The 57,671-nt window shown below is 48.8% G+C and carries 53 protein-coding genes (1 of these 53 running past the window's edge); 23 read left to right on the forward strand and 30 right to left on the reverse strand.

From position 1 onward, the window contains the following. Positions 1 to 98: 98 nt before the first annotated feature. Positions 99 to 1,907: a TnsB C-terminal domain-containing protein gene (locus IEW74_RS10120; protein ID WP_188664413.1), complete on the reverse strand. Its 1,809-nt coding sequence runs from the start codon at positions 1,905 to 1,907 to the stop codon at positions 99 to 101. Position 1,908: 1 nt separating this feature from the next. After that, on the reverse strand, positions 1,909 to 2,457 hold the full coding sequence (locus IEW74_RS10125) for a TnsA endonuclease N-terminal domain-containing protein (protein WP_188664414.1): 549 nt from the start codon (positions 2,455 to 2,457) through the stop codon (positions 1,909 to 1,911). Positions 2,458 to 2,637: 180 nt separating this feature from the next. On the opposite strand from IEW74_RS10125, the gene IEW74_RS10130 reads away from it, so the two are divergent. Further along, the gene (locus IEW74_RS10130; RefSeq protein ID WP_188664415.1) at positions 2,638 to 3,660 is read left to right on the forward strand and encodes a hypothetical protein; all 1,023 of its coding nucleotides are present in this window, start codon (positions 2,638 to 2,640) and stop codon (positions 3,658 to 3,660) included. 128 nt (positions 3,661 to 3,788) lie between these two features. Here IEW74_RS10130 and gyrB read toward each other — a convergent pair whose 3' ends face one another. The 8 genes from gyrB to mutM form a co-directional block, all read right to left on the reverse strand. Further along, on the reverse strand, positions 3,789 to 6,260 hold the full coding sequence (gene gyrB, locus IEW74_RS10135) for a DNA topoisomerase (ATP-hydrolyzing) subunit B (protein ID WP_188664416.1): 2,472 nt from the start codon (positions 6,258 to 6,260) through the stop codon (positions 3,789 to 3,791). A 29-nt stretch (positions 6,261 to 6,289) separates the two neighbouring features. Next, entirely contained in the window at positions 6,290 to 7,480 is a 1,191-nt protein-coding gene (gene recF, locus IEW74_RS10140) for a DNA replication/repair protein RecF (RefSeq protein ID WP_229734309.1), read from the reverse strand. 27 nt (positions 7,481 to 7,507) lie between these two features. Continuing rightward, positions 7,508 to 8,626 carry a DNA polymerase III subunit beta gene (gene dnaN / locus IEW74_RS10145; protein ID WP_188664417.1) on the reverse strand — a complete coding sequence of 373 codons (1,119 nt, stop codon included), beginning with the start codon at positions 8,624 to 8,626 and terminating at the stop codon, positions 7,508 to 7,510. A gap of 257 nt (positions 8,627 to 8,883) precedes the next feature. After that, entirely contained in the window at positions 8,884 to 10,314 is a 1,431-nt protein-coding gene (gene dnaA, locus IEW74_RS10150) for a chromosomal replication initiator protein DnaA (protein WP_229734310.1), read from the reverse strand. A gap of 441 nt (positions 10,315 to 10,755) precedes the next feature. Next, positions 10,756 to 11,019 carry a 30S ribosomal protein S20 gene (gene rpsT / locus IEW74_RS10155; RefSeq protein ID WP_188664419.1) on the reverse strand — a complete coding sequence of 88 codons (264 nt, stop codon included), beginning with the start codon at positions 11,017 to 11,019 and terminating at the stop codon, positions 10,756 to 10,758. A gap of 225 nt (positions 11,020 to 11,244) precedes the next feature. Next, the gene (locus IEW74_RS10160) at positions 11,245 to 12,021 is read right to left on the reverse strand and encodes an enoyl-CoA hydratase (protein ID WP_188664420.1); all 777 of its coding nucleotides are present in this window, start codon (positions 12,019 to 12,021) and stop codon (positions 11,245 to 11,247) included. 30 nt (positions 12,022 to 12,051) lie between these two features. After that, positions 12,052 to 12,420, reverse strand: a complete 369-nt coding sequence (locus tag IEW74_RS10165) for a hypothetical protein (protein ID WP_188664421.1) — start codon at positions 12,418 to 12,420, stop codon at positions 12,052 to 12,054. A gap of 15 nt (positions 12,421 to 12,435) precedes the next feature. Beyond that, on the reverse strand, positions 12,436 to 13,263 hold the full coding sequence (mutM, locus tag IEW74_RS10170) for a bifunctional DNA-formamidopyrimidine glycosylase/DNA-(apurinic or apyrimidinic site) lyase (protein WP_188664631.1): 828 nt from the start codon (positions 13,261 to 13,263) through the stop codon (positions 12,436 to 12,438). Positions 13,264 to 13,344: 81 nt separating this feature from the next. On the opposite strand from mutM, the gene ubiE reads away from it, so the two are divergent. The 7 genes from ubiE to cysK all read left to right on the forward strand — a co-directional run bounded on the left by ubiE (position 13,345) and on the right by cysK (position 19,778). Beyond that, complete coding sequence (ubiE, locus tag IEW74_RS10175) at positions 13,345 to 14,103, forward strand: bifunctional demethylmenaquinone methyltransferase/2-methoxy-6-polyprenyl-1,4-benzoquinol methylase UbiE (RefSeq protein ID WP_188664422.1); 759 nt, start codon at positions 13,345 to 13,347, stop codon at positions 14,101 to 14,103. Next, entirely contained in the window at positions 14,103 to 15,644 is a 1,542-nt protein-coding gene (ubiB, locus tag IEW74_RS10180; RefSeq protein WP_188664423.1) for a 2-polyprenylphenol 6-hydroxylase, read from the forward strand. Before ubiE ends, ubiB begins: the two co-directional genes overlap by 1 nt. A gap of 5 nt (positions 15,645 to 15,649) precedes the next feature. After that, positions 15,650 to 16,384, forward strand: coding sequence for an SDR family oxidoreductase (locus IEW74_RS10185; protein WP_188664424.1), 735 nt, complete (start codon positions 15,650 to 15,652; stop codon positions 16,382 to 16,384). A 131-nt stretch (positions 16,385 to 16,515) separates the two neighbouring features. Then, on the forward strand, positions 16,516 to 17,721 hold the full coding sequence (gene coaBC / locus IEW74_RS10190) for a bifunctional phosphopantothenoylcysteine decarboxylase/phosphopantothenate--cysteine ligase CoaBC (protein WP_229734311.1): 1,206 nt from the start codon (positions 16,516 to 16,518) through the stop codon (positions 17,719 to 17,721). A gap of 3 nt (positions 17,722 to 17,724) precedes the next feature. Next, positions 17,725 to 18,186, forward strand: coding sequence for a dUTP diphosphatase (dut, locus tag IEW74_RS10195; protein WP_188664425.1), 462 nt, complete (start codon positions 17,725 to 17,727; stop codon positions 18,184 to 18,186). A 28-nt stretch (positions 18,187 to 18,214) separates the two neighbouring features. Beyond that, the gene (locus tag IEW74_RS10200; protein WP_188664427.1) at positions 18,215 to 18,670 is read left to right on the forward strand and encodes an RrF2 family transcriptional regulator; all 456 of its coding nucleotides are present in this window, start codon (positions 18,215 to 18,217) and stop codon (positions 18,668 to 18,670) included. Positions 18,671 to 18,800: 130 nt separating this feature from the next. Next, on the forward strand, positions 18,801 to 19,778 hold the full coding sequence (gene cysK / locus IEW74_RS10205; RefSeq protein WP_188664429.1) for a cysteine synthase A: 978 nt from the start codon (positions 18,801 to 18,803) through the stop codon (positions 19,776 to 19,778). A 76-nt stretch (positions 19,779 to 19,854) separates the two neighbouring features. Here the strand turns inward: cysK and IEW74_RS10210 are convergent, their stop codons facing one another. The 6 genes from IEW74_RS10210 to IEW74_RS10235 form a co-directional block, all read right to left on the reverse strand. Continuing rightward, positions 19,855 to 21,132 (reverse strand): adenylate/guanylate cyclase domain-containing protein, encoded by a 1,278-nt coding sequence (locus IEW74_RS10210; RefSeq protein ID WP_188664431.1) that lies wholly within the window; start codon positions 21,130 to 21,132, stop codon positions 19,855 to 19,857. A gap of 27 nt (positions 21,133 to 21,159) precedes the next feature. Further along, positions 21,160 to 21,672 carry a helix-turn-helix transcriptional regulator gene (locus tag IEW74_RS10215; RefSeq protein WP_188664433.1) on the reverse strand — a complete coding sequence of 171 codons (513 nt, stop codon included), beginning with the start codon at positions 21,670 to 21,672 and terminating at the stop codon, positions 21,160 to 21,162. A gap of 54 nt (positions 21,673 to 21,726) precedes the next feature. Further along, a complete protein-coding gene (locus tag IEW74_RS10220; RefSeq protein WP_188664435.1) occupies positions 21,727 to 22,200 on the reverse strand; it encodes a diheme cytochrome c in 474 nt (157 codons plus the stop codon). A gap of 24 nt (positions 22,201 to 22,224) precedes the next feature. Next, positions 22,225 to 22,641, reverse strand: a complete 417-nt coding sequence (locus IEW74_RS10225) for a DUF1924 domain-containing protein (protein ID WP_188664436.1) — start codon at positions 22,639 to 22,641, stop codon at positions 22,225 to 22,227. Next, a complete protein-coding gene (locus tag IEW74_RS10230) occupies positions 22,638 to 23,756 on the reverse strand; it encodes a cytochrome b/b6 domain-containing protein (protein WP_188664438.1) in 1,119 nt (372 codons plus the stop codon). The genes IEW74_RS10225 and IEW74_RS10230 overlap by 4 nt, the downstream gene beginning before the upstream one ends. 313 nt (positions 23,757 to 24,069) lie before the next feature. After that, a complete protein-coding gene (locus tag IEW74_RS10235) occupies positions 24,070 to 24,525 on the reverse strand; it encodes an ankyrin repeat domain-containing protein (RefSeq protein ID WP_188664441.1) in 456 nt (151 codons plus the stop codon). Between the two features lie 73 nt (positions 24,526 to 24,598). Here IEW74_RS10235 and IEW74_RS10240 point away from each other — a divergent pair, with 73 nt between their 5' ends. Then, complete coding sequence (locus IEW74_RS10240; protein ID WP_188664443.1) at positions 24,599 to 25,174, forward strand: anthranilate synthase component II; 576 nt, start codon at positions 24,599 to 24,601, stop codon at positions 25,172 to 25,174. Next, positions 25,171 to 25,983, forward strand: a complete 813-nt coding sequence (locus IEW74_RS10245; protein ID WP_188664448.1) for an aminotransferase class IV — start codon at positions 25,171 to 25,173, stop codon at positions 25,981 to 25,983. The genes IEW74_RS10240 and IEW74_RS10245 overlap by 4 nt, the downstream gene beginning before the upstream one ends. Here the strand turns inward: IEW74_RS10245 and IEW74_RS10250 are convergent. From IEW74_RS10250 to IEW74_RS10270, 5 genes are all read right to left on the reverse strand, one after another. Then, complete coding sequence (locus tag IEW74_RS10250) at positions 25,980 to 26,273, reverse strand: hypothetical protein (RefSeq protein ID WP_188664451.1); 294 nt, start codon at positions 26,271 to 26,273, stop codon at positions 25,980 to 25,982. The genes IEW74_RS10245 and IEW74_RS10250 overlap by 4 nt on opposite strands. Positions 26,274 to 26,286: 13 nt before the next feature. Further along, positions 26,287 to 26,796: an EndoU domain-containing protein gene (locus IEW74_RS10255; protein ID WP_188664454.1), complete on the reverse strand. Its 510-nt coding sequence runs from the start codon at positions 26,794 to 26,796 to the stop codon at positions 26,287 to 26,289. 14 nt (positions 26,797 to 26,810) lie between these two features. Then, positions 26,811 to 28,742, reverse strand: coding sequence for an LTA synthase family protein (locus IEW74_RS10260; protein ID WP_188664456.1), 1,932 nt, complete (start codon positions 28,740 to 28,742; stop codon positions 26,811 to 26,813). Between the two features lie 70 nt (positions 28,743 to 28,812). Beyond that, entirely contained in the window at positions 28,813 to 30,147 is a 1,335-nt protein-coding gene (locus IEW74_RS10265; RefSeq protein ID WP_188664459.1) for an ATP-binding protein, read from the reverse strand. Further along, positions 30,131 to 30,805 carry a response regulator gene (locus IEW74_RS10270; RefSeq protein ID WP_188664462.1) on the reverse strand — a complete coding sequence of 225 codons (675 nt, stop codon included), beginning with the start codon at positions 30,803 to 30,805 and terminating at the stop codon, positions 30,131 to 30,133. Before IEW74_RS10270 ends, IEW74_RS10265 begins: the two co-directional genes overlap by 17 nt. Positions 30,806 to 30,974: 169 nt before the next feature. Between IEW74_RS10270 and IEW74_RS10275 the strand changes: the two genes are divergently transcribed. Beyond that, on the forward strand, positions 30,975 to 31,139 hold the full coding sequence (locus tag IEW74_RS10275) for a YqaE/Pmp3 family membrane protein (protein WP_188664465.1): 165 nt from the start codon (positions 30,975 to 30,977) through the stop codon (positions 31,137 to 31,139). A gap of 59 nt (positions 31,140 to 31,198) precedes the next feature. On the opposite strand, the gene folD is transcribed toward IEW74_RS10275, so the two are convergent. From folD to IEW74_RS10295, 4 genes are all read right to left on the reverse strand, one after another. Then, positions 31,199 to 32,095 (reverse strand): bifunctional methylenetetrahydrofolate dehydrogenase/methenyltetrahydrofolate cyclohydrolase FolD, encoded by an 897-nt coding sequence (folD, locus tag IEW74_RS10280; protein WP_188664468.1) that lies wholly within the window; start codon positions 32,093 to 32,095, stop codon positions 31,199 to 31,201. Continuing rightward, positions 32,088 to 32,414 (reverse strand): DUF167 domain-containing protein, encoded by a 327-nt coding sequence (locus IEW74_RS10285; protein ID WP_188664470.1) that lies wholly within the window; start codon positions 32,412 to 32,414, stop codon positions 32,088 to 32,090. Before IEW74_RS10285 ends, folD begins: the two co-directional genes overlap by 8 nt. Then, positions 32,414 to 32,713, reverse strand: coding sequence for a YggT family protein (locus IEW74_RS10290; RefSeq protein WP_188664473.1), 300 nt, complete (start codon positions 32,711 to 32,713; stop codon positions 32,414 to 32,416). Before IEW74_RS10290 ends, IEW74_RS10285 begins: the two co-directional genes overlap by 1 nt. Positions 32,714 to 32,803: 90 nt before the next feature. Then, complete coding sequence (locus IEW74_RS10295; RefSeq protein WP_188664475.1) at positions 32,804 to 33,316, reverse strand: hypothetical protein; 513 nt, start codon at positions 33,314 to 33,316, stop codon at positions 32,804 to 32,806. A gap of 399 nt (positions 33,317 to 33,715) precedes the next feature. Here IEW74_RS10295 and IEW74_RS10300 point away from each other — a divergent pair, with 399 nt between their 5' ends. Continuing rightward, positions 33,716 to 34,483 carry a PhoH family protein gene (locus IEW74_RS10300; RefSeq protein WP_188664479.1) on the forward strand — a complete coding sequence of 256 codons (768 nt, stop codon included), beginning with the start codon at positions 33,716 to 33,718 and terminating at the stop codon, positions 34,481 to 34,483. 62 nt (positions 34,484 to 34,545) lie between these two features. Here the strand turns inward: IEW74_RS10300 and IEW74_RS10305 are convergent, their stop codons facing one another. The 3 genes from IEW74_RS10305 to IEW74_RS10315 form a co-directional block, all read right to left on the reverse strand. Then, a complete protein-coding gene (locus IEW74_RS10305; protein WP_188664482.1) occupies positions 34,546 to 35,940 on the reverse strand; it encodes a class II fumarate hydratase in 1,395 nt (464 codons plus the stop codon). 23 nt (positions 35,941 to 35,963) lie between these two features. Continuing rightward, entirely contained in the window at positions 35,964 to 38,639 is a 2,676-nt protein-coding gene (acnA, locus tag IEW74_RS10310) for an aconitate hydratase AcnA (RefSeq protein WP_188664485.1), read from the reverse strand. Positions 38,640 to 38,765: 126 nt separating this feature from the next. After that, the gene (locus IEW74_RS10315; protein ID WP_188664488.1) at positions 38,766 to 39,053 is read right to left on the reverse strand and encodes an encapsulin-associated ferritin-like protein; all 288 of its coding nucleotides are present in this window, start codon (positions 39,051 to 39,053) and stop codon (positions 38,766 to 38,768) included. Positions 39,054 to 39,358: 305 nt separating this feature from the next. On the opposite strand from IEW74_RS10315, the gene IEW74_RS10320 reads away from it, so the two are divergent. From IEW74_RS10320 to IEW74_RS10335, 4 genes are all read left to right on the forward strand, one after another. After that, positions 39,359 to 41,329 carry a methylmalonyl-CoA mutase family protein gene (locus IEW74_RS10320; RefSeq protein ID WP_188664491.1) on the forward strand — a complete coding sequence of 657 codons (1,971 nt, stop codon included), beginning with the start codon at positions 39,359 to 39,361 and terminating at the stop codon, positions 41,327 to 41,329. Between the two features lie 5 nt (positions 41,330 to 41,334). Beyond that, entirely contained in the window at positions 41,335 to 43,527 is a 2,193-nt protein-coding gene (gene scpA, locus IEW74_RS10325; protein WP_188664494.1) for a methylmalonyl-CoA mutase, read from the forward strand. A 95-nt stretch (positions 43,528 to 43,622) separates the two neighbouring features. Further along, complete coding sequence (gene meaB, locus IEW74_RS10330) at positions 43,623 to 44,663, forward strand: methylmalonyl Co-A mutase-associated GTPase MeaB (protein WP_188664497.1); 1,041 nt, start codon at positions 43,623 to 43,625, stop codon at positions 44,661 to 44,663. A gap of 62 nt (positions 44,664 to 44,725) precedes the next feature. Beyond that, entirely contained in the window at positions 44,726 to 45,979 is a 1,254-nt protein-coding gene (locus tag IEW74_RS10335; RefSeq protein ID WP_188664500.1) for a diguanylate cyclase, read from the forward strand. Between the two features lie 9 nt (positions 45,980 to 45,988). On the opposite strand, the gene IEW74_RS10340 is transcribed toward IEW74_RS10335, so the two are convergent. Further along, positions 45,989 to 47,272 (reverse strand): DUF3422 family protein, encoded by a 1,284-nt coding sequence (locus IEW74_RS10340; RefSeq protein ID WP_188664503.1) that lies wholly within the window; start codon positions 47,270 to 47,272, stop codon positions 45,989 to 45,991. Between the two features lie 179 nt (positions 47,273 to 47,451). On the opposite strand from IEW74_RS10340, the gene IEW74_RS10345 reads away from it, so the two are divergent. From IEW74_RS10345 to IEW74_RS10370, 6 genes are all read left to right on the forward strand, one after another. Then, positions 47,452 to 48,798 carry an RsmB/NOP family class I SAM-dependent RNA methyltransferase gene (locus tag IEW74_RS10345; protein WP_188664506.1) on the forward strand — a complete coding sequence of 449 codons (1,347 nt, stop codon included), beginning with the start codon at positions 47,452 to 47,454 and terminating at the stop codon, positions 48,796 to 48,798. A gap of 78 nt (positions 48,799 to 48,876) precedes the next feature. Beyond that, positions 48,877 to 49,644 carry a hypothetical protein gene (locus tag IEW74_RS10350; RefSeq protein ID WP_188664509.1) on the forward strand — a complete coding sequence of 256 codons (768 nt, stop codon included), beginning with the start codon at positions 48,877 to 48,879 and terminating at the stop codon, positions 49,642 to 49,644. Then, positions 49,641 to 52,154, forward strand: coding sequence for an ATP-dependent helicase HrpB (hrpB, locus tag IEW74_RS10355; protein ID WP_188664512.1), 2,514 nt, complete (start codon positions 49,641 to 49,643; stop codon positions 52,152 to 52,154). The genes IEW74_RS10350 and hrpB overlap by 4 nt, the downstream gene beginning before the upstream one ends. A gap of 214 nt (positions 52,155 to 52,368) precedes the next feature. Next, positions 52,369 to 53,133 (forward strand): motility protein A, encoded by a 765-nt coding sequence (locus tag IEW74_RS10360; protein ID WP_188664514.1) that lies wholly within the window; start codon positions 52,369 to 52,371, stop codon positions 53,131 to 53,133. Positions 53,134 to 53,144: 11 nt separating this feature from the next. Beyond that, entirely contained in the window at positions 53,145 to 54,020 is an 876-nt protein-coding gene (locus tag IEW74_RS10365; protein ID WP_188664516.1) for an OmpA family protein, read from the forward strand. Positions 54,021 to 54,122: 102 nt separating this feature from the next. Beyond that, the gene (locus IEW74_RS10370; protein WP_188664518.1) at positions 54,123 to 55,562 is read left to right on the forward strand and encodes a pentapeptide repeat-containing protein; all 1,440 of its coding nucleotides are present in this window, start codon (positions 54,123 to 54,125) and stop codon (positions 55,560 to 55,562) included. Here IEW74_RS10370 and IEW74_RS10375 read toward each other — a convergent pair. Next, positions 55,545 to 56,636, reverse strand: a complete 1,092-nt coding sequence (locus tag IEW74_RS10375; RefSeq protein ID WP_188664520.1) for an iron-containing alcohol dehydrogenase — start codon at positions 56,634 to 56,636, stop codon at positions 55,545 to 55,547. The genes IEW74_RS10370 and IEW74_RS10375 overlap by 18 nt on opposite strands. A 152-nt stretch (positions 56,637 to 56,788) precedes the next feature. Between IEW74_RS10375 and IEW74_RS10380 the strand changes: the two genes are divergently transcribed. Next, positions 56,789 to 57,671, forward strand: the 5' portion of a protein-coding gene (locus tag IEW74_RS10380; protein WP_188664522.1) for a BaiN/RdsA family NAD(P)/FAD-dependent oxidoreductase. The gene runs 302 nt beyond the window's last position; 883 of the gene's 1,185 nt are visible here — the first part of the coding sequence; its start codon is at positions 56,789 to 56,791; its stop codon lies beyond the right edge, outside the window.

A 57,671-nucleotide genomic window follows, 5' to 3' on the forward strand; every position in this document is an offset into this window, starting at 1 on the left:
GTGCAAGCTGGACGGCTTCGCTTTTAAATTCATCAGATTTTTTGAGACTCATTTATTCCTCCTGTAAATCTCAGTTTAACAGAAGGTGCTCTCCAGTTTTAGGGGACGGGTCCAGTCCTCTTTTTACCTGTTTTCTCAGATGTTTCCCGAATTTTGCGATGAATGCTTTCTTTCGCTTCGGCAAGCGTCTGGGTATCAATACCTGCTTCACGTAATTCACGATAATACCTACTAACCACTCTGTGTTGCCAGTATCCCAAGCCTTTCGCGTAGTCTTGTTCAAGTGCAGGTACAGCTAAATATTCTTCTGTGCGAGGATCTAAAACATAAATTTGCCCAAGATCCATGTGGTCAAATTTAAAATCAACCTTTACTCCTTGCGGGAGGCTATTTCTCATCACTGATAATTCTGGAGAATTATACCTGAGGCGATTGAACACAATACCCTGGGGATGAAGTCTTCTCTGAGGTTGATTGCCTGCCAGTAAAATGTCTAAATCTTCAGATGATGAGAACAAGCGTGGTGGGAAAACTTCCACTCCCTCTTCCCATCTCTCCAAAGGAATAGCGTTTATTCCTTCATGCATCTGAACAGCGTGAACATCCACAATCCACTGACAGATCACTTCATCCAGTTTTTCTAATGAAATAATAGCTTCTTCAACGGACTTATATTCCGCTCTGGCATCCACCTTATGGAATGTTTTGCCAGGAGCTTGAGATAAAAGAGAACGACTAATTTCTCCAAGAAACCTCTCGACGGTACCCTTAGTCCAAGGTGATTTAACTTTGTTATGTTGAATCAAAATGCCTAACTGTGCACACGCAAGATCTAAATCGTTTGAATGAAATTCAGCGCCATTATCTGTCACCAACATTTCTGGCACACCATAGCAAGGCCACTTCCCTTTAATATCAGGATATCTTTCATTCACCCAATCTTTAGGGGAAAATGCATTTCGAAGGGCCATCATAACTGATGCTGTGCTTGGCGGCTCAAAGCCCACATAATAGCCAAGAGGCATTCTTGTAAAATGATCAATGACCATAGTCAAAGTCGGACGGCCATATACAATTCTCTCATTCTCAGCAGCAACAACCATTATATCCATTACAGTGTGATCAATTTCTATACGTTCTAAAGGTCTCGTGGACTCTGCTCCCTTACCTATATGTCGTGTTTCTTTTTGTGCAATCGCCTTCCCATAACGGCCCTCAAGGAATGTATACTTATCAAGCTTAGCAATCTCTCGATAAAGCGTTCGAATATTTGGCGTTGGAAGCTGCTCCCATTCAGGGCGCATTTGATTTTGGCGTTTAATGGCTACAATTACGGCACTGTATACATCAGAAACTCGTGGACGGGTGGTTATGAGAAACCTCTCTTTGATAATTTCCTGGATTGACTGATGAACCTCGATAGGGAGCTTACTACGTCGATTACCTCTTTTCTTCGTCTTTGGAATCAACGCACATATATCGCAACCACCATCTCGATATAACTTCAGCCATCTATATAACTGCTGCCAACTTGGAGGATTAACATCGCCCATTTTTTCTGCAGCTAAGGGAATTACAGCTTTCACCAAATTTTTCCCGGTTTGTGCAATTTGAGGAAATTCAACCATTTTGATGTATTCCCAACGGCGCATAACCTCCTTCTGGTCTTTCTGAGGTAACGCCGAAAGATCTGCCTTTGGGGACGATACAATTTTATTTTTTATTGAATGTATTTGCGCATCTCCGACAACCAAAGCATTCGCCAATGTAATTCGGGGAATACGCTGTAATTCACCGTCCATTTTCGCTTCGAGTTGAAGGATCCCATTCCCAAGGTTCTGTCGAACTGCAAAAATTTTATCTTTAATTGATAATTCAGTACCGATACCAATTCTAACAGCACTCATGCTACCCTCCGTCCGGCCTATAGAGAATAGATTTTGCGTCGAATTTTTGGTCTATATCTGTCCACAAAAGACCTTTGGCAATCATTGCGCAGAGGTCAAAAAATGTGAGCTCAGTTGACCGCAATTGATCCAAAAGTTCATCAGCTGCGCATGGGCTAAGCACCAATAAATCCAAGACCTTATGAATTTTAAGCAAGGAAACATTTTGTCTTTGATAACGCAAAATTAGACTAATATTTGCTAAACGCGGTTCTCTGCGAATTTCAACATCAGTCATCACAGAAAAGGGAATATTCTGTCCATCATAATACTCTCTAATAACAGGCAGCAAACTGCAGAAAGGTTCCTTTGTCAGGTGTGCGGCAGGTTTCACCTCTATAACAGATAGGCCTGAGCGCGTTTCTACCAAGAAATCCGGTGTATATTGGCGCTGCTTTCCATTCTGTAGATATTTCATAGGCGTCGGCTGTTCAGCATAACGAAGAACTGCTGGGTCAAACTCAAGAAGCTTGATCATGTCTCGTTCAATCTGAGACTCCCAATGGATCATTCTGCCCACTTTTAAACTTGGGGATCGGCCAACGACCCGGTGAGTTGTTCGCCGAACAACTTTTCTGCTACGCGGAGCATTAATATCAAGCTTCTTCAAATTATGCCTCGATTATGAAACGTTTCATATTATGCAACATTTCATAATTTGTGCAACGATTTATTTTATGCTACTTCTCATATGAAACGCATTATTAAACGAGCAACACTTATGAGTTCTGAGTTCTTCATTGAGCAATTTGAAAAAATTCAAGGCGCAAAAGCTAAAAGAATGGACTGGCTGGAGCTAGCTTCATGTGTGGAGAAAATGCTCCAAAGCCCAGAACTTTTGAGCGTGTATCCGAATAGAGAAGCTTTTTGGAACGATGTGGAACAAGCGACAGGATACAGCCGAAATGCCCTACAACGACAAAGCACAACAAAACGCCTCTTAGAGAATCACGAAAAAGCGGAAAAAGATTTCCTGCAAGAAATGTTGGGCTTGAAAGAATGGAAGCCAGGAATTGTTGCTGAGATAATTGGTCAATTCCCTAAAATGGAATTGTACTTTCGAATTTATAAATACGATCCAATGGAAGCGATTAAGCTTCTTAAAAGAATGCAGGAAGAACCTGTCTCAGTTGCTAAAATTCGAGATATATTAAGTCGCCTCCTTGATAAAAACCCAACTTTCGAGCCTTATACCCCGACACATACGTTTCAAAGCCGTCACAACAAAAGCAGGGCTAATGAAGAAAGAGAACGAACAGCAGCGCTTGAGCAACAACAGGCTATTATTTATGAAAGCGAGAACGTCAGTATTTATTTCGACCACTTCCAATTTCGCTATGTGAGCATTGACGCTGTAGCGCTCCAGCACGGTGAAGAAGGTCAAATATCAAATTTAGACGGTTTTCTTATTCTTAAAGGCCTAACTCCAAAAAGAGATAGTACCTTTCAGCGACTGCTAGCAACAATTGATTATCGCTCAAGTTTCTTCCGGCACTTGTGGCTATATTCAATGAACACTTCACCATGGCCTTTAGATCAAATCAATTCAGCCATTGATGAGCTTGGAATCCAGCAAATTGGTATAATTGAGTATAATCCCAAATCGGGATTAGAAATCATGCGTAAACCTGAAAGCAGTGAAAAACCTATGCGATATAATATCGTAATGAACGAAATTATGCGCCAAGGCATCAAAGATTACGGTTTAGCTTAAATATAGAATTTGAAATGAGAACACCCCGATAGGGTTGTATCGGGGTGTTCTCATTTTATGCGTCATAGAATTCGCATTTTATGTGTCAGGTTTCTCACTTTATGAGTCATTTGACAGGAACAATCGCCCTAAGCATCCAGATTGGAGACTTTCAAGGCATTGTCCTGAATGAAATCACGGCGGGGTTCGACCACATCGCCCATCAGGGTTGAGAAGACTTCTTCGGCTTCGTCCACATGATTGACCTTCACTTGCAGTAAGGAACGGGCACTTTCGTCCAATGTGGTTTCCCACAGCTGTTCCGGGTTCATCTCGCCCAACCCCTTATAACGTTGGACATTCATACCTTTTTTGCCCAACTCGGTCACCGTATCGACCAGTTTGACCGGTCCGTTGATCTCGTATTCCTTTTCCTTTTGAACCAGTTTTGCCGATTTCGCAAAACTTTCCGTCAATTCTGCCGCCAGATTATTCAAGGCCCGCGCTTCAGCAGAACGCAGAATACCATGATCCAGAACATGCGTTTCTTTCACCCCACGCAATGTCCGGGTAAAAGAGAGACTGCCATCATCCAAAACGGAACCTTCCCAGCCACGGGCAAGATCAATTTCATTGGCATCCAGTTGTTCAGCCACTTTTTGCGCCATTACAGCCCCACGTTCTTCATCCTGCAACAACGTCACATCCAGCGCCCCGGCAATCGCGGCTTGTTCCAGAATAGAAGACGGCACCTTGGTCGCCAGTTTGGCCAACAAGGACTTAACCCGACGCGCATTATTGATACGCGAGCGCAAATCGTCCCCACCGATTTGATGACCGGAATGAAGTGTCAACAGGCAATCATCCACCGCCAAGTTGACCAAATGATCTTCCAAAGCCTTTTCATCTTTTAGATAGACTTCCGAATTACCGCGCTTCACACGATAAAGCGGCGGCTGAGCGATATAAAGGTAACCGCGTTCAATAATTTCCGGCATTTGACGGAAAAAGAAGGTTAACAGCAAGGTTCGAATGTGCGATCCATCCACGTCCGCATCGGTCATAATGATAATTTTATGATAGCGGCATTTCTCGATATTAAAATCTTCCCGCCCGATGCCGGTTCCCATTGCGGTGATTAATGTCCCGACCTCGGCAGAGCTTAACATCTTATCGAAACGGGCACGTTCCACGTTAAGAATTTTACCTTTAAGCGGTAGAATAGCCTGACTTTTACGATCACGGCCCTGCTTCGCAGATCCACCGGCGGAGTCCCCTTCCACGATAAACAGTTCGGATTTGGCAGGATCACGTTCCTGACAATCGGCCAATTTACCGGGTAAAGAAGAGATATCCATCACGCCTTTGCGACGGGTCAATTCCCGCGCTTTTCGGGCCGCATCACGCGCCGCAGCCGCTTCGCAAATTTTACTGATAATTTGGCGAGCTTCGTTGGGGTGTTCTTCAAACCATTCGGCCAAGGTTTCCCCGACAACGCCTTCGACAACGGGGCGAACTTCACTGGATACCAGCTTGTCTTTGGTTTGGGACGAGAATTTCGGATCCGGCACTTTCACAGAAACCACGCAGGTTAATCCCTCACGGATGTCTTCCCCGGAGATCGACACTTTCATCTTTTTCGCCAAACCGCTGGATTGGGCGTAGGCATTCACCGTTCGGGTCAAGGCACCCCGGAACCCCGCCAAATGGGTTCCGCCGTCACGTTGCGGAATATTATTGGTAAAACACAAGACATTTTCGTGATAGCTGTCGTTCCATTGCATAGAAACTTCAACCCCGACTTCATCGCCATTATTATCAATTTTATTGCCGTTCATATAGACCGGGTCCGGCACAAGGGCGTTTTTGGACCGATCGACATATTTGACAAATTCCAGCAAGCCACCATCGTAACGCATCGCCGTTTCATGCGGTTCAGCATGGCGTTCATCGCGCAGCAACATACCGACACCGGAATTCAAAAAGGCGAGTTCGCGCAAACGGTGTTCCAGCGTATTATAATCATATTCCGTAATCGCAAAGATTTCTTCAGAGGCATGAAACGTCACAAATGTCCCGGTCTGGTAGCTGCCATCTTCTTTTTTTGGCGCTTCCCCGACAACCTTGAGCGATTCAACCGCCGCCCCATCTTCAAAACGAACGTAATGTTCTTTACCATCGCGATAAATGCGCAATTCCAACCAGTCAGACAAGGCATTTACAACAGAAACCCCGACACCATGCAAGCCACCGGAAACCTTGTAGGAGTTGCTGTCAAACTTCCCGCCCGCATGCAACTGGGTCATAATAACTTCGGCGGCAGACACACCTTCTTCAGCATGGATATCAACCGGAATGCCGCGTCCGTTATCCGATACGGTAACTGAGCCATCGCCATTGAGCGTCACCGTCAAGGTATCGCAATGTCCGGCCAAGGCTTCGTCAATTCCGTTATCAACAACCTCGTAAACCATGTGGTGCAGGCCGGTTCCATCATCTGTGTCCCCGATATACATACCGGGGCGTTTTCGCACAGCCTCAAGACCGCGTAGAACCTTAATGGAATCTGCGCCGTATGCTTCAACATTGGCTTCACCGCTGATCTGGTTTTCTTCACTCATGGTCTATCTACCCAAGTTTAACCTTCGTCTTATTCGTTTACCCGTTCAACAGCCGATTTTTCCACATTGAAAAAATTGGCTTGTCCCGATAAGGGGGCAAAAACCTCCTGATCGGTCCCTGTCATCCAGGCTTGTGCGCCGATGGCACGGATGGCTTCGAACAACGCCTTGCGGCGATCCTGATCAAGATGGGCCCCCACCTCGTCCAGCAACAGAAGCGGAACCCGCCCCCGGTCCAAAGCCAACGCTTTGGTGTTGGCCAGCACCATGCCGGTCAACAACGCTTTTTGTTCCCCGGTGGAACAAACTTCCGCCGGTTGATCTTTGGGCACATGACGTACCGAAAGATCACTTTTATGTACCCCGTCTGATGCCCCGCCAAGCTGGGCATCAATGCTGCGATGCTCCGCCAGAAAGACACGGAATTTATCTTCGACCTCCAGCGCGCTGAAGTCATCCAGCCAGCTTTCGATCATCCCGCTCGGTTGCAGGCGCGCACCGGGAAAAGGGCCATAACCTTCAACGGCCAGAATATTCAGCCTTTGCCCAATATCCTTGCGCGCCGCCGCAACAGCCACCGCCTTGGTTGCCATCTGATCTTCCAGACCAGACAGCCAGCGATCGTCCTTGCGACCGGTTTTGAGCAGTTTGGCACGCTCGCGCATCCCATGCTCATACGCATTCATTCGTCCGGCATGTTTGTCATCAAAGCCAAACACCAAACGATCCAGAAAACGGCGTCGCGCAATAGGGCCATCCAGAAACAGACGATCCATCTGCGGTAACAACCAAACGGCATCGACATATTGAGCCAGAACATTTTGCCCCCGTGCCGTTTCGCCTTCAATCCTTACAACACGACGTTCACGTGTTCCGCTCCGTCCTGTTTCTTCACGGCCTGTCCCGATATCAATTGGACCGCCAACGGTATGCACCGTTGCAGCCACCCCCCACGGGCGACCGCTATCTTCATCACAACCTTCGTCGCGGCGGGCAAGATCAACAGCCTTGGCCCGGCGCATTCCCCGTCCCGGTGTCAACAGCGACACCGCTTCGAGGATATTTGTCTTGCCGGCCCCGTTGCGCCCACACAGCACCACAGGCCGACTGTCCAGATCAAGGCGTTGAAATTCATAACATCGAAAATTACTGAGTGTCAGGCGCGTCACACTGATCGGCACCGCCCCTCCAAGAACGTTTTTTTCGACGGCTTCATTCACCTTGAATAATCACTTTGCCTGCGTCGATCACACACGCATCGGCATCAAAACGTACAGGGCGCTGCTATCGGCGGCATCGCGTACAATGGTTGGTGCCCCACCGTCAGACAACATAAACTGTGCGGTTTCGCCCTCGACTTGCTGCGCGATATCCAGCAGGTATTTGGAATTGAACCCGATCTCGATTCTGTCGTGAGCGTAACTGACTTCGATTTCTTCGGTCGCACTGCCCGCATCCGGACTGCTTGCCGACAGAACCAATGAACCCGGGGTGATCTCCAATTTAATCCCACGGGATTTTTCGGTCGAAATTGCAGATACACGATCCACCGCCGCAGCGAAGGTTTTACAATCCAGCTCCATCATCTTGTCGTTATTGGTCGGAATAACCCGTTCATAATCGGGGAAAGTCCCGTCGATAAGCTTGGAGGTCAAAACCACCTCGCCGAAAGCAAAACGAACCTTGGTTTCTGACAGGGAAATCGAAACATCATCGTTGCTTTCATCAATCAGTTTGCGCAATTCTGCAACGGTTTTGCGCGGCACGATAACGCCCGGCATGTCAGACGCACCTTCCGGCATGGGCACTTCCACACTGGCAAGACGGTGACCGTCCGTTGCCACCGCACGCAAGACCGGTACGCCGTTATTTTCACCGGCATGCACATAAATACCATTCAGGTAATAGCGGGTTTCTTCGGTCGAAATCGCAAAACGGGTACGATCAATAATGCCTTTGAGCTCGCCAGCGGGCAGGGCGAAGTTATGATCAAGTTCCCCGCCGGACATCAACGGGAAATCCATCGTCGGCAAACAAGCCAGCGTAAATTTGGAACGCCCGGCACGCAAGGTCAGCAATCCTTCATTGGCGCCGTTATCCAGTTCAACCTGCGAACCATCGGGCAGTTTGCGCACGATGTCGTACAGCATATGAGCCGGAGCGGTGGTCGCACCTTCGCTAATCACTTCACAATCAACCGTTTCAACGATATCGAGGTCCATATCCGTTGCGTTCAGAGACAAACGCCCCCCATGAGCATCCAGTTTCACATTGCTTAAAATCGGAATAGTGGTGCGGCGTTCCACAACACTTTGCACGTGAGCCAGAGACTTCATAAGCTTTGCGCGTTCGATAGTAATTTTCATAACGTTCTTATCGCTTCAAATATGATTACAAATAACTGATTTCGCTTATCCATCGAATACCATTTTATCTTGGATTCACAAAGGATTAACCCCACCCCCGACAAAACGGTCCGCCATTATAACAAAGCCTGCGAGAAATCGAAGCTTTTTCGCCTGTTTTTCACAGAAAAATTAAAGGCTTTCGCTTACCCGTGATACAGACTCAACCATGCGGTTCAAACCGAGATAGATTATATGGATTTTTTTACTAAAAAGGATCAGCTGACACCACCCAGCATGCGACGCAGAAGCTCCACATCCTCGGCAAAATCACGATCATGGAGGCCGAGTTCCTCAACCTTCTTAACCGCATGCATAACGGTTGTATGATCACGTCCACCGAACTTGCGCCCAATTTCAGGTAATGAGCGCGACGTCAATTGCTTGGACAGATACATGGCGATTTGGCGAGGACGCGCCACAGAACGGGCACGGCGTGCAGAATGCATATCCGAAACACGGATATTGAAATGTTCAGCGACTTTTTTCTGGATTTCCTCAATCGTCACCCGGCGATCATTGGCCCTGAGAAGGTCGTGCAACACCTCTTGCGAGGTTTCCAGCGTAATGGGTCGCCCGACAAGCTGGGAATGCGCCACAATACGATTTAACGCGCCTTCCAGCTCACGCACGTTCGAGGCGATCTTGTATGCTAGAAATTCTGTAACCTTACTCGGCAGTTCAACACCCAGTTGTTCTGCCTTGGAGAGCAAAATTCCCAAACGGAGTTCGTAAGTCGTCGCATGTAAATCCGCCACAAGGCCGTGGTTCAAGCGTGATTTCAAGCGATCTTCCAACCCTTCAATATCGGACGGCGATTTATCCGCAGACAGAACGATCTGACGGCCCTGATCCACCAACGAGTTAAAGGTGTGGAACAATTCTTCCTGCGTTGATTCTTTTCCGGCAATAAATTGCACATCATCAATCAACAACATATCGACACTGCGAAACTGTTCTTTGAAATCGACGGTTTTTTGTTCACGCAGCGCCCGAATAAAACGATACATGAACTTTTCAGCCGACAAATAAACCACGGTGCGATTGGGATGCACGAGGCGCATATGATGGGCAATTGCATGCATCAAGTGGGTTTTACCAAGACCGACCCCCCCGTAAAGAAACAGCGGATTAAATGGCGGTATGTCGGCTTCGGCCACACGTTTAGAGGCAGCATGGGCAAATTCGTTCGGCTTGCCCACCACAAAATTATCAAAGGTATAGCGCGGATCAAGCTGCGCGCCGAGTTGGTCGGCAAGGTTTGGCATTTCCTGCGGGCGTCCATAAGAAGGTGCCTCCTGCGCCTGCACAGGTGTTTTTTGCATTGGCTGCGCCGGATTGCCCTGCGCTTGACGGGCGTTTTGACTGGCTTGCGCCAGAATCCCATGACCGGATTGCGTATTGGTCACAATGATTTCCACATCCGTAATCTGATGGTTCAAGGATGACCACAACGCCCTAATCTGATTGAGGTAGTTATTCGCGATCCAGTCCCGCATAAATCGAGTCGGCACGCAGATATTTGCCGTCCCCGCATCCACGGAATGAACGGCCATCGGTTTAAACCAACTATCAAATGCCGCTTCGCCAATTTCGTCACGCATATGGGAACAAACCTGCGCCCATTCACCGTCCAATGTTGAAGTCATACTCGCCTGAGACATGCCCAATAATATTCCTAACCCGAATCGATCACGCGTTCTGGCGCCCTCGATTGCCCAACTCATTTATTCTTAAAGGCTCCTAACCGCGATCCATCAACCAATAGATCACTGCAGGCACCGCTCTCCTTCAATGAAGAAGAAACCTCGCTTATGCGTAGTTCATTTTTTATATGACAGATCCGGCCTTTATGATTTTTGTGCAGTGTTCATCAACACCGCCGTGTAACCGGATCAAGGTTGTGGATAACTTTATCGCCACGAGCGCGAAGAGTCCACCGCTTCATTTGTACTATTACGAAAAAAATAACTTGACGCCGCCCGGCAAAACCCTAGGTAACTCTGGGTTTTAAGCACGACAAAAGGGTCGCAACGGCAAATGCTTGCGACCCTTTTGTCAGAACTTCGAATCCCGATTTTGTCTTACGATTAAGCGAGTGCTTTAATGCGTGTAGACAAACGGGACAGCTTGCGTGCAGCTGTATTTTTGTGCACAACGCCTTTAGAGACGCCACCGTGCAAGGCCGGCATAGCAACTTGAAACGCAGACTGTGCAGCGGCTTTATCGCCAGCTTCAATCGCAGCTTCTACTTTTTTGATGAAGGTGCGGATACGGCCAACACGTGCAGAGTTTACTGCAGTGCGGCGTGCATTTTGACGGTCGCGTTTTTTTGCGTTTTGGGTGTTAGCCATCACTAGTTCCTGAAAAATCTGATTTCTAAAATCGGTTGGGGGCTTATAAGGAGTTCCCACAACCACGTCAAGACTCAATTGCAGAAAAGTTACAAACGGCACTTTTCAATGCGAAACCCGCAACCTTTAAAAATGTAAAAGACTGACATCTGTCAAAAGTCGCGGGGTTTATGAGCGATATATAAAAAAGCAAACAGCGATTCTTCTGTCTGCTTTTCTTTATCATTACTTGTTTTGGAAGTTGGGTTGGCGCTTTTCTGCAAAAGCGGACATCCCTTCTTTGCGGTCTTCCAGGGCAAATGTGGTATGGAACGCACGGCGTTCAAACATAACACCTTCCGCCAAAGTCGTCTCAAATGCCTTATTGACCGATTCTTTTGCCATCATCACAACGGGTTGAGACAGTTTGGCAATTTTATCCGCCGTTTCCAGTGCATTTTCAAGCAGGTTATCCAGCGGGACAATACGTGTGACCAAGCCGGAACGTTCGGCTTCTTCTGCGTCCATAATACGGCCTGTCAGGCACATTTCCATCGCTTTGGCCTTGCCAACTGCACGCGTCAAACGTTGCGTACCACCGGCCCCCGGGATGGTCCCGATTGTGATTTCCGGCTGACCGAATTTGGCGTTATCTGCCGCAATGATAAAATCACACATCATGGCCATTTCACACCCGCCGCCCAGTGCGTAACCGGCAACAGCGGCAATGACGGGTTTGCGGCACTTGGCCACTTTTTCCCAATCATCTGTAATGAAATCATTGGAATAAACGTCGATAAAATCACGTTCAGACATTTCTTTAATATCGGCACCGGCAGCAAAGGCTTTCTCGCTACCTGTCAGGACGATACACCCGATTTCGCTATCTGCCTCAAAGACGTCCAGCGCAGCGCCCAACTCGTCAATCAACGGCGTACACAACGCGTTCAATGCCTTGGGGCGGTTAAGTGTAATCAGACCGACGCGGCCTTTTTTCTCTGCGAGAATATGTTCGTAAGCCATATTTCCTATCCCTAAATTATTCTGGAACGTTTAGTTCCCTCGTTTCGGTGACAATGCAAAATGAACGGTCACATTGTTGTCCTGCGTGGAGACCGAAATCTTCAAATATTCCCCCTCACGCATAAAAGTACCCCTTGCGATTTGCTTCCATCCCAATGCGGGTAGGCTTTCTTTATAATAAGACAACACGGACTTTTTTGTGACATTGCCAACCGCATAAGACTCGACGATACGACCCGATGGCGTGTCGAAATTTACCGTATCCTGCGTTGCTTCCTGCAAACCTTCCATCAAGGGCACATCCTCAAGAGCCGACAAAAATGTCAGATCCTGTGACAATGCCTGCCTGTTGAAAAGCAACAGAACCGCCAGCAATCCTATGCGCAATGCATGTTTCATGTCCAACCTCATACCTTATTGTTGGCACCTCGAACAGTAAAAAGTGGATCGTCCTTGCTGAACCATACGCTGAATGATCTCGCTTTGGCAATTCAGACAAGTCTCTCCCTCGCGTCCATAGACTTGAAAGGAATGTTGAAAATATCCCAGTTCCCCATCCGTTTGGCGATGATCTTTCAAAGATGATCCCCCGGCACAAATCGCCTCTTGCAAGACATCTTTAATCACCTTGACCAGTTTTTCAGCCTGTGCACGGCTCAGACTCCCCGCTTTTTTCTGCGGTGTGATCCCGGCACGAAACAAGGCTTCATTGACATATATATTCCCCAGTCCCGCAATAATGCGTTGATCCATCAAAACCGCCTTCATCGTGGTTTGACGTCCTTTCAATCGATCATAAAGTACGTCCCCTTCAAAGGCAGCATCCAACGGTTCCGGCCCTAATTTAGCCAATGACGGATAAAGATCGACCTGCCCGGCCTGGATCAAATCGACAAAACCAAAACGGCGCGGGTCGCCAAAACGGATACAATGGCGCGAATCGGTTATGAATTCGATATGATCATGTTTATCCGGTTCACAAGGATTACCCTCTTCAATTCTGATCCGGCCCGACATCCCCAGATGAATGATAATTGTCTCGCCGCTTTCCAACAAAATCAGGATATATTTGGAACGTTGGCTCAAGCCTAAAACTTTTTGATTTCGTACACGATCTTCAAAATTTTCAGGCACCGGTGTACGTAAATCCCGCCTACGGACAACCACATCATTGATCGTTCTGCCTTCCAAGGCGGGCAACAGACCAAGGCGTACTGTTTCGACTTCGGGTAATTCAGGCAAATTCTTCTCCATTAATGCTAGCCTATTGCATGACCTTAGGCTATTTTCTCGCTCATTCTATATTAAAAGAGAATTTAAGGCATGTCCGATCAAGATACGACACATTTCGGTTTCCGTACGGTAGCCAAGGATGAAAAAGCGAAGATGGTGCGCGGTGTCTTCGACAGCGTTGCCTCCAGCTACGATATTATGAACGATTTGATGAGCGCCGGCATTCACCGCCTGTGGAAGAATCAAATGGTTGATTGGCTCAACCCACAACCGGGATGGAACACCATTGATGTCGGTGGCGGAACAGGTGACATTGCCTTTCGTATTCAGGACCGTTTTACAAAACGCGGCGGTCAGGGTCATATTACGGTCACCGATATCAACCATGAAATGTTGAAGGTTGGGCGGCGTCGCGCCGTCGATGCCCATCGGCTTGAAGGACTGAGCTGGCTATGTGGCAATGCCGAACAACTGCCCGTGCCCGACAATTCAATGGATGCCTACACCATTGCTTTTTGTATTCGCAACGTGACAGACATTCCCGCAGCCTTACGCGATGCCCAGCGTATTCTAAAACCGGGCGGGCGTTTCATGTGTCTTGAATTTTCTCAGGTGGTTATGCCGGTTCTGGATAAAATTTACGACCTCTATTCCTTTAAACTGCTGCCTGAAATCGGGGCGGTTGTTGCCAAGGATCGCGATTCCTATCAATATCTGGCCGAAAGTATTCGCAAATTTCCACCACAGGAAACCTTTGCGCAAATGATCCGCGATGCCGGTTTCGATCAGGTGAAATACCGCAACCTTACCGGCGGTATTGCCGCCATTCATTCAGGCTGGAAGATTTGATGTTTCGGTCCCTCACTATTTTGAAACGTCTGATGAGCGTGGCTCTCACGCTGGCGCGCTATGATGTTTTGTTCCTGTTTGAACAATTGGGCATTGCCCCGGTCATCGTCTTTATGGCCCGTTTGGTTCCGGTTGGACGTGTGCGCGGGATCAAACAGATGCGCCCCGGTCAACGCCTTGCCCGCGCCTTGCATGATTTGGGACCGACCGCCATTAAACTGGGGCAGGCTCTGTCCACACGCCCTGATGTCATGGGGGATGAAATTGCCGACGATCTGACCGAACTGCAAGATCGCCTGCCGCCGTTTTCCGGCAAAGAGGCCCGACGCATTATTGAAGAAGATCTTGGCGGTCCTGTCGAAAAATTCTTCAGTGAATTTGACGATGAAGCGGTTGCCGCAGCCTCCATCGCACAAGTTCATTTTGCAAAAACCATTGAGGGTGAAGAAGTCGCCGTCAAAGTTTTGCGTCCCAACATTCGCCGCGATTTCAAGGCTGACTTCCACCTGATGAGCACAATAGCCCAGTGGGTAGAACGCGCCCGCCCTGACCTGATGCGCCTTAAATTGGTCGAATCTGTTCAGGCCTTGGAAGATACCGTGCGTTTTGAAATGGACTTGCGATTTGAAGCCGCTGCCGCTGATGAAATGCGCGAAAACTTCAAAGATGACGACTATTTCTATATCCCGGAAGTCAAATGGCCCTATTGCGCCAAACGCGTCATGGTGCTGGAACGTATTCACGGCCTGAATGTGGACGAAATCGACGAACTGAACAAAGCCGGACATAATCCCAACGATATTCTGGAAAAAGCCTCTATGGCCTTTTTCAACATGGTGTTCCGTGACGGTTTCTTCCATGCCGACCTGCACCCCGGTAACATGTTCGTCCTGAATGACGGGCGCTTGGCGGCAGTTGATTTTGGCATCACCGGACGTTTGGATCATGCAACGCAACGCCATTTGGGTGAATTGCTGCTTTCCTTTATCACACGCGATTACAAACGGGCCGCCGAAGTCCATTTCGAGGCAGGCTGGGTTCCCATGAACCAATCGGTGGAACTTTTCACCCAAGCCGCCCGCTCAATCGCCGAACCCATTATGGGTTTACCGCAAAATGAAATTTCGATGGCCCGCCTGCTGGCACAATTGTTTGAAGTCACCGAATATTTCGCAATGGAAACCCAGCCGCAATTAATTCAGTTGCAAAAAACCATGCTGATTGCCGAAGGCGTGGGGCGCAACCTGAACCCCAATGTCAATATGTGGTTTTTGGCCGAACCGTTTATCGAACGCTGGATGCGTGACAACCTCGGTCCGCAAGCCCGCGTTAAAGCGGTTGCCACCGAAACCCGCGATACCTTGCTGCGCCTGCCCCGTATCATCGCCAATATCGAAGAACGATTGGACGATATCGGTAAAAACGGTTTGAAACTGGATACCGGCAAACGCCCCGGTGTGCGACATACCGGGTTTAATTGGATGGGGTGGGTCATTGCCCTTGGTCTCGCGGCGGCTTTGATCGTCGAATATCTGGATTAAACCCCATGAATGCGCTTTTTGACCTCAGCGGCAAAACTGCCCTCGTGACCGGGGCAAGCCGGGGATTGGGGTTCGAAATGGCAAAAGCATTATGCGAAGCCGGGGCAACTGTCTATTTCAATGGTCGCACTCAGACCACATTGGAAACCGCAATCCAGAACATCCCGAATGCCAAAGCCTCAGCCTTCGACATCACAGACAGCTCTGCTATTGCCCCAATTCTGTCCGACCTCGGCCCCTTGGATATTCTGGTGAATAATGCCGGGGGACGGGATCGTCGGAACGTGGATGAGTTTGATCTGGGCGATGTGCGTAAATTGCTCGACAGCAACCTTGTCGCCCCTTTTGAACTCAGCCGACAAGTTGCGCGTCATATGCCTGTCGGCGGACGGATTATCAATGTGACCTCCATCGCCGGGGATATCGCACGCGCAGGCGATGCCATTTATACCGCCAGCAAAGCGGGACTGACCGGATTGACCCGCGCATTGGCGGCAGAACTTGGCCCGCGTGGCATCAACGTCAATGCCATTGCCCCCGGTTTTTTTGCCACCAAAGCCAATCAGTCTATGGTTGAGGATGAAACGATCGCCGCCTTTTTAAAAATGCGAACATCCCTTCAACGATGGGGCACCCCCGAAGAGATCGCAGGCGCCTGCCTTTTCCTCGCATCTGCAGCATCTTCTTATGTAACCGGGCAGGTTTTGACTGTTGACGGTGGGTTACGGGCTCATTTTTAATTATAATATATACAATTAAATCATATAGTTATTCTTTTTTGTTGAATAACCCTACATATTTCCTTGCGCCATTACGTCCTTGTGACTAGGTTATGTACAAATTTTGCGCGTAATTCGCATGGGAACACATCGTGTATAAGAACAAAAGCATACTCCTGATCGTTACTGGTGGAATCGCCGCTTATAAAACGCCAGAACTGGTTCGCCGACTGCGCGAACAACACATCGACGTACGTTGTATCCTGACCCGTGCCGCCAAGGAATTTGTGACTCCTTTGGCATTGGCCGCTGTTTCCAACGATAAAGTCTATGAAGAGCTGTTCGATCTGGATGAAGAATCGGAAATGGGTCATATCCAGCTTTCGCGTAGCGCCGATTTGGTCGTCGTTGCCCCGGCAACCGCTGACATAATGGCAAAAGCCGCACAGGGTCTGGCCAATGATCTGGCCTCCACAACGCTGCTGGCAACGGACAAACCTGTCCTGATGGCCCCGGCCATGAATGTGCGTATGTGGGATCATCCGGCGACACAGGCAAACGTGGACACTTTAACCGGACGCGGTGTGGAAATGATCGGCCCTGATGAAGGTGATATGGCCTGTGGGGAATATGGTCTGGGTCGCATGGTGGATCCGCTGGACATCGTTGCGGCCGTAAAACGCCGCCTGTTCAAGACGGGTCCCCTTTTCGGTAAAAAAGCCATTGTAACCTCCGGTCCAACCCATGAACCGATTGATCCGGTACGCTACATTGCCAATCGTTCCTCCGGTAAACAAGGCCATGCCATTGCTGCAGAACTGGCAAAACTGGGCTGTGAAGTCACCCTTGTCAGCGGACCAACCCGCCTTGAAGCCCCCAATGGGGTCAAGCTGGTCGAGATCGAGTCCGCACGCGATATGCTCGTCGCCTGCCAGAACGCCCTGCCTGCCGATATTGCGGTTTGCGCCGCCGCCGTTGCCGATTGGCGGGTGGATAACGAAGCCGGTCAAAAGCTGAAAAAGGACGGATCGGGCCAAATTCCCGAACTGAAGCTCACAGAAAACCCGGATATTTTAGCCACCCTGTCCCAAGCCGGCGATCAACGCCCCAAACTGGTTGTCGGGTTTGCCGCCGAAACACAAAATATTCGTGAATACGCAAGTGCTAAACGGATACGCAAACAATGTGACTGGATCGTTGCCAATGATGTCTCCCCATCTACAGGGACATTTGGTGGAAATGAAAATAAGGTCCACGTCATTGCGAGAAATCAATGCGAAGACTGGCCAACTCTGTCTAAAAAAGAGGTAGCCAAACGTCTTGCCGCAAAAATTGCAGATTATTTGAAAGAAGATTAACAAATGGATCATGTAGTAAAGGTCAATGTCGTTCAGCTTCCTCATGGCGCCGACTTGGCCCTGCCCCATTACGCAACCGAACATGCTGCCGGTATGGACCTTTTGGCTGCCATTGACGACACGCTGATTTTGCCGGTTGGGAAACGCGCAATTGTGCCCACCGGCCTCAGTATCGCCCTTCCCGCAGGGTACGAGGCTCAAGTACGACCGCGTTCCGGCCTTGCCGCCAAAAACGGGGTCACGGTTGCCAACGCGCCCGGCACAATTGATGCCGATTATCGTGGTGAGGTCGGCGTTATTTTAATCAATCTAGGGGATGACGATTTTGTCATAGAGCGCGGTATGCGTATTGCACAAATGGTCGTCGCACCCGTTACCGCCATTACATGGGAGAAAACCGACACACTTCCCGACACACAAAGAGGAAGCGGCGGTTTTGGCTCTACGGGGCTGAACAACAAATAAACTATAATATTTAAGCGGAAAAAGTAGGATGTTACGTTTGTCTAAGAAAATGTTATTTGCGATCGAGGCTGTATTGGATATCGCCTACCACAGCGGTGGTCAGCCGGTCCAAAGCCGGGAAATTACCCGCCGTCAGGGTATTCCACGGCGTTATTTGGAACAAGGCCTGCAGCAACTGGTCCGTGAAGGAATTCTGGTTGGCGTACGTGGCCCACGTGGCGGATACCGTCTCGCCCGGGAACGCCGCCGGATCACGGTTGGTGAAATTGTTCGTATCGTTCGAAAGATGGAAACGGCGGACGATCCCCTCAATGATCCCGCAGGTTCCGAACTCGGCCACAAGGTTGTGCGTCCGGTCTGGATGGAAATGCAGGAAGAACTGATGAAACAACTGGATGAAGTCAGTATTGATGACCTGTGTACACGCGCAAACCTCGCCGGGCTTGTGAGCGAAGGCCGTCAAAATTTGGACTTCACCATCTGATTATTCAATACACATAATTATTTTGTGATACTGGTAATTTTACAGTTTAAAACTATCTTTGAGTTGACAAGCCCGCTTGCCAACACCATACATTTAGATAGTGGAATATAACCGAACAAAGAGAGTCAACATGTCTGAGCAATTCGCATCCGATGCCCCGACCCGTGGTAAAATCTACGATAGCATTATCGATACCATTGGTGCTACGCCGCTGGTGAAACTGTCCGGTCTCGCCAAAGCCCATAACGTCAAGGCAAATATCCTCGGCAAATGTGAGTTCTTCAACCCGTTGAACTCGGTCAAAGACCGGATCGGTTTTGCCATGATCGAAGCGGCAGAGGCCGCAGGTAAAATCAAGGAAGGGACTGTTCTGGTTGAACCAACGTCTGGGAACACGGGTATTGCGCTGGCGTTTGTATGTGCCTCTCGCGGGTACCGTTTGATCCTGACCATGCCGGAAAGCATGTCCAAAGAACGCCGCAAAATGTTGGCCCTTCTGGGGGCGGAGCTGGAACTGACACCGGCCGCAAAAGGCATGTCCGGTGCCATTGCCCGCGCAGAAGAACTGGTCAAGGAATTGCCCGATGCCTTCATGCCGCAACAATTTAAAAACGCGGCAAACCCGGCTATTCATAAACGCACAACCGCCCATGAAATCTGGACGGATACGGATGGCAAAGTTGACGTTCTGGTCTCAGGTGTCGGTACAGGCGGAACCATCACCGGAACCGGTGCAGCCTTAAAAGAGAAAAACCCGAATATCAAACTGGTTGCTGTTGAGCCCGAAGACAGCCCGGTTTTATCCGGTGGCGTGCCCGGTCCGCACAAAATTCAAGGGATTGGCGCAGGCTTTATCCCCGATATCCTTAATACCGGACTGATTGACGAGATCTTGAAAATTGGCAACGAAACCGCTTTTCAAATCGCGCGCGAAGTCGCTGCAACAGACGGCGTTCCCGTTGGCATTTCTTCCGGCGCAGCCCTTGCGGCTGCCTTGGAACTGGGTCAACGTGACGATATGGTCGGTAAAAACATCGTGGTTATTCTGCCGTCCTTTGCAGAACGTTACCTCTCTACTGCTTTGTTTGACGGTATCGTCGGCGACTAATCAAAACGCCCACAAACATAAAAAGGCCCGTCTCATATATGGGACGGGCCTTTTTGCTGGGAAACGTTGCTACACTCTACAGACGTGCGATATTCAACGGATCTTTGCGGCCTTTGACGTTGATCGTTTCCAAATGGCTTGTGCCCTTGAAGTCGCAACTTGCCAGACTTTTTTGGTCGATCACAATCTCCCCGCCTTTTGCAGCAGAACACAAACGGGACGCCACATTGACACTATCGCCAATGACGGTAAAATCTTTCCGGTTTGCCGCCCCGATCGTCCCAATAACAACATCACCGCTATAGATACCGATCCCGGTTTGTTTGGCTAACTTGGCGTTTTTGATTTGTCGCAACGCTTCCTGGGCCGCCTTTAACGCACGATCAGCGGCATCATCGCCTTGAAAATGCGCCAGAACCGCATCACCAATCATTTTATCCACATCGCCGCCCTGTTGGCGCACGGCATCAATCACCAGCCCCAGAGATTGATTGAGGAACTCCACGACACGTTCCGGGGTTTCATTTTCACAAAAATCTGTAAACCCCCGAATATCCGAAAATAAAATTGTTGCCCTGACCCGCTTGGACGTCAGCGCCCCTTTTCCTGTTGCCGCGCGCAAGGTGTGGACGGCCTCATCCGATAAGAGTTCCTGAAGGCGCATGCGAAATTCACCCAGCAAATCGGTCCGGTAATTAATATCCTTTTGCGCGCGCCCAACCAACGTATTCATGCCAAAACCCAATAAAATCAAAACTGCAACGGGTACAATCGTCGCCGGGATAATGACTTCCATCGAAATGGCATCCAGATAATTCACCGGCTCATACAGTTCCATCACGATATTATTGGTATTGTCCGGCACACGCACATAAAGTTCATAAAGTTTTGTGCCATCTTTCCCCTGTTTTTCAATCAGGTTGCGTTGCCCGTTCAACGCAGACAGATAACCTGCGCTGAGATCAAATTCGCCGATCCGGTCTTCTTCGCTGGAATAAAGCAACAACCCACCTTGACCGTATATTTTTAAATGAGATAACCCCAGTTCCTGAACCTCGCCGCGCAAAGAGTCAAGAAGGTGGCGGCCCTTATCGTTCTTAAAAACGTCCCACGGATTATCGCTTACTTGAAGATCATTCCAGGCAATTCGGTCTTCGCCTTGCAAAGCACGGTCAATAATCCCGGCTCTGTTTTCAGAAATTTCCAGATAGATTTTCTGGATCAGCCATGTGCTGCCATTGCTCATTAAAAACCCAATGACAAGGGTTAAAAACAACAAGACTGGTAAAACGATTTTCCGAAAACGCAATTGCAAGGGATAAGGCGCTTCGAACGAAACATCTTTCTGACTCAACTTTTCTCTCCCCCCATATTTTCTGATTTACGGCTCAAACATACGTTCGCCGGCCAACAGGTCTTCCACAAAATAGGCGACAAGTTCATTGCGCCCTTTCACACCTGCTTTTTGATATATGGCACTGGTCTGGCTTTTGACTGTGCCGATCTTGGTATCGCGGATATCGGCAATTTCCTGAGTGGACATGCCTTTGATTAAAAGAAGGGCCACTTCGCGTTCGGATGGGGAAAACTTCCACATATCGAAATGGCGCTGAATGACCCCCCAAAGTTCCCCTGATGCTACATCAATCGTATCCTGGGCCTGACGGTTTTGTCTCAATAATCTCACAATCTGAGTTGCAATAACGATCATCGACAACCCCAGTGTGAGGGTTGAAAACAATTCTATCTGTTCGTGTTCAATCCAAAGCGTATCAATATTCAACCGAAAGAAATCGGCAAAAACATCCAAAAGGAAGAAGGCTTCGCAAATACTGATCACAATAAAAGAAAAAATGAGTGAACGGACTTCGAATTTATTGTTATTCGGTTTCATAGCGCCATTTCAGTTTATTTCCTACCAATCTCTAATATGATACTGCGCTTTCACTCAGTCGTCATCATAATAGCCGCGCTTGGCATCTCGGTGACAGGCTTGACAGTTGGCTTTTGTTTTAACTTTCGGGTCATCCCATGCCCGTGCCGGAACTTCCTTTCTGTGTTCACGGACCCAATAAGGCATCTCGGTAATACGCATTGGTGCATCTCCCTCTTTTATACCGCGCATGAATTTACCGCTCCACCAACCGGCATCAGCCGCATTGGCAACCAGATAATCCCGGATTTCCTGGCTGACATCCGCGCTTAAGCTTGCATCTTCGCCAAAATGATCATCCAAACCATCCATGATTTTCTCCCAAGATCGTTTCGGCATCATTTGCGGTTGAAACGCCATATGACAGGATCCGCATTCCTTTTCGACAACCGGGTTATCGATCGGGCGATAACGTTCATCCGCCATTGCGACCGAAAACTGCGACATCATAAAGACACCGCCCCATAAAAGGGCTTTCACTTTCAACATATCTCACTCCTTGTTCTAAAAAATTCAACGCGTTTTCATAAAGGTGATGAAGTCACCTTTTTCACGGGCGGAACAGGTCCGTCCCAACACGCTGGTACAATTGCGACGAAACCATTTTTCCACTTTTTCAAAATCGCTATATCGATCCGGTGTTTTGGAAATTGCCAAAGGGGCAATCGTTTTGCCCGCCCGTGTCTGTCCCGCACCACTCGGGTCTGCTGTATGGCACGTTGTGCAAGACGGGGTCTGCGGTTTGCCACCCGTATGGTTTTGTGAAAAGAATTCTTGTCCACGTTCTGCAGAAAACTCACGAAAGGCTGGGTCATCCATTTGAGCTTGCGCCTGATAGCCTTCGAGGATCAACACAGAATTGGCCTGTGCCGCATAACTGGTTCCAAGCAAGGCACCTACGCCCAACAGGGTGAAAATCATCTTTCTCATTTTTTAACGCCTTTCGGTAATTTGATTGCACTTTCACTGAAACGTCCATCGGCAGCATCCTGATGGCAGGCATTACAGTTCACCTTTGATCCGATTTCTGCATGGGTGAAAGTTGCGGGTTTGAAATCATCATGTTTCTTTTGCCAATAACGCGTATCGGTCATGCGCAGGGAAGCCGTTTCAATCCGTCCAATTTTATGGGCCACCTTGGTATCAAAGGTGGTTGCATTGTTTTCTTGCAGGTAAGCCAAGATTTCCGCACGCTTTTTAGGTGTCAGGCTGGCATCCTCGCCATAGTGGTTTTCCAAACTCAACAGCATTTTTTGCCAGCTATCGCCTGTGCGCATACTCGGATGATAAGCCAGATGGCAATCCCCGCATTCCTGTGTATAGGTCGCATTTTGTGCCCCGATAAAACGAGGGCCTTGCGCCGCATTCACCCAAAGGGCAACACCGCAGACAATCGCAACAAACAGGCCGATCCCCAACACGGAATGCGCAACACGCACTTGACCTTGTGCAATCGCACCTTCTTTTCGCCCGGTAATCATCGCCTTGATCAAAGGATGCTTGAAAATAAAATTTTCAACCAGCACACCGCCAACGTGAAAAGCAATTGCTGCCATCAACAGGCCCGCCAGAACTTCGTGAACTTCTTCACTGGCTTTACCGATACCGTAACTGGCAACGGAGGCCAACGGGCCACTATTTTCCTGCCCACCCCAAACGAAAAGGCCACTTAAGACCAAAAGAACCAGCGTCGAGAGCAGAATAACAATCATCCATGCCCCAACCGGGTTATGCCCGACATACTCTTTTGATCGCCCTTTCAACAGGCTTTTGATATGTGCAATGACCTCGCCACGGGCCAAGGGGAAATGATGAAATCGGCTGTAATAACTGCCCATAAATCCCCAGACGAGACGAAAGAGCAACAGGCACAACAACGCATACCCTGCATAAACATGAATGTTGAGCCACCAGCCTTCAAACAGATATCCTGTCAAGGCCGCAATGGCGACCACCCCCACCATCGCCCAATGAAAAAACCGTAAAGGGAAATCCCATATAACGGCGCCTTCTTTCGGCATCTTATTTTGTTCAATGAGCGCCATGGCTCATCTCCTTGTGCAATTTGTGTTTCGTGGCCTCAACGTGGCCCCATTTCCCACACTGCACAATCAACCCAATCCATATTTGGGTGTTCTATGACTTTAGTTTATGATTGTTTTTAAACGTTTTTTGCGCATAAAAAAAGCGCCAACCCTTCATTTATCAAGGGTGGCGCTTTAAACACGCCCCAATGGGACGTGGCGGGAAACAAGAGCAAATCCCGAGCAATCTTTTTAGATCGCGACAACGCATTTGCGTAAAATCAAGAATTTAGAGCATGACACATCATTCAAATTTAAAAAGACATGATCTAATTTATTTCGCGTTATAATAAGGTTCCAGAATGGCTATGTATTTGGTTGCCTCTTCTTCACGGGCAAATTCCATCGCATCCATATTCTGATTATCTTTAATGTGCGGGTCCGCACCTTGTTCCAGCAGATAAATCAATGCCTCTTTATTTTCGGCTTTAACAGCATCATGCAAGGGGGTAAAACCGGTTTCGGTACCACGTGCATTGATATCAAACCCATACTCAACCAAGGCCTTGATGATACGGATATCGTCCTGCCAAATGGCGGCATTTAAAACCGTTCCACCAAATTTATCGCGTTCATCCACATTGATGTTCGGATCTTTTAACAGCTCCATCACCTGATCATATTGACCAAAATGGGCAGCAACATGCAATCCGGCATCCTTGTAGATATTTGCCATGACAATCGTCAGACCGATTATAAAGATTAAAAAAATTGAGACGCGCTTAAGCATTTTCGTATCCACTGCCTTTTTAAAAAATGATATACAACGCCTTTATAGCGTCTTATCCGAATGAAAGAAACCGATGCTTCTGCTGATCGATAATTACGATTCTTTCGTCTATAATCTATCGCGCTATTTTCGCGAGCTTCACGAAGATACCCGCGTTGTACGCAATGACGAAATCTCGCTGGACGAAATCGCAGAACTGGACCCGCAAGCCATCGTTCTTTCACCGGGACCATGTGGCCCGAATGAGGCCGGCATTTCCTTGAACCTCGTCAATTCCTATCAAAAAAACATTCCCATGTTGGGCGTTTGTCTGGGTCACCAAGTCATTGCCCAAGCCTGTGGAGCACGCGTACAACGCGCTGGAAAACCTGTTCATGGGAAACCCAGCCGGATTACACATAACAACACAGGCCTGTTTGATGGCCTTGCTAATCCACTGATCGTTGGACGTTATCATTCCCTCAGCATCGATATTCCAAAACAAAGTGATTTGATTATTGATGCGACCAGCGAAGATGGGGAAATCATGGCCATTTCCCACAAAACACGCCCGATATGGGGGGTACAGTTTCACCCGGAATCTATCCTGACGGAACAAGGTCACGACCTGTTGAAAAACTTTCTCAAACTTGCGGGGATTATGCCATGATTGCCTGGTTTAACGGCGACTTATTGCCACTGGACGGTGTCGCGATCAAAGCAACGGACCGTGGATTTACCCTCGGTGATGGTTTTTTTGAAACCATGCTGGCCCAACACGGGCAAGTCACACATTTTGACGCGCATATGACCCGCTTGCACGAAAGTGCGCATATCATGGATATCCCCCTTCCCTACAATACAGATGAAATCCGCAAGGCAATTGATGATGTTTTAACGGCCTGCCAACTCAAAGACAAACGGGCCGCCTTGCGCCTGACCATCAGCCGGGGCAGCGGCCCGCGCGGACTGCTGCCGCCTTTGGAAATAACACCGCAGGTCTTGCTCAGTGCCAGTGACGTACCGGACCATTTCCCCAGTGCAAAACTGGCCTTGGTCACCATCCGGCGCAACGAATTCAACCCCACCAGCCGGATCAAAAGCCTCAATTACCTTGATAATATTTTTGCCCTGCGCGAAGCCGTGGCAAAAGGCGCGGACGAAGCCTTGCTTTTAAATACACAAGGGCATATTGCCGAAGGCAGTGTCAGCAATATTTTCTTTATCAAAAATAATGCGCTTTACACACCGCGCATTGATGACGGTTGCCTGCCCGGTGTTATGCGGGCCCATGTCTTGCAAACGGCGCGAAAACTTGGGTTAAACACACACGAAACCTCAATGGGTGTAGGAATTATTCAAACCTGTAACGAAGCCTTTCTCACCAATTCATTGGTCGGCATTCGTCCCGTTCATCAAATCGACGGGTTGCAAATCCCCAATCAGGTTTGGACAGAAAAACTCCGCGCGAACCTTTAATCGTTGATAAAAACGATCCAGGCTTCAACCGCCTGAAAGAAAATATTGCGCGTATAAGATTGCACCTTGCTGTCGTCGAACAAGCATTCAATCGTCACATTTTGATCATCAAATGTTGCGCAAAACGCATTACCAACCCGTTCGCCTTTTTTCTTTTCCAGAAAATTCAGCAATTCAATGGCGGAAACTTTATCGCTTTGAATATCGTCTTCCAAAAATTCTGCCAAAACGGCGAATTCCGGCTTCGCCTCAACGCGCGGAATATTTTGTTCGTCACGATAAAGTTTCATACGCCACCTTGATTTAGTTATAGACCGGATAGGCGGTGTTAATCGCGCCTTTCGGACAGGTTTGGGAATTATCCGGACACATATACCCGTTAACGGTGATGCCGTCCACTGTCGCCCCCCATTTTCCGCTCATCGGATTACCTGCGGCCTGATGCGCCTTTAAAATCAAATCCATCACCTGCTGCTGGTTCATCGCATCCGGGAAGAAAGAGCTGAATTTCCCCTTCCAGCTATGTCCATTACAGACCTCAATATCCGCCGTATAAAGCCCCTTTGCGTTCGGACCGGCTGTCACCTTTACAACACGGGCCCCTGCCGGATCCTTACTGTCGAAACGGGAATGAAACCCTACCGCTTTACCTTTTTTATTAATCTCGCCTTCAAAAACATGAGTTAAATTTAATTTCGGTGTGGTGTTACTCCAAACCGTATGATTGACAACACTGCAACTATCCGCAAACGCCGCAGAAAAGCCAATAACAACCAATAAGCATGCCACAAGGCCAACAAGGCTTCTTTTCATAATCCCCTCCGATATCAATTAAAGTGATAGTTATGAGAATAGAACATATCATACGCTGTTTGTGTTTGTGCAATGGCCTTGCGTTCAAGTTCCAACGGCACATGGTCTTCACGTTTCAGGCTGAGATGATCCTTGGAAATACGGTAAGCTTCGCTCGGTCCATTCGGTTTTAAGATGGTTACTTCATCATTCTGTGCATAAGCAATCGTGAAATTGTAAGACATGCTTGCCCGTCCATCATCTGCTTCAACGAGTTGCAAATCCCGGCCAAAAAATGGGCTGTCATATTCAAGACCCAGCAAGCCCAGTAATGTCGGCGCAACATCCAGACTGGAACCGGTTACGTTATGCCGAGACGGCACAATTTCGCCCGGCGCGTAAAAAACCAAAGGCACGCGAAAGGCTTGTATGGGCACTGTTTCGTGGCCAAAAACTTTAGGGCCATGATCACCAATAATCACAAAAATAGTCTCATCAAACCAATCATGACTTTTCGCTTTTTCAATAAACTGCCCCAAAGACCAATCGGCATAGGCAGCTGCATTTTCACGTTGCTTATCATCCGGGTTTGCCTGAATACGTCCCTTGGGATAAACAAATGGTCGGTGATTGGTCGTGGTCAGCAGGCTTAAAAAAAACGGTTTATCCTTTTTGGTATGCTCATCCATTCGTTTCAGGGCTTCTTTAAACAAATATTCGTCTGCAACACCCCAAACCGTTGTAAACCCTTGATCTTTAATATCATCTTGTTCCCATACGTGATGGAAACCAATGCTGTCCCAATATTGACGCATATTGTCAAAACCGGAATGCCCTGCATAAAGAAAAGCCGTCTCGTACCCCTTGTTACCCAAAACCCACGGCAAAGAATACATCTGATCATGTTCAGGTCGTCGCACTGTTGAAATGCCGGGGATCGGTGCAAAGGATGTCAACAGGGCCTCCAACCCCCGAACCGTGCGATCACCCGTACTATAGATGTTACTGAAGAACATGCCCTGTTCCGCAATTTTATGGAAATTTGGCGAAACGGTTTGCGCAACCTTCGGCCCCATATCATCGTAATAGACAGACCCAAATGATTCTTCGATCACCAGTACTACGTTCTTTTTTTGCACGGGGCGCACGGGTGTAACATGACGCAAAGTTGGTTTTTCGGTTTTTTCTTGCGATAAAAATACCGTGTTCTGCTGCACGAGTGTCGATTGCAAGGTTTGCTGCGCTTCATTTGAAGCCAAACCGGGGTAAATCCCGTGATATTCGGTTTTACGGTGGATCAACGAGGCGAGAAAAGTATAATAACCAGACTCCGCAATTTGATTAAGCTGACGACTTTCAAAAGAATAAACTGGTGTCATCCAGATATAAAGCGCGGACACCACCGCCAACATACCAGCCAGCAAAACGGGCTTCTTCACTTGCGCTAAAGAAGCCTTGTCATTCAGGGCGGCAAAAAACTTCCGCCTCATTAAGAAAAACAGGACAATCGCCCCGACAAAAACCGGCGGTAATAAAAGCGATAGATCAAATGATTCCTTGATATTCCCCAAAACTTCACGCGGGAAAATCAGATAATAAACCGCTGTGGTGTTGAAACGGCTATCAAATTCATTCCAAAAGATAACCTCTGCCAATGCGGTAAAATTCAACACGATTAAGGTCGAAAGGAATAGAGCAATCGCAATCGTTTTACCGACAATTCTATTCCAGAAGTTTTTCAAAAGATGCAATCCAACAAAAAAAACGAAGCTTAAGAGCGCACCAATCGCAACATCATTCACAGCCCCCATCAACAGGGCCGCTATCGTTTGCATGCTGACATATTGGGCTTGTGGCACAGATATGCCCACCAAAACGCAACGAACAACTGCGTTCACTAAAGTAAAAATAACAAAACACGCAATCCAGAAATGAATGGCGTGATTACGGCTGTCTTGATTGTGCATGCCCAATTCTTCCAAATTAAAGTAAAATTTGGAGGCATTGTGATCAATCTACCTGACAGCAAGCTGAATGCTATTCAAATTTTACAACAACTTCAAAACCGCTGGCATGCCCTATCCTTGGTGAAAAGAGGTCTAAATGCCCTGCACTATTTTTGATAAACGCATCGACAATTGCCAATCCCAAACCAGATCCATCAGCTTGTGAGCTAGCTCTCTCAAAACGATGTGTCAAAATATCCAATTTCTCAGGCGCTAAAACATCACAATCATTTTGAATATGAAGCGCGTTCTCATCATCGCAAAAAATCACGATCGGTATATCGCGCGCCCCATGACGCAAGGCATTTTCCAGCAGGTTCCGTAAAATAATAGCCGTTGCATCCATATCCACAGGCCAAAACAGATCAACTGTTTTATCCTCAATGATTTCAATGGAACGTGCCTTATTGCTTCCCTGTTTTATTTCATCGATTAACATCAACAGAATAGGATAGACCTGTGATCTGTCCCCTGTTCGCAAAACAGAAGCATCCGCACGCGATAATTGGTGTAATTTTTCAGATAACCTTTGCAGACGTTTAAGGCTGGACTCGATTTCCTGCGCACGTTTTTGGGTCTTAACATCTGGGCTTGTTGCCATTAAACGCTGTGTTTGGGCAAGACTGGTTGCTATCGGCGTTCTTAATTCGTGTGCACTATTGGATGCAAATTCCCGCTCAGCCACAATCGCTTTTTGGATGCGGATCATAAGGGCGTTTAAAGAATGGAGAATAGATAAAAGTTCCTGCGGCTGGTCATGATCTTGAAAGGGCACCAAATTGCCCGCATCGCGCTGGTTAATTTCGCGATCCAACAAAATCAAAGGGGCCAAAATTTTATCAACCACCCAAAACACAATCAGCCCCACCAGCGGAACAAGCAATAGAATAGGAAATAACAGCCCCTTAACGCTATCAACAATTGCTTCCCAGCGTTCTTCCTTGGGTTCAGCAACTTGAACAAATATCTGTTTGTCCGGAGTGGTTTTTGTATAAAAACGGTAATCGGGTGTATCTGCAAAACCCGGCGTCAACCCAATCAAAAACGGCGTCAATGGTGCATTGTCAGAACGCAAAAGAACGTTTCCATTTACATCACGGACTTGATAGCGCAAATATTCGTCATCTTGATCAGGAAGGGACGCAACATCGTATTCTACGGAACCGTCCTCATTTTTCTGCTGAAGCTGTGCAACCGCAAAAGGCAACAAGCGTTGCGCTGTTTTTTCCAAAGAACTGTCAAATGTCTCCGCCATTTCCTGAAATAAAATTGAAACGGATACCCCTGTTGCAATCAACCACATCAGAGTGACGCTCAGCGTTATATATAAAATCAGCTTTTTCTTAAGGCTATTTGATTTCATCATCTGTCACTTTGAAGCGATATCCGACACCGCGCAGTGTTTCGATATATTTTTTTCCAATTTTTTTACGTAAACGACTGATATAGACTTCAACAGTATTGCTTTCGACTTCCGCACCATATTCATACAGGCAATTTTCAATTTGCACTTTGGAAACAATGGCATCTTTTTTACGGAGTAACCTTTCCAGAACGGCCCACTCCCTTGCGCTCAAATCAATTGCCTGCCCACAACGTGAAATCAGTTTATGGTCAATCTCGATGGAAAGTTCCCCTATTTCCAATGCAACTGGCCCCGTCATATTCAAACGACGTTGCATGGCTGTTATCCGGGCACTGAGTTCACCCAGATCAAAAGGTTTTACCAAATAATCATCTGCCCCGGCATTCAATCCTGCAATACGATCAGAAATTTGATCCAGCGCCGTCAGAATAATCACGCCAACCTGCCCCCCAGATCGTCGAAGGTTTTTTAAAAAATCAATCCCTCGTCCATCGGGTAACATAAGGTCCAGCAAAATAAGATCATATGGTGTCGTGGCAAGACTGGTAGACGCATCGGCAAGGGTCATAAACCAATCAACAGCGTGGCCTTCATCGGCAACATGTTCTTTGATCGCCTGCCCAAGACCTTTTTCATCTTCTACAAGTAAAACACGCACTCTTTTTGCTCCTCCGGCACACTATAACGTCAAATAGTCGCTATAAACCAGCACATCTGCTTTCCTTTTTTAAAAATGAAGCGTCAAAAATAAATTATGGACTTGCAAAAGTCAGTTCTGCCTGCAACATTCCCTTTATCGAAAAAGATAAGAACACAAAGGCCGTTACATGGACATTCTTCGCATTATTATCGCCATTTTCATTCCGCCGCTGGCCGCATTTCTGACGGTCGGTATTGGCTTGCATTTTTGGCTGAACCTTATTTTAACCCTGCTTTTCTTCTTCCCCGGCATGATCCATGCCTTGTGGCTGGTGGTTAAAAAGAAAGGTTAACATAAAAAAAGCGGCACCCTGAAATCAGGTCAGCCGCTTTTTTTCACATTGATTTAGACTTAATCGACTTTGGGTTCGTCGATCTTATTTTGACGGCATGCCGCTGTAACCGTATTGGCCAACAGACACGCGATTGTCATGGGGCCAACCCCGCCCGGAACCGGTGTAATGGCACCGGCAACTTCGACAACTTCGTCAAAATCCACATCACCAACCAGTTTGGTCTTGCCGTCCGGGGTTTCAATACGGTTGATGCCCACATCAATCACCGCCGCACCCGGCTTGACCCAGTCTGCCTTGATCATTTTCGCACGACCAACAGCCGCAACCAGAATGTCGGCACGGCGGCATTCTTCTTCAATATCAACCGTGCGCGAATGAACGGTCGTTACCGTACAGCTTTCATTCAACAACAAGGCACCCATCGGTTTGCCGACGATATTAGAACGCCCGACAACAACAGCGCGCTTACCGGACAATGAGCCACCGAAATAATCTTTCAACATCATCAAACAGCCCAGCGGTGTACAAGGAACCATCGCATCCTTGGACCCGGTTGCCAGCAATCCTGTGTTGATCACATGAAAGCCATCTACGTCTTTTTCCGGGGCAATGGCTTCAATCACTTTTTCTTCGCTGATATGTTTGGGCAGGGGCAACTGAACCAAGATACCGTGAACTTCGGGGTTTTCGTTCAGGCTTTGCACCAAGGTCAGAAGTTCCTGTTCGGAAATATCGGGATCACGGCGATATTCCAGCGACTTCATGCCGCATTCTTCGGTTTGCTTCACCTTGTTGCGCACATAGACCTGACTTGCAGGGTCCTCGCCCACCAAAACAACCGCCAGACCGGGGGTCAGGTTTTCGTAGTGTTTCAGCTCTTCCACCTGTTTGGCGACACGTTTGCGCACATTTTGTGCAAAGGCTTTACCATCAATGATTTTTGCGTCAGACATTGTTCTGCTTCATCCAATCTATAAGGCGTTGTTTCAAGACGCTTGGCTCGCCTTTCAACAACAACGTTTTGTGCCGGGACAGTTCTCCGGCGGTGAGTTCCATATCCGATTTCGCCAATTTCCATTCCTTGCTCAAAAATTTGATCAAGGCGGCATTGGCTTTCCCTTTTTCCGGCGCTGCCGTTACGGACAGCTTCAGGACGACCGTCCCGTCCGCCTCTTCCATAATCGCATTGATCGCCGTTTTCTTTGCCTTCGGTGTCAGTTTTAAACGTAACTGAAGGCCATCGCTCACTTCGTTAAAGAAAACGCCGACCATTAAACCAGTTTAAACATCAATTGCTGAACAACGCTTTGCAGGAAAAAAACAACCAACAACAAAACGATCGGCGAAAGGTCAATTCCGCCCATATCCGGCAAGAACTGACGAATACGCGACAACAGCGGTTCCGTCAACTTGGAACAGATATCCCATACGATCCGAACAAACTGATTGCTGTAGTTAATGACATTGAAATGGAACAACCAACTCATCACAACCGTCACAACCACGATCAGTTCATATATATTCAAAATTGCCAGAAGCACTTGAAACAGGGGTACGAGTACAACGTCCATCAAGATCCCTTTAAATATCCTATTACATTTGGGCAAACCCTATACCGAGCCGCCCATATGCGCAAGTCTGCGTTTTTATCTCTGCACGATCTATTTAAACAAATCGCGCGTCACCACACCGACAAATTTCGTAAAATGTTCCGAAGTGGCATCAAAATCCTTATGCATCCAACCGGACATATTACGATAGACTTCATCATCCACACAAAAGACGATTGCAAACGTTGCCTTATCGCCGGGCACACTTTGCGGGATGTCGCCTTTACATATCCGATTGGCATTATAATTTTTTGGTGGCGCAATCACCCAAATCACACGATAGGCTGGTGATTCTGCCTCTTCCATGCGGGTTGTTGCCTTAAACGGGCGTGTTTGCATGCCGCGTTCCATCCCCTTGGTAATGGCGTTTACAACCTCTGTCCCTTCAAAACCGGGGTAAGAACCATGTATATCCACCAAAAGCGGCCCGCGCGAGGTGGCCGTAAAAAAGTACGGTTCCATACTTTCGCGTGCGGAAAATTTTTCTATGGATCCATAGGGGGCATCCTCGCCACAGGCCACCAGACCCAGCAAAGTTGCCATACCCGCCAGTATTTTCTTCATTCTATGGTCCTTTCCAAATTAACCTGACAATGTCATATTTAATCCAATATCCCCACAATGGGAAGTGTTTCCCCCGAACAATCAACCTATACGAAAGAATAAGTGATTCTTTTTATTATAATTTTTTGACAAGCGAAAAAACCATTAGGAATTTGCCGAGTCGCACGTTAGAATCCCTCTATTACAGACGGATTCAAGGAGATGCATATGCAGCTTCTCAGGTTGTCTATATCAACCGATCACAAAACGGCACCGCCAGATTTTCTGGACGCTGCGTTGTCGCCGGGTCCGACTGACACTCTTTCCATTCTGGACATTCCACGTCAAAAATGCCTTTCGCCTTGCACGCCTTGTGTGAGGTTTTTTTATGGGCATTATCCAAGCTGTTAGGAGAGACACATGGGTAAACACGTACGTAAATCCGCCAAAGTCGATGCCGATGTCAGAGCTTTATTCTTCGACGACCATCAAAGAGAGCAGGAAATGACCAAAAAAGCATGGGACCCGCTCGGTTCCCACCAGCCCAATTCTCCGAGGGATCAAAAATACGTTAAAAATGTTCGCCCCAGAAGCGACAACCAAGCCCAACTGATGCAAGCCATTGATGAACGCCACATGGTTGTCGCCCTTGGTCCGGCAGGTACCGGCAAAACCTATCTTGCCGTTGCCAAGGCCGTCGAAGCCTTGGACGCCGGAAAAATAGAACGCATCATCCTGTCTCGTCCGGCTGTTGAGGCTGGTGAAAGTATCGGCTACCTGCCCGGTGATATGGAAGAGAAGCTCGCACCTTACCTGCGCCCGCTTTACGATGCGCTGACCGACCGTCTTGGTAGTAAACGGCTCAAAGCAATGATGGGCAATGGCACAATTGAGCTTGCCCCTGTCGGTTATATGCGCGGACGCACACTCAATAACGCCTTTGTCGTGATTGACGAGGCACAAAACTGCACCTACGGTCAGATTAAAATGCTCATTACCCGACTGGGTTGGAATTCCACAATGGTTTTAACCGGCGACCCGGACCAAAGTGATCTGTTACCCGGTATTTCCGGCCTGAAAGACATCGCTGATAAGCTGGAACAACTCGAAGATGTTGCAACGATCCGCCTGAAAGACCCCGATATTGTGCGTCACCCATTGGTTGCCAGTATCCTGAGCGTTGTTTAACCGACCGATCCTTTTCCAACAGTTTGAATGCCCCGTTTTGAAAATCAAGACGGGGCATTTTTCTATTTCAACCAGTTTTCCAAAGATGTCAGACGGTCATAATCTTCTTCACTGACAACCTGCAAAGCCAAGGCGGCTTGTTTAATGCTGGTTTTTTCACGGTGGGCTTTTTTGGCAACTTCTGCCGCCCGTTCATAACCGATTGTCGGGGCCAAGGCCGTCACCATCATCAGGGTTTGATCAAGATGTTGTTGAATGCGGTCTTCATCGGCCTTTATCCCATCCACACAATGCGCAGTGAAACACCGCATCCCGTCCGCCAACAACTGAACAGATTGCAAGATATTATAGACAATCAACGGCTTATAAGTATTCAGTTCAAAATGCCCATGCGCACCGCCCACAGTCACCGACACATGGTTACCCATAACTTGTGCGCAAATCTGGCTCAATGCTTCGGCCTGTGTCGGATTGACCTTGCCCGGCATGATAGACGATCCCGGTTCATTGGCAGGGAGCAACAACTCCCCAATGCCACATCGGGGACCAGAACCCAGCAAGCGGATATCATTGGCGATTTTATTAAGCGAGACTGCCAATGCGTTCAACTGTCCCGAAAATTCCACCAGCGCATCATGGGTTGCCAAACCTTCCATCGGTAGTGGGTTTTCACAGAATTCAAACCCGCTGAGCTTGCGGATATGTTCGATGAAGCAATCAACAAAGCCGGGCGGACAATTTGCCCCATTGCCCACAGCCGTTCCGCCTTGGGGAACAATCATTAACCGTTGCCAAGCTTCCTCTAACCGCTTTTTACCCGTTGCAACCTGTTGGGCAAAAACGGCAAAAACCGTGCCTAAGGATACCGGAACCGCATCTTGTAAATGCGTGCGTCCCACTTTCATAATCCCGTCAAATTCATCCGCCTTTTGCAGTAAGGCCTTATGTAGTTGATCCAGTGACGGCCACAAAAGGTCATGTGTCTGCAAGGCAATCGCGATATGCATCACGGTTGGAAAACTATCGTTGGAAGATTGGCTGCGGTTTACATGATCATTGGGGTGAACCTCGCCATCCGTTCCCCGTTTCCCCGATAAAATCTCGTTTGCGCGTGAGGCCAGAACCTCATTCACATTCATATTGGTTTGCGTCCCGGACCCGGTTTGCCAGATACGAATGGGGAATTCTTCGGACAATTTCCCATCCAAGACATCCCATGCCGCCTGACAAATCGCGTCCCCCCGGCGTTCATCCAGGACATCCACATTCATATTGGCTTGGGCCGCCGCCATTTTCTGAAAGGCAAAGGCACGAATAAGCACAGGCGGCAGTCCCTCCCATCCGATATCGAAGTTGCTGAGACAGCGTTGTGTCTGTGCCCCCCAATATCGTTGCGCAGGGACTTCAATTTCCCCAATGGAATCGCGCTCAATCCGCATCTCGGTTTTACCACTCATTCGTACCTCTCCATCCTTTCGGATTATTTCTTGCTTAGATTTTGCAGAACATATTCCAGAATACCGCCTTTAAGCAGATAGGCCGCTTCTTCCTTTGTATCGATACGTGAACGCAGGCCATAGGTTTTTGTACTGCCATCTCCACGTGTCACAACCAGTTCAAGGTCCTGTGAAGGAACCAATTGGCTGTCCAGCCCCCGGATATCGAACAATTCGGTACCATCCGGGTTCATATCTGCCAAGGCTGTTTCACTGATAAACTGCAAGGGCAGAACCCCCATCCCGACAAGGTTGGAGCGATGAATACGTTCATAACTTTGCGCAATAACCGCCTTCACCCCCAACAACCGCGTGCCCTTGGCGGCCCAGTCGCGTGACGATCCAGTGCCATATTCACGACCGGCCAGAACAATCAAAGGGGTCTTTTCCTGCTGGTATTTCATGGCTGTGTCAAAAACACTCATAACCGTGCCATCAGGCTGGTGTTTGGACCAACCGCCTTCGGTGCCCGGTGCAACCTTGTTGCGGATACGGATATTGGCAAATGTGCCACGCATCATAACTTCGTGGTTGCCGCGACGCGACCCGTAGGAATTGAAATCCGCCGGCTTCACACCCTGTTCTATTAAATACTGCCCGGCGGCACTGTCCTTGGCAATCGAACCGGCAGGGGAAATATGATCCGTGGTGACAGAATCCCCCAGTATCAACAAAGCGCGCGCCTGTTCAATATTGTCAATTTCAACCGATTGCCCGGCTTCAAAGAACGGCGGATTACGCACATAGGTCGACTCACTTTTCCAGTGGTAGGTTTTGGTCTTGCTGACCGCAATATCTTGCCAGCTTTGCGGGCCTGTAAACACATCGCTATAACGTGAGCGGAACATTTCCGGTGTTAAAATATCACGAATAAGATCGTCACATTCCCGGTTGCTCGGCCAGATATCTTTCAGATAGACGGGATTTCCCTGTTGATCTTCCCCAATCGGATCATTCACCAAATCAAGACGTGTTGTCCCAGCCAGCGCATAAGCCACCACCAAAGGCGGAGAGGCCAGATAGTTGGCTTTGACATGCTGGTTGATCCGGCCTTCAAAATTGCGGTTGCCGCTCAGGACCGAAGCCACAACAAGATCACCCTCTTGTACCGCATTGGCAATCGGGGCTGCCAAGGGACCGGAATTGCCGATACAGGTTGTGCAGCCATATCCCGCCAATGTGAAGCCCAACTCGTCCAATGCCCCTTGCAGACCTGCGGCCTTCAGATAATCGGTGACAACTTGCGACCCCGGTGCCAGCGATGTTTTGACCCACGGCTTGACCTTTAGACCTTTTCCCAAAGCTTTTTTGGCCAAAAGCCCCGCCCCCAACATCACACTGGGATTAGATGTATTGGTACAGGATGTAATCGCCGCAATCACAACATCACCGTCATGCAGATTATAAGACTGCCCCTGTACCTCCACGCTGCGCGGCTTATCCTGACTGGCAAGTTCCTGCAACGTTTGATCAAAGGAAGCCGCAACACCGGAAAGCTCAATCCGGTCTTGTGGGCGTTTTGGCCCGGCGAGACTCGGTTCGACAGTTGCCAAATCCAATTCGAGCGTATCGCTATAAATCGGGTCAGGCCCGGCGCTTTCACGCCACAAGCCTTGTTCTTTGGCATAAGCTTCAACCAATTTCACCTGATCGGGTTGGCGCGATGTAAAGTTCAGATAACGGATTGTTTCCCCGTCGATGGGGAAAAAGCCGCAAGTCGCCCCATATTCCGGGGCCATATTGGCAATGGTTGCACGATCCGGTAAGGGAAGGTGGTCCAGCGCCGGACCATAAAATTCAACAAATTTACCGACAACACCGCGTTCGCGCAGCATTTGCACCACACGTAACACCAGATCGGTCGCCGTGGTGCCTTCGCGTAATCGTCCGTTTAGCTTGAAACCAACCACATCAGGTAAAACCATTGAAACGGGTTGACCAAGCATGGCGGCTTCGGCCTCAATCCCGCCGACACCCCAGCCTAACACGCCCAGCGCATTGATCATGGTGGTATGAGAATCGGTCCCGACCAACGTATCGGGGAAAGCCAGTAATTCGCCTTGATCTTGTGTCATAACAACTTGGGCGAGGTATTCCAGATTTACCTGATGGCAAATACCGGTCCCCGGTGGCACCACCCGGAAGTTTTCAAACGCCTGCTGACCCCAGCGCAAAAACTCGTAACGTTCGCGGTTTCTTTTGAATTCAAGTGTTTCGTTGATTTTCAAAGATTGAGCATGACCGTAATCATCCACCATAATAGAATGGTCAATCACCAGGTCAACCGGACAGATCGGGTTAATCGCCGCCGGATTATCGCCACGTTCTGCCGCTGCATCGCGCATGGCCGCCAGATCAACAACCGCAGGAACACCGGTAAAATCCTGCATCAAAACACGCGCGGGTCGAAAGGCGATTTCACAGTCCGAGGATGCCTGATCCAGCCATTTTTCAAGCTGGTCAATATCGGAAACATGAACATCCTTACCATTTTCCCAGCGCAACAGGTTTTCCAGTAAAACCTTTAAACTAAAAGGCAAGCGGGTGATATCCGCGCCACTTTTTTGCGCCAGTGCTTTCAAACTGAAATAACTGTATTGCGTCTCACCAAGCGTCAATGTGCGTTTGGTGTTTAATGTATCCTGACCATATTGGGGCATGTGCCACCTCTCTTTTGCGGGTCTCTATTCCAATTCTATCTCGCTTTGGCCTCTTCTCCCTCTAACCCCATGAGCATGCAGGACACATGGCGGGCCACGCCATATCCCCTGCATCCAAATTCGATTCTATTTATGAGCGATTTCTTTATCGGTGAACAAGTAATCGCGCAATTCCTTGTCCATCACCTTATCCTTGCGACGGATCCATTCCAGCACCATCGCCGCATGTTCTTTTTCTTCGTCGCGGTTATGGATCAGAATATTTTTCAGATCCTCATCCTTACAGGCATCAATGCGTTGGTTGTACCAATCAACAGCTTCCAGTTCTTCCATCAAGGAAACAACCGCACGATGGTAATCGCGCGTCTCGTCTGTCAATTCCTCAACCGGTTCGTGATAACCTTCATTAGACATGGGTTCTTCTCCCTAAAAATGTAACTGAAAAATATCCTACAAATTAGAGTTATATTTTTCAGAAGTGATTGCAAGAGGATAAATCATATCCGACTGCCCATACGAAAGCCGCCGAACCACCAACGACAAAAGTAATAATATTTCAATAACATTCCTTACTTGCGAAACTTTCGACAAATCTTTATAACCCGAGAGCGAAAAAACACCTGTTTTGACAGATTACCCTATAGCCATTGCGGTTTTAATTTGGTAAAACGGTATTGTAATGCGTATTTATTTATCGATGTGTCTCGCAAAGGATTAACATGAGCGAAGAACGTTTAGCCTTGGCGGCTGAATTTCCGGCGACTTCTGTAGAAGCCTGGAAAGAGTCTTTGGAAAAAGTTCTCAAAGGTGCCCCTTTTGAAAAAAAGATGGTTGTCAAAACCTACGATGGTATCGACATCCAGCCTCTTTATACAAAAGCAGATTGGAACGCAGACGGCAATCCGTCCGGTTTCCCCGGTAGCGCCCCGTTCACACGTGGCAATTCCGCCGTGGGTCGCAGCGTGGATGGCTGGGATATTCGCCAAATTCACGCCCATGCAGACAAATCTGTTGCCAATGATCAAATTCTTGAAGATCTGGAACGCGGCGTCACCTCGATTATTTTGCAGTTTGACGAAGCCGCACGCGCGGGTAAAAACGGCACCGATGCCCCGGACCTTGCGGGTCGTGGCGGGATTATGATTTATTCCAAAGAAGACCTCGCCGATGTTTTGGACGGCGTTCTTCTTGATCTCGCGACAGTTTCACTGGAAGCCGGTGCACAAGGTGCGGCAGCCGCTTCTTTGTTGAAAGCTTTGTGGGCTGATAAAAATATCGCCAATGACAAAGCAATGGGGGCCTTCAACCTTGACCCCCTTGGTACATTGGCAGCCACAGGCACCTTGCCGACATCCGTTGAAGACGCCCTTGCCGATATGGCGAACTTAGCCAAAGAGACAGCGGCAAATTACCCCAAGGTCACCTCTGTTAAAGTTGATACCTCCGCCTATTACGGTGCTGGTGCGACAGAAACACAGGATCTGGCAATCGCCTTGGCAACCGGTGTGGCTTACCTGCGTGCAATGGTCGATGCGGGTCTAAGCGTGGATGAGGCGGCGCGTCAAATCACCTTCTCCTTTGCTAATGGTGCCGATATCTTTACCGGGATTGCCAAATTACGTGCGGCACGTTTCCTGTGGGCACAAGTCATAAAGGCATCCGGGGGTTCTGCTGAGGCACAAGGTATGAAACTGCATGCTGTCACCGCAGCCCGTGCCATGTCCAAACGCGACCCTTGGGTCAATATGTTGCGCACAACAGCGACCTGTTTTGCCGGGGCCATCGGTGGTGCAGATGCCATTACGGTCTTGCCGTTTGATTATCACTGTGGTGTTGCCGATAACTTCGCCCGCCGCATTGCCCGCAATACCCAAATTGTTTTGCAGGAAGAAAGCTCACTCAATAAAGTCATCGACCCCGCAGGCGGGTCCTGGTTTATTGAAAACCTGAGCGAACAATATGTTAAAAAAGCATGGGAATTGTTCCAGGATATTGAAAATCGCGGTGGTATGGCTGCGGTTCTTGCCGATGGGTCTATTCAGTCCCAAATCGCTGAAGTCTGGCAGGCGCGGCTTAAAAATATCGCCAAACGCAAAGATGCGGTCACAGGCGTTTCTGAATATCCAAATATCATGGAAGACGCGGTTGTGCGCAGCACCCCTGATTACGCCGCCTTGATCGCCAAGATCAACAAAGCCGATATCACCATCGCCAGCTTGGCCACACAAGGCAACGCGACAACCATCACGGCCCTGCCCGCCCATCGTCTGGCTGAAGGGTTTGAAAAACTCCGTGATGCTGCCGATGCTTACAAAGCTGCAAATGGCGACTTCCCGAAAATCTTCTCTGCCAACATGGGGGCCATTGCCAAACATACGGCGCGCGCGACATTCGCCAAAAACTTCTTCGAAGCTGGCGGTGTACAGGCCGTAACCAACAACGGTTTTGCCAACGTAGATGATGCGGTTGCCGCCTTCAAAGACAGTCAAGCTGAAGTTGCCGTTCTATGTGGCAGTGATGATCAGTATGAAGAACTCGCCGCCCGTTTTGCCACAGCCTTAAAAGCCGCTGGTGCGAAAAAAGTATTCCTCGCCGGGCGCGGTGAATTTGACGGTGTCGATGCTGCCATCGGCATGGGTAGCGATGTGCTCGCCACATTGCAGGACCTCCACACTGTATTGGGAGTGTAAGACAGATGAGCAATATTCCTAACTTTGCAAATGTTGCGCTGGACACTTCCGGCCTGAACAAAGAACAAGCCAGCGACTGGAAAGGCCGTATCGAAGGTCAAACAGGCAAAAAACTGGATGACCTGACATGGAACACACCGGAAGGGATCGGCGTTAAACCGCTTTATACCGCCGAAGACCTGAATGGTTTGGACAGTCTGGACAGTGTTCCGGGGTTTGCCCCGTTCAAACGCGGCCCGTACAATTCCATGTACACCACACGCCCGTGGACGGTGCGCCAATATGCGGGTTTCTCCACCGCCGAAGAATCCAACGCTTTTTACCGCCGCAACCTTGCGGCTGGTCAAAAAGGCCTGTCTGTCGCCTTTGACCTTGCCACACACCGAGGTTATGATTCCGATCACCCGCGCGTTGCCGGGGATGTCGGCATGGCGGGTGTGGCGATTGACAGTATTTACGATACACGTACCCTGTTTGACGGGATCCCGCTGGATCAAATGTCTGTTTCCATGACCATGAACGGTGCGGTTCTGCCTGTTCTGGCCCTGTACGTTCTGGCGGCTGAAGAACAAGGTGTCACACCGGATAAACTGTCCGGGACCATTCAGAACGATATTCTCAAAGAATTCATGGTGCGTAACACCTATATCTACCCACCGACCCCGTCCATGAAGATCATTTCTGATATCTTTGGCTTTACCTCAACAGAAATGCCGAAATTCAACTCGATCTCTATTTCCGGTTACCACATGCAGGAAGCCGGTGCGACAGCCGATCTGGAACTGGCTTACACGCTGGCAGATGGTGTGGAGTATCTGCGGGCCGGTATTGCAACCGGTCTGGATGTCGATGCCTTCGCCCCGCGCTTGTCCTTCTTCTGGGCCATCGGCATGAACTTCTTTATGGAAGTTGCCAAAATGCGCGCAGGTCGGATGTTATGGTCACGTCTAGTAAACCAGTTTGATCCGAAAAACCCGAAATCACTGGCCTTGCGGACGCACTCCCAAACATCGGGCTGGTCTTTGACGGCACAGGACGTGTTTAACAACGTCACGCGTACCTGTATCGAGGCAATGGCATCAAGCCAAGGTCATACGCAATCGCTGCACACCAACGCACTGGACGAAGCCTTGGCCCTGCCGACGGATTTCTCCGCCCGTATTGCCCGTAACACACAGATTTTCCTGCAACAGGAAACAGGCACCTGTGATGTGATCGACCCGTGGGGTGGTTCCTACTACGTTGAAAAACTGACACAGGATCTGGCCGAAAAAGCATGGGCACATATTCAGGAAGTTGAAGAACAAGGCGGCATGGCCAAAGCCATCGAAGCCGGCATTCCCAAAATGCGCATCGAAGAAGCCGCAGCACGGACCCAGGCCCGCATTGACAGTGGCCGTCAGACCGTTGTCGGTGTCAACAAATATCAACTTGAAAACGAAGATGCGATCGATGTTCTCAAGGTTGAAAATTCCGAAGTGCGCAAGTCCCAGATTGCCAAACTGGAACGCCTGCGTGCAGAACGTAATGAAGCTGATACACAAGCCTCACTGGATGCCTTGAGCGAAGCCGCAAAAACCGAAAATGGCAACCTGCTTGATCTGGCGATTAAGGCCGGGCGCGCCAAAGCCACAGTTGGTGAAATCTCGCTTGCTCTGGAAAAAGTCTATGGGCGCCATCAAGCCACCATTCGTGCCATTTCCGGTGTTTATAAAAACGAAGTGGGTGAAATGAACGAAAAGATTGAAGACGTAACCAAGCTGGTTAAAAAATTCGAAAACCATGAAGGGCGTCGCCCGCGTATTCTGATTGCAAAAATGGGCCAAGATGGACACGATCGCGGTCAAAAAGTAATCGCAACCGCCTTTGCCGATCTTGGTTTCGACGTGGATATCGGACCGTTGTTCCAGACACCGGAAGAAACTGCGCGTCAAGCGGTTGAAAACGATGTCGATATTGTTGGCGCTTCCTCCTTGGCTGCGGGTCACCTGACCTTGGTGCCGCAACTGCGCGAAGAACTGACAAAACTGGAACGCGACGATATCCTGATTGTCTGCGGCGGCGTTATTCCACCGCAAGACTTCGACGCCTTGTATGAAGGGGGCGCAGAAGCGATCTTCCCACCGGGCACCGTCATTTCCGAAGCCGCCATTGATTTAATGAAAAAGCTGAACGAAGTTGTCGGTATTGAGGACTAAGTCCTGAGCCAACAAACATCATCCCGGATCGGCACTTGCGCTTGTCCGGGATGACGTGTTTTATAAGCACAGATTAAGTAATTAAGAGATTCCCCATGAACGACATTGTCAATCATTCCGTCAAAAAAGGCCCGGTTCGTCGGCGCAGACAACCGTCTGTCGATGAATATGTCGAAGGTGTTTTAAGCGGGGACCGGACAATGTTGGGCCGCACCATCTCTTTGGTGGAAAGCACCAGTCCGCGCTACCGTAAAATCGCGCAGGAAGTTTTGTTAAAACTTCTGCCTCATAGCGGTAAGGCACACCGTGTCGGGATTACAGGTGTACCCGGTGTCGGGAAATCCACAACGATTGAGGCCTTGGGCTGCAATTTATGCGAAGCCGGTCACAAGGTTGCGGTTCTCGCCGTTGACCCGACCAGTTCGGTTTCCGGCGGATCCATTCTGGGCGACAAGACCCGCATGAATAACTTGGCTATTCAGGAAAACGCCTTTATCCGGCCAAGTCCGAGTTCCTGCACATTGGGCGGCGTCACCAAAATGACCCGTGAAACCATGATCGTATGCGAGGCCGCAGGCTATGACGTTGTCTTGGTGGAAACCGTTGGTGTCGGACAAAGCGAAACCGTTGTTGCCGATATGGTGGACTTCTTTCTTGTGTTGATGTTGCCCGGCGCCGGGGATGAACTGCAAGGTATCAAAAAAGGTGTGTTGGAACTGGCCGATATGATCGCCGTCAACAAATCCGATGGCCCCAACGAAAAACGCGCAAAAATGGCGGCGCGTGAATATAAAAACGCCCTGCATATTATGCGCCCGCAAAGCCCGAACTGGTCCCCGCCTGTGGTCTGTATTTCCGGCCTGTCCAATATGAACCTTGATGAAATGTGGACCAAGGTTGAAGACCATCGCAGCAAATTAGGCGAAACGGGTGAATTGAAAACAAAACGCACCGAACAGCAATTTCGCTGGATGTGGGCAATGGTCGAAGACCGCTTGATGGATGCGCTTAAATCCCATCCCGATGTGGTCAATTTAATTGATCCGATCCATGAAGCCATTACCCGTGACGAATTAACCGCTACCGTTGGCGCACAACGTATCCTTAATGCGTTTGGACTGACCGATACCCTATAAAGACAGTTGTAAACTGTACTTTTAAAGCCTACATTTATATTCAAATAGATAATGAGGCCGAGATGAAAAAACTGCTTCTTGTTGAAGATATGAAATTCTTCAACTCGCTTGTCGAAAAGCATGTCCGACGCAATCTGGATATTGATGTCGTTTCCTGCACCAGCTATGCCGAAGCCGTTGCCGTTCTCAAAAACGGGTTTGATGATTACTTTCTCGCCATTCTGGATTTAAACCTGCCGGACGCACCTGATGGTCAAATCGTTGATCTGGTGATTGGATACGGCATACCGTCTGTCGTTTTCTCCGCGCAATTCAGTGAAGATACCCGCGACCAGATTTTATCCAAAAATGTGATCGATTATGTCGTCAAACAAAATCCATCCAGTCTGGATTATCTGGTTTCCTTAATCTCGCGCCTGTATTTCAATGCCAATGTCAAAGTTCTTGTGGTGGATGATTCCACCACGGCGCGCAAATACGTCATGGATTTGATGAAACGCTACCAGTTCAAGGTTGAAGAAGCCGAAAACGGTATTGAAGCCTTGGAAATACTGGAAAAACACCCCGATATTCGGCTGGTCATTACCGATTATAACATGCCACAGATGGATGGGTTCGAACTCACCCGCGAAATTCGACGCAAATATCCCAAACACAAAATCGGCATTATCGGCCTGTCCACCGCCGGAAGTAACATTTTATCCGCCCAATTCATTAAAAACGGTGCTAATGATTTTCTCAATAAACCTTTTTTGCGCGAAGAGTTTTTCTGCCGGGTCTGCCAAAACGTCGAACTGATCGAATATATGGACGATCTAAAATCCGCCGCGACCCATGATTTTCTAACCGGGCTGCACAATCGGCGTTTCCTCAACGATATCGGCAGCAATTCCGTTGCACGCGCCTTGCGTGACGATATGCCACTGAGTGTCGCCTTACTGGATATCGATCATTTTTCAAAAATTAACAATGAATACGGGCATAGTGCAGGCGATGAAATTCTCATTCAATTGGGGGAACTTCTAAACGAACGCTGCCGTCGCTCAGACGTGCTGGCACGCACAGGCGGCGAAGAACTCTGCATCATTGCCAACAATCTACCGGCACATCAATGCCATGATTTTTTTGACGGATTACGCCACATGATCGAAAAGCATGACTTCAAGGCAGGTCAGAAAACATTAAAGCTAACCGTCAGTATCGGTGTATGCAATCACGTTCACGAAAGTTTCGATGCCATGATTGCCTCTGCAGAAGAGGCCTTGCTCTATGCCAAAAACGAAGGGCGCAATCGCACCAGCATTCAAACTAACTAAAACCAACAATCACACACCCAGTAAAACCTTTTTGGCCTTGCGTAAACCTGACCAGATCAAAACCGCCACAACCGGAACAGCAATACCAATGGCAAGGTCCGGGTTGATCGGCACCCCCCCTGCTTTGACGCCTTTAAAGGCATAGCCCAATAAACCAACCAGATAGTAACTGATCGCGACAACAGACAGCCCTTCCACCGTTTCTTGCAAACGCAGTTGAAGTTCTGCGCGTTTATTCATGGTCTTCAGGACTTCTTGATTTTGTTTTTCCAGTTCCACTTCAACACGTGCGCGTAACAAGCTCGCGACCCGACTGATGCGTTGTGACAAGGAATGCTGGCGCATGCTGGTATGGTCACATGTTTTCATCGCCGGGGCCATCCGCCGTTCAATGGTTTCCGATAAAGTCGGCAATCCTGTCAAACGTCCTTCGCGCAATTCATTCAGGCGTTGCTGCACAATGGCATAGTACGCTTTGGTCGCGCCGAAACGATAACTGTTACGCGCAGAAATCGCCTCGACCTCTGCTGCCAGAACGGACAGTTCCTCCAACAAATCACCATCTTTTTGCGGATGTACGCGATCTGACATCTTGGCTGCAATCACCGCCAGACTTTCATCAATTGCGCGGATACGCGGGCTGGCCTCACGCGCCAAGGGAAAACCGAGCAAAGCCATAATCCGGTAGGTTTCCACTTCCAACACCCGCTGGACAACACGCCCGGCTTGACGGTCCGGCATAGAAATATTGCGCATCAAAATACGCATGAAACGATCATCATGCACCCGCATATCCGTCCAGACCAACGCAGCCCCGCCTGCCATTTCGCAGCCCACATAGGTATGGCCGTCAAAATAGCGCGACATCTCAATCGGGCTGCGTTCCGGTGCATCATTTGTTTCCAGTTCCAGATGTACCGCATTCATCACCTGACCGGGGATTTCACTGATCCAGTCTTGTGGCACAAAATCAATGACCGGATGAAGGAACGGTTCTTCACAGGGTTCATTGCGAAAAAAAGTATAAGTGGAAAATTCCGTATGACGTTCCCAACGCAAGCGAAAGGGGCCCATCTCCGAAATAAAATGGGTTGCTTCATCCAAGGGCTTTGCCACGTCAAACTTTTCACACAGACGCGACAAATGGACCCGTTCCGCATCCCCGCCATCCTCGCCGGATAAAACCGCCAGATGCGTGATACGTTCCGGCATATCCAGCGCAATATAAGGCCGTGCGCGGATTTCTTTATCCAGTGTGTCGCGTAACGGATGTTCCTGTCCCAAATAAGTCATTTACCCTAAACCCTTACCTGTATTCCACTTTTGTAAAATTGGTAGTACCACTATGCACATAATGAAAACAAGTGTTAAAGTGCAAATCATGTGATTTTTCTGTTTCGCCGTGTTTTACGTGGCAAATTCTCAAATCCATGATATGAAGCGCCATCTTTCCAGACAAAAGGTTTCAAGTTATGAGCGAAAATCAAACCAAGTCGGCATATGGACTGGGCCGCGCTGCCCGTCTGAATCTGGCATACGAGATTTTAACCGAACTGGCTGAAACCTCGCGTCCTTTGGATGCCATCCTGTCCAGTCGTTTCCGCCATTTGCAAGATGCACTGGAACGGCGTGACCGCCGCGACCTGGAACAACGCGTGCGTTCCGTTCTGCTGCATTATCGTCGCCTGTTATGGTGGCTGAAACAGGTCCGTCTGGACATAAACATGCGCTCCATGCTGCTCGCCGATATGATTTTAAACGACGATGCCGATATTCCTCAGTTGGAAAAACTGTGTAACGGTGCCCATAACCGCATGGACATGTTGCGCAAAGAAGAAATCGCCAGCTTAAAACGCTTGCTGGGAAAAAATATCAATCACCCTGACATGAACGAAGCCATGTTGGCCGAATGCCCAGACTGGGCAGCTGCGGGCCTCAAACGAATTTTTGGCGATAACTTCGCCGCTGAAATGCGCGCCCTCAGCGACAAACCCACATCCGATTTTCGTGTAAATACACTGCTTGCCAGCCCGGCAGATACCGCTGAAAGTCTCGCTTCACAAGGTTTCAAGGTCGACGCCACGCCGCTTTCACCGATCGGATTGCGCCAAAGCCAACCCGGTGGGCCGATCCTTTCTGAAACCGAAGCTTTTCGCCAAGGCTGGCTGGAAGTTCAAGACGAAGGGTCCCAACTCGTTGCATTAATGGTCGGGGCGAAAAAAGGCATGCAGGTTGTTGATTTCTGTGCCGGTGCGGGCGGAAAAACTTTAGCACTGGCTGCTGAAATGGAAAATTCAGGGCATCTGGTTGCTTGTGATGTCCATAGCAAACGCCTGAATCGTGCGAAAGTACGCTTAAAACGTGCCGGTGTGGTCAATGCCGAACGCCGACAACTTGAAAATACTTTCGATAAATGGGTGAAAAAAAGCCGGGGCAAGTTCGACCGCGTTCTGATTGATGCCCCTTGCAGCGGCACCGGAACATGGCGGCGCAATCCAGACTCAAAATGGTCCAAGGATGAAACCGATTTGACAGAACTGGTCCAACTGCAAAAAGAAATTCTGGACAGTGCGTCACGCCTTGTAAAAAGCGGCGGACGGCTTATCTATGCCACCTGTTCCTTGCTGCCCGAAGAAAATGAAGATCAGATCGAACGCTTTCTATCCAGCAACACGGCTTTTAAACGCCTATCTGCACAAGATGTATGGCAAGAACGTCTGGCAACCGATTATCCGGCAAAAGACCCGAACTACCTGCGCCTTAGTCCTTACCTGAACGGTTGCGATGGATTTTTTGCCGCCATCCTGGAAAGAGAATAAATCAGAAGGTTCTTCTCTTTTCTTGTCATAAGCCTCCTCAATCTCTAGGTTATAGGGTGATATAAGGAGATGGCATGCATGGCTGAAAACAAAACGGAAAAATCAGATATCCCCTGCCGCCAAACATATGCAGCGGCTGTGGATCTGTTTTTACAGCTTGCCAAAGAACGTGCGCAAAACGGTGTCATCAGTGTCGATACACTGGATATTGTCGCCCACGCCATTCAAAACGATCCAAATGTGCGCAAAAAATATTGCGATACTCAGTTTGAACGCTGTTCGGAATACGTCCGTTTATCTTTGCAAAATACGCCCCGCATCAATGTTTATGGGCGCATCATTTCAGAACCGTTTGAACATCTGTTCAAAAAAGAACCACCGCTTATGTCCAGTGGTCAACTGGTTAACTATTTCCATGCCATTCAGGCCATTTTAGGACGCGCTGAATATGAAAACCTCATGGAACGTTCGCTGCGCCTGATGGAACAGGTTTCCCGTGATCGTGGAGATGAATTTAAATATTCAGACCTGTATGAAACCAAAGCCTGTTGGGAAATTCGCTGGGATAGTTTTGTTGCCTTGGCTGATTTTTTTACAAAATTCGATCTGCGCAAGGAATGGTATAAACGGGTTATGCAAAGTGACCCTGATACACCGGGACAAGGCATTGGCCCCTATCCATTTAGCGAATTTCAATTTAAACAACAAATGATGTGCATCTTCGATCGGTTCGCCAACTTATCCGATGACGAACATGACGTCTTTGAAAAACGTTACAGCAAAAAACAACGAAAAGATTTTTCCACTTTTCTTGCCAATGTGGTTTCGATAGAAGACGAGGTATGACATACGATATCGCGCAATTGGACTACCCCGTTCAGGAAACATTCCCCGCCCTGAAACAAGCTCTGCACTCTCAGCAACGTGCGTTATTGGAAGCGCCCCCCGGTGCAGGGAAAACAACGTTGGTTCCCCTTGCCTTACTGGATGAACCTTGGTTAGCTGGTAAAAAAATTATCATGCTTGAACCCCGCAGGCTGGCGGCGCGCATGGCGGCCAAGCGTATGGCTGACTTGCTGGGGGAAAAAGTCGGACAAACGGTTGGCTATCGTATTCGCCAAGATAAAAACATCGGACGCAACACCCGTATTGAAGTCGTCACAGAAGGGATCCTGACCCGACAACTTCAATCCGACCCGGAACTCAACGGTGTTGGTCTGGTTATTTTTGACGAATTTCACGAACGCAACCTGCAAGGCGACCTCGGTCTTGCCTTTTGCATGGAAACACAAGACGCTTTGCGCGATGATTTGCGTCTTTTGGTCATGTCGGCAACCCTTGACGGGGAAAATCTCGCCTCTTTTTTAGGGGATGCAGCGCGCATCACCAGCGCAGGGCGTGCCTTTGACGTCACTGTCCATAACTTGCCCCGCCCGGACAGGTTTTCTCTGGTCAACGATACAGTCCGCACCATTTCCAAGGCCATTGCCGACGAAAGCGGTAGTCTGCTGGTCTTTTTGCCGGGTGAGGGGGAAATTCGCAAAGCGCAATCCCTGCTGAATGAGCGTTATGCAAACGATCCGCACATTCTGGTTGCCCCCTTATACGGCGCTTTGCCCCCGCAAGAACAGGACAAGGCCATTGCACCGCCCCCAAAAGGTGTGCGCAAAATCGTTCTTGCCACAACCATTGCCGAAACCAGCTTGACCATTGAAGACATCCGCATCGTTATCGATTGTGGCTATAAACGGGTTGCCCGTTTTGACAATGCCAGATCCATGTCGCGCCTTGAAACCGTGCGTGTGTCCAAGGCTGCGGCTACCCAACGCAAAGGCCGCGCCGGACGCATGCAAGACGGCATCTGTTATCAGCTTTGGCCGCAAGCCGAAACGCACGCCTTGGCAGAACGTGATAAGCCTGAAATTCTCGAAAGTGACCTGACACCACTGGCCTTGGAACTGAGTGCTTGGGGCGTTCATGTTCCCGAAGATCTGAAACTTCTAGATTACCCGCCTAAAAATGCATTTCAACAAGCACAAGACCTGTTGTTTCAATTAGGCGGGCTGGATAAAGACGGCAAAATAACCGCGCATGGCAAAGAGATGATGGCCCTGTCTCTTCATCCCCGTCTTGCTCATATGATTCTAACGTCCTCTCATAGAAACAAAAATGATGCCGCTTTGGCCTGTGATATTGCCGCAACCTTGCAAGACGGTCCCCTGTTAAAAGGTGCGCGTGATTGCGATCTGCGCACAAGCCTTGCCGTCTTACATAATCAGGCAGGATCAACACAAAATATCGCAAAAGGGGCCTTGCATCGGGCACGGCAAACCGCAAAGAACCTGAAAAAACGTCTCAAAATATCGGATACCCCGCCCACCAGCTATCTGGAAACGGGGCGGATTTTGGCCTTGGCGTATCCTGACCGAATTGCCAAACAGCGCAACAATGGACAAAACAGCTATCACCTGAGTGCAGGTATGGGGGCCGTCCTGCCGGATAGCGATGCCTTATCTATCGAACCCTTTCTGGTTATTGCCCATATGGATGGCGCCAACGCACAGGCACGCATTTTCAGCGCGGCCCCCCTCCATATTCAGGACATTGAAAATAATTTCCCCGACCTTATTCAGGAAAAAACCGAAACAGGTTGGGACAAACGCACACAAAGCGTCAGTGCCGCCCGTGTGCGCAAGCTTGGTGCCCTCACCCTGAAATCCACCCCTTTGCGCCATATCGACCCTGAAGAACAAGCCCGTGGACTGTGTTACGGTATTCGCCAGCTTGGTTTACACGTTCTGCCTTGGACAAAGGACAGCGACTTTTTGTGCAAGCGTGTGGAATTTTTACGCAAACGAGATGACAAATGGCCCGATATGAGTGAAGCGGGCCTTTTGAACACCCTCGAAGACTGGTTGCTGCCTTATCTAAATGGTGTCAACCGGATTGAGCAATTAAAAAAAATAGATCTGGATGCGGCCCTGCTCTCCCGCCTGGACTGGCACACCCAACAGGAACTTGCAAAACGGGCCCCCACCCATTACCGCGTGCCCAGTGGATCACAGATTCGACTGGATTACACCAACCCGGAAAAACCGATTTTGTCGGTAAAACTACAGGAGATGTTCGGCGAACCTCATACACCTTGCATAGACAATGCAACAATTGCTTTGCAAATTCACCTGCTTTCCCCCGCCGGACGCCCCCTGCAAGTCACGGAAGATCTGGAAAGTTTTTGGCAAAACGGCTACGATTCGGTGAAAAAAGAAATGAAAGGGCGCTACCCAAAGCACCCTTGGCCCGATAATCCGATAGAAGCCCAAGCCACAGGGAAAACCAAACGAAAACACGTATGAACCGCCACGTTCAGCTAAGGTCTTATACGTATGTATGTATGAAAAGAAGTACTTTTCCACAGTTGCCTGTTGCCCCATCGGATAAACGTAATGTAAAACTGTGACTTAGGAATGGGTGAACGGGGATGTTTTTATCGAAATTAGGAACTTGGTAAGAACTCATCGCTAAGCTTGAAGAATAACCGCAGGCAGATAACAAGAACGGCAAAACTAAATGGATCTCGGAACGCTATTAGGTATCGCTATCGGTCTCGTCCTTATCGTGATTTCAATCATGTTGGGAGGCGACATCGGTTCGTTTGTCAATATTCCCTCTATTGTCGTTGTGTTCGGTGGTGTAACAGCCGCTACCCTTGTAAAATTCCCGCTCAAAGATTGTATCGCCGCCTTGAAAATCGGTGGCAAAATCGCCTTCAAAAATTCAGCCGACGACCCGCGCAGTGTCTACGATATGGCCATTGAACTGGCAGGTATCGTACGCCAAAAAGGCTTGCTGGGTCTGGAAAGTGTCGCCATCGAAAACGAATTGATGGCCCGTGGCATCCGCATGTGTGTGGATGGTATGGCTGCCGAAGTCATTAAAGAAAGCATCACCAAAGAAGTCGATATGGCGATCAAGGCAGAAATGGCCGGGGAAAGTTTCTGGCGTGGTATCGGTGATATGGCCCCGGCATTCGGGATGATCGGGACATTGATCGGTCTGGTACAAATGCTGGCAAATCTATCAGACCCTGCCGCCATTGGTCCGGCGATGGCCGTTGCGATGTTGACAACATTTTACGGTGCGGTTCTGGCCAACCTGATTGCCATTCCCTTGGCCGACAAACTTGGAATCAAGATCGACAATACCAAAAACACCCGCGCTTTGATTATCGAAAGCGTGATGCAAATCCATGCCTCCCAAAACCCGATGGTTCTGCAAGAACTGCTGGGCGTATATCTTCCGGGTGGAAAGCCGCCGGAAGAAGAGGGTGAGTAAGGTTATAGCTGATGGCTGAAGAACAAAAAAAATGCCCCCCTTCGGGCGCACCGGCATGGATGGCGACTTTCGCCGATCTGATGTCCTTGCTATTGGTGCTTTTTGTTCTTTTGCTGACCTTTTCTGAAATGAACGTGATCAAATATAAGCAAATGGCTGGTGCCATGCGCAATGCGTTCGGCATTTCCAAACAGGACCGTCTGGCCGGTGTTATCGAAGTTGATGGACAGCTTCAACGCAAAGCTGCCCGTAATATTTCACCGACGAAATCACCGGTCCCGACCGTATCAATGGAAATACCTGACACCACAGATCAGGAAGAATTCGATATCAACCCGGCTGAATCACCGGAAGAACAAGCCTCTGACGTTGAAAATGAAGTCGCCAAAATCATCGCGGAAGAAGCCGCTGACAAAGGTGTCGATGTCGAACGTGACGGAAACGAGGTCAAAATCCGCTTTCCCAGTGAAATCGCCTTTGATTCCGGTTCCGCCAATATTGGTCAGGCGTTTGCAGACCTACTCGACAAACTCACCGATGTGATTAAAAAATCCAAAGGCGAAGTTCTCGTTGGCGGTCATACCGACAACATCCCGCTGGGCAGCGGTGGTCCCTATCGTTCTAACTGGGAACTGTCTGCCGCGCGGGCCACATCCGTGGTTCACCACTTCCTGAATTATTCAGACATTGAGCCCAGCAAAATGGCTGTGCAGGGTTTTGGCGATTCGCGCCCGCTTGTCCCCAATGACACCCCGGAAAGTCGCGCCAGAAACAGACGTGTCGAGATTACCCTTGTTTTGGGTGAAAAAGAGAAAGAACAGGTCAATGACGTTCAAAACCAACTGGAAAGTGTTTTTGGGCCACGACCGGACTCCGGCTTGAAATAATTCCCTTTAAAAATCGCTTAAGAGTTGAACTGTTTTATTATCCGTTTATTATACTTTTGTGGGATAACAATCTGAAGAAAAATGTCTAGCATAGGCCCCCTCATGACGGATTTCGATTTTAGCACACATAAGGTCATTTTCTGCGATATAGACCCGGAAAGTATTGATATCGCAAGAACAACCTATATGGATAATGATATCGGTGATTTCATCGCAACCCCATCTCCGCAAAAAGCGATTGAACATATCGGCAATATCAACCCGGACCTTATCCTTCTTGCCCTTAAATTCCCCGATACCAACGGTATCGAGATTGTGCGTCAAATTCGCAGCCTGAACGATGGTGCTTTTTATAAAACACCGATCCTTTTATTATTGGAAAAAGTCTCACAACATATGCTGCGCGAAGCCTGTCGCGCGGGTATTGAAGGGGCTTTGCGCAAACCGCTTAACCCGGAAAAACTCCTGCGCTTTACCCGCGCAGTGATCTTGAAGCCCCGGCGTTTTATTTGCGTTGCCAAATATTTCGGCCCCGAACGCCGTATGCGTGACGACCCCCATTTTGATGGACAGAATCGCCGGAACTCCTTAAACCAGAATGATTTCAAACTGGACAGTTACACTCGTTCACGCCCGGTCGGTGGTGTGACCTTAAGTGCGGATAGCTCTTCCGGTGGTCGCAATCCAACCCCGAAAACCTCGCTTGATGATTTAATGGGGCCGTCTCAAAGAAAACAAAATACATCCGCGCAGGACGATGCATTTGATTGGGGAACCAGCCAACCCCGTCCCGATGCCGATAAAGGCAGCATGTCTTTTCAGGATAGTGATTTAACAGGCCCTTCAACAGAAGACCGTCCCCGTTACGATCTGGTCGATGAAACCAAGTCTTCCCCTGTTGCCCATAAAGAAAACAATGCATCCAAGGCAGCCGAAGAAACCGAAAAACAAAGCCGTGCTGTCGCCTCACAACCGGTTGAGGACTCTCCCGCGCCTACCATCGAGCCTGTCGGACCGGAGAGCGACAATTTTGAAGAAATCATTGATTTAGACGAATGCTTGGACCTACATAAATTGTGGGTCAACAGCGGGGGACGTGATGGTTTGCGCGCCAATCGTCCACATTCTGATTTTCGTGGACAATCTATTATGGAGGTGGACTTTACCAAAGCCATTCTTCCCCAGTCCAATTTTGAAGCCGTCAATTGCACCAGCAGCGTTTTTCGTAAAGCCGATCTCAGCGGGTCCACGTTTAAAGATGCGCTGCTCTCCAGCGCGGATTTGCGCGTTTCTCGCCTGACCCGTGCCGATATGCGCAATGCACGACTGGACCGGGCCAATATGTTGGGAACCGACCTGTCCGGGGCCAATCTGGAAGGCGCATCTCTTCGCGGTGTCAACCTCAGTGGGGCAAACCTGCATCGCGCAAATTTGTGTGGCGTCAATTTGAGCTCTGTACAAGGCTTAATCCGCGAACAAATTCGGCGCGCGATTACCGATTCAAGCACCCGCCTGCCAAATGCCTTAAAGGAGACGCCGTAACAGCGGCGTTTCCAAATCATTTAAATCGGGATGGATTGGCAAGACCGTCTCATCCCAATCGCGTTCAATCGTGCGGCATATACCGGTTAAGGCCGTTTCCTTGAGCGAAATTTTGGATAAATTCAAACGCGCCACCCATCGGCGCAATGTCCCGACAAGAGACGCATAAGCCTCTTCCCGGTCTTCAAAAGGACGTTCTGCAATTAATTCCCCAATCAGGGCATATTTATCCATTGCCGCATGATCAGGGAATAAATCAGCCAGCAATTGCAACTGCAAATCTGTTGTTTCCGCACAAACGGTTGCACAAGCCTGTGCATAGGTTAAGCCTGTTTTTTGCTCAACGATGGCACCATAACGATGGGTCAACCCAAACCCGGCCTGCCCTGTTCCAACCCCAGCCATTAAGGATGCGTAAAAAACGTCATCGCGACCCTGCGGATCCCCTTCAACACCGCGCACAAAGCCACGCACAAAGGCTTCCAGCCCCGACCAGACCAAGGCATCCGATAAAACCGATGCCTTGGGTGAAACGTAAGCTTCCCCCAGCAGCATCAAAACGGTCAAGGCACGAGCGGCAAAATCATCGCGATCCATTTCATCAATAAATGCCGGATCACCGATCACCAGATCCGGGACCAAAAATGAATTGAACGTTTCTTCAACCGCTTCGGCCCCGCCAAAAATCACGCCATTCATCGGGGCACCGGACCCGGCAGTTGTGGGCACAGCGATATGAGGGCACGATTTTGCAACCAGCTTGCCGGTATCTATTGCGCGTCCCCCACCCAACGAGATCACACAATCATATTGTTCCAGATCATAAGTGTTGGTGATTTTACGGCTGGCTTCCTGCGTTTGCTTCCCACGCGCGCTGACATGATCCACCCGCAATCCGGCAACAATCAGTTTGTCGCTCACTTCTTTCAGCAGGCTCGGGTGATTTTGTAAATAGGCATCCCCGATCAACAACACATTCGTGCCATAAGCCGCAGCTCGTCGAGGCAAGCGGTCAAAAGAGCCGCGCGCAAAAATCAGTTCCGGCACGGTATGGGTCGCAAATGCAATCGTCATTGCTTCATCACCTTTATGTTTATGGTGAACAATCTGTCACATTCTTTCGAAAAATCAATTCCCAAAAGTCATTTCACACGTACAAAGCTGGACAGAACGGCCAACTTCATGCAGAAGGTAGTTTTTTAGCACCGCACAATATGGAAGATGTCATGGCGACTCAAAAAGTGGATGTACTGATTATCGGAGCCGGTGCAGCCGGCATGATGTGTGCGATTGAGGCTGGAAAACGCGGGCGAAAAACATGGGTGATTGATCACGCAAAAAAACTGGCGGAAAAAATCAGAATTTCCGGCGGTGGGCGATGCAATTTCACCAATATGGATATTACTGCGAAAAACTATCTGTCAGAAAATCCGCACTTTTGTAAATCCGCCCTGAAACGCTATACCAACTGGGATTTCATCAGTCTGATTTCCGAATACGGTATCACCTACCATGAACGCGACCACGGGCAACTTTTTTGTGACGACAGCGCCCAGCAAATCATCGATATGCTGGAAAAAGAATGCAAAAAAGCCAACGTAGACATCCGCCTGAACACCAAAGTAGAAGGTGTCAGCAAACGCGATGGTGGCTTTCTGATTATGAGTAACGAGCACGAAATTGAATGTGAACATCTCGTCATTGCCACAGGCGGGCTATCCATCCCGAAAATCGGGGCGAGCAATTTCGGTTTGAAACAGGCCGAAGTGATGGGATTAAACGTGATCCATCCCCGCCCCGCCCTTGTGCCCTTTACCTTTGATCAGGACACCCGCGATAAATTGGCCGGATTTCAAGGCATTGCCCTTGAGGCTGTTATCAAACTGGGCAAGACCGAATTTCGCGAAGCTTTATTGTTTACCCACAAGGGCATTAGCGGTCCGGCCGTTTTACAAATTTCATCCTTCTGGACACCGGGTCAAGAAGTCCAGATTAACCTTGCCCCCGACACGGACGTCTTTGAATTGCTGAAAAAAGCAAAACAGGACCAGCCGAAACAAGAAGCCCAGACCGTCATCGCAACCATCCTGCCCAAACGATTGGCACAAC

This window comes from Terasakiella brassicae (assembly GCF_014641495.1).
GTDB lineage: Bacteria > Pseudomonadota > Alphaproteobacteria > Rhodospirillales > Terasakiellaceae > Terasakiella > Terasakiella brassicae.

Bases quoted from the DNA above. Each gene is read 5' to 3' on its own strand.
- IEW74_RS10120 (WP_188664413.1), bottom strand. From the start codon at position 1,907: ATGAGTGCTGTTAGAATTGGTATCGGTACTGAATTATCAATTAAAGAT.
- IEW74_RS10125 (WP_188664414.1), bottom strand. From the start codon at position 2,457: ATGATCCATTGGGAGTCTCAGATTGAACGAGACATGATCAAGCTTCTT.
- IEW74_RS10130 (WP_188664415.1), top strand. From the start codon at position 2,638: ATGAAACGCATTATTAAACGAGCAACACTTATGAGTTCTGAGTTCTTC.
- gyrB (WP_188664416.1), bottom strand. From the start codon at position 6,260: ATGAGTGAAGAAAACCAGATCAGCGGTGAAGCCAATGTTGAAGCATAC.
- dnaN (WP_188664417.1), bottom strand. From the start codon at position 8,626: ATGAAAATTACTATCGAACGCGCAAAGCTTATGAAGTCTCTGGCTCAC.
- dnaA (WP_229734310.1), bottom strand. From the start codon at position 10,314: ATGACTTCAACATTGGACGGTGAATGGGCGCAGGTTTGTTCCCATATG.
- rpsT (WP_188664419.1), bottom strand. From the start codon at position 11,019: ATGGCTAACACCCAAAACGCAAAAAAACGCGACCGTCAAAATGCACGC.
- IEW74_RS10160 (WP_188664420.1), bottom strand. From the start codon at position 12,021: ATGGCTTACGAACATATTCTCGCAGAGAAAAAAGGCCGCGTCGGTCTG.
- IEW74_RS10165 (WP_188664421.1), bottom strand. From the start codon at position 12,420: ATGAAACATGCATTGCGCATAGGATTGCTGGCGGTTCTGTTGCTTTTC.
- ubiE (WP_188664422.1), top strand. From the start codon at position 13,345: ATGTCCGATCAAGATACGACACATTTCGGTTTCCGTACGGTAGCCAAG.
- ubiB (WP_188664423.1), top strand. From the start codon at position 14,103: ATGTTTCGGTCCCTCACTATTTTGAAACGTCTGATGAGCGTGGCTCTC.
- IEW74_RS10185 (WP_188664424.1), top strand. From the start codon at position 15,650: ATGAATGCGCTTTTTGACCTCAGCGGCAAAACTGCCCTCGTGACCGGG.
- dut (WP_188664425.1), top strand. From the start codon at position 17,725: ATGGATCATGTAGTAAAGGTCAATGTCGTTCAGCTTCCTCATGGCGCC.
- IEW74_RS10200 (WP_188664427.1), top strand. From the start codon at position 18,215: ATGTTACGTTTGTCTAAGAAAATGTTATTTGCGATCGAGGCTGTATTG.
- cysK (WP_188664429.1), top strand. From the start codon at position 18,801: ATGTCTGAGCAATTCGCATCCGATGCCCCGACCCGTGGTAAAATCTAC.
- IEW74_RS10215 (WP_188664433.1), bottom strand. From the start codon at position 21,672: ATGAAACCGAATAACAATAAATTCGAAGTCCGTTCACTCATTTTTTCT.
- IEW74_RS10220 (WP_188664435.1), bottom strand. From the start codon at position 22,200: ATGTTGAAAGTGAAAGCCCTTTTATGGGGCGGTGTCTTTATGATGTCG.
- IEW74_RS10225 (WP_188664436.1), bottom strand. From the start codon at position 22,641: ATGAGAAAGATGATTTTCACCCTGTTGGGCGTAGGTGCCTTGCTTGGA.
- IEW74_RS10230 (WP_188664438.1), bottom strand. From the start codon at position 23,756: ATGGCGCTCATTGAACAAAATAAGATGCCGAAAGAAGGCGCCGTTATA.
- IEW74_RS10235 (WP_188664441.1), bottom strand. From the start codon at position 24,525: ATGCTTAAGCGCGTCTCAATTTTTTTAATCTTTATAATCGGTCTGACG.
- IEW74_RS10240 (WP_188664443.1), top strand. From the start codon at position 24,599: ATGCTTCTGCTGATCGATAATTACGATTCTTTCGTCTATAATCTATCG.
- IEW74_RS10245 (WP_188664448.1), top strand. From the start codon at position 25,171: ATGATTGCCTGGTTTAACGGCGACTTATTGCCACTGGACGGTGTCGCG.
- IEW74_RS10250 (WP_188664451.1), bottom strand. From the start codon at position 26,273: ATGAAACTTTATCGTGACGAACAAAATATTCCGCGCGTTGAGGCGAAG.
- IEW74_RS10255 (WP_188664454.1), bottom strand. From the start codon at position 26,796: ATGAAAAGAAGCCTTGTTGGCCTTGTGGCATGCTTATTGGTTGTTATT.
- IEW74_RS10260 (WP_188664456.1), bottom strand. From the start codon at position 28,742: ATGCACAATCAAGACAGCCGTAATCACGCCATTCATTTCTGGATTGCG.
- IEW74_RS10265 (WP_188664459.1), bottom strand. From the start codon at position 30,147: ATGATGAAATCAAATAGCCTTAAGAAAAAGCTGATTTTATATATAACG.
- IEW74_RS10275 (WP_188664465.1), top strand. From the start codon at position 30,975: ATGGACATTCTTCGCATTATTATCGCCATTTTCATTCCGCCGCTGGCC.
- folD (WP_188664468.1), bottom strand. From the start codon at position 32,095: ATGTCTGACGCAAAAATCATTGATGGTAAAGCCTTTGCACAAAATGTG.
- IEW74_RS10285 (WP_188664470.1), bottom strand. From the start codon at position 32,414: ATGGTCGGCGTTTTCTTTAACGAAGTGAGCGATGGCCTTCAGTTACGT.
- IEW74_RS10290 (WP_188664473.1), bottom strand. From the start codon at position 32,713: ATGGACGTTGTACTCGTACCCCTGTTTCAAGTGCTTCTGGCAATTTTG.
- IEW74_RS10295 (WP_188664475.1), bottom strand. From the start codon at position 33,316: ATGAAGAAAATACTGGCGGGTATGGCAACTTTGCTGGGTCTGGTGGCC.
- IEW74_RS10300 (WP_188664479.1), top strand. From the start codon at position 33,716: ATGGGTAAACACGTACGTAAATCCGCCAAAGTCGATGCCGATGTCAGA.
- IEW74_RS10305 (WP_188664482.1), bottom strand. From the start codon at position 35,940: ATGAGTGGTAAAACCGAGATGCGGATTGAGCGCGATTCCATTGGGGAA.
- acnA (WP_188664485.1), bottom strand. From the start codon at position 38,639: ATGCCCCAATATGGTCAGGATACATTAAACACCAAACGCACATTGACG.
- IEW74_RS10315 (WP_188664488.1), bottom strand. From the start codon at position 39,053: ATGTCTAATGAAGGTTATCACGAACCGGTTGAGGAATTGACAGACGAG.
- IEW74_RS10320 (WP_188664491.1), top strand. From the start codon at position 39,359: ATGAGCGAAGAACGTTTAGCCTTGGCGGCTGAATTTCCGGCGACTTCT.
- scpA (WP_188664494.1), top strand. From the start codon at position 41,335: ATGAGCAATATTCCTAACTTTGCAAATGTTGCGCTGGACACTTCCGGC.
- meaB (WP_188664497.1), top strand. From the start codon at position 43,623: ATGAACGACATTGTCAATCATTCCGTCAAAAAAGGCCCGGTTCGTCGG.
- IEW74_RS10335 (WP_188664500.1), top strand. From the start codon at position 44,726: ATGAAAAAACTGCTTCTTGTTGAAGATATGAAATTCTTCAACTCGCTT.
- IEW74_RS10340 (WP_188664503.1), bottom strand. From the start codon at position 47,272: ATGACTTATTTGGGACAGGAACATCCGTTACGCGACACACTGGATAAA.
- IEW74_RS10345 (WP_188664506.1), top strand. From the start codon at position 47,452: ATGAGCGAAAATCAAACCAAGTCGGCATATGGACTGGGCCGCGCTGCC.
- IEW74_RS10350 (WP_188664509.1), top strand. From the start codon at position 48,877: ATGGCTGAAAACAAAACGGAAAAATCAGATATCCCCTGCCGCCAAACA.
- hrpB (WP_188664512.1), top strand. From the start codon at position 49,641: ATGACATACGATATCGCGCAATTGGACTACCCCGTTCAGGAAACATTC.
- IEW74_RS10360 (WP_188664514.1), top strand. From the start codon at position 52,369: ATGGATCTCGGAACGCTATTAGGTATCGCTATCGGTCTCGTCCTTATC.
- IEW74_RS10365 (WP_188664516.1), top strand. From the start codon at position 53,145: ATGGCTGAAGAACAAAAAAAATGCCCCCCTTCGGGCGCACCGGCATGG.
- IEW74_RS10370 (WP_188664518.1), top strand. From the start codon at position 54,123: ATGACGGATTTCGATTTTAGCACACATAAGGTCATTTTCTGCGATATA.
- IEW74_RS10375 (WP_188664520.1), bottom strand. From the start codon at position 56,636: ATGACGATTGCATTTGCGACCCATACCGTGCCGGAACTGATTTTTGCG.